53 protein-coding genes and 1 tRNA gene (2 of these 54 running past the window's edge) are annotated in these 57,206 nt (G+C 59.0%); 36 read left to right on the top strand and 18 right to left on the bottom strand.

Annotation, left to right across the window (positions count from 1 at the left end; all coding sequences use genetic code 11):
• Positions 1 to 292, top strand: partial view of a TIGR02300 family protein gene (locus ACQZ5Y_RS23335; RefSeq protein WP_004431900.1) — the 3' portion only. The gene continues 98 nt to the left of window position 1, outside the view; only the last 292 of its 390 coding nucleotides appear in the window; its start codon lies off the left edge, out of view; it ends in the stop codon at positions 290 to 292.
• A 152-nt stretch (positions 293 to 444) separates the two neighbouring features.
• Positions 445 to 520 (top strand) — tRNA-Ala (locus tag ACQZ5Y_RS23330).
• A 71-nt stretch (positions 521 to 591) separates the two neighbouring features.
• On the opposite strand, the gene ACQZ5Y_RS23325 is transcribed toward ACQZ5Y_RS23330, so the two are convergent.
• Positions 592 to 1,092, bottom strand: coding sequence for a thermonuclease family protein (locus tag ACQZ5Y_RS23325; protein WP_112751880.1), 501 nt, complete (start codon positions 1,090 to 1,092; stop codon positions 592 to 594).
• 72 nt (positions 1,093 to 1,164) lie between these two features.
• Entirely contained in the window at positions 1,165 to 1,539 is a 375-nt protein-coding gene (locus tag ACQZ5Y_RS23320) for a PAS domain-containing protein (RefSeq protein WP_004431894.1), read from the bottom strand.
• Between the two features lie 208 nt (positions 1,540 to 1,747).
• Here ACQZ5Y_RS23320 and ACQZ5Y_RS23315 point away from each other — a divergent pair, with 208 nt between their 5' ends.
• From ACQZ5Y_RS23315 to ACQZ5Y_RS23285, 7 genes are all read left to right on the top strand, one after another.
• The gene (locus ACQZ5Y_RS23315; protein WP_004431893.1) at positions 1,748 to 2,650 is read left to right on the top strand and encodes an NUDIX hydrolase; all 903 of its coding nucleotides are present in this window, start codon (positions 1,748 to 1,750) and stop codon (positions 2,648 to 2,650) included.
• Positions 2,651 to 2,719: 69 nt separating this feature from the next.
• Positions 2,720 to 3,691 carry a quinolinate synthase NadA gene (gene nadA / locus ACQZ5Y_RS23310; RefSeq protein ID WP_013762087.1) on the top strand — a complete coding sequence of 324 codons (972 nt, stop codon included), beginning with the start codon at positions 2,720 to 2,722 and terminating at the stop codon, positions 3,689 to 3,691.
• Positions 3,688 to 5,253 (top strand): L-aspartate oxidase, encoded by a 1,566-nt coding sequence (locus ACQZ5Y_RS23305; protein WP_112290772.1) that lies wholly within the window; start codon positions 3,688 to 3,690, stop codon positions 5,251 to 5,253. The genes nadA and ACQZ5Y_RS23305 overlap by 4 nt, the downstream gene beginning before the upstream one ends.
• 1 nt (position 5,254) lies before the next feature.
• Complete coding sequence (nadC, locus tag ACQZ5Y_RS23300; protein ID WP_038494650.1) at positions 5,255 to 6,112, top strand: carboxylating nicotinate-nucleotide diphosphorylase; 858 nt, start codon at positions 5,255 to 5,257, stop codon at positions 6,110 to 6,112.
• Positions 6,113 to 6,247: 135 nt separating this feature from the next.
• Complete coding sequence (locus ACQZ5Y_RS23295) at positions 6,248 to 6,499, top strand: GlsB/YeaQ/YmgE family stress response membrane protein (RefSeq protein WP_004431872.1); 252 nt, start codon at positions 6,248 to 6,250, stop codon at positions 6,497 to 6,499.
• A gap of 12 nt (positions 6,500 to 6,511) precedes the next feature.
• Entirely contained in the window at positions 6,512 to 6,931 is a 420-nt protein-coding gene (locus ACQZ5Y_RS23290) for a DUF3597 domain-containing protein (protein WP_004431862.1), read from the top strand.
• A gap of 22 nt (positions 6,932 to 6,953) precedes the next feature.
• A complete protein-coding gene (locus tag ACQZ5Y_RS23285; RefSeq protein ID WP_004431853.1) occupies positions 6,954 to 7,142 on the top strand; it encodes a hypothetical protein in 189 nt (62 codons plus the stop codon).
• A gap of 87 nt (positions 7,143 to 7,229) precedes the next feature.
• Here the strand turns inward: ACQZ5Y_RS23285 and cydX are convergent, their stop codons facing one another.
• The 7 genes from cydX to ACQZ5Y_RS23250 all read right to left on the bottom strand — a co-directional run bounded on the left by cydX (position 7,230) and on the right by ACQZ5Y_RS23250 (position 15,578).
• Positions 7,230 to 7,352: a cytochrome bd-I oxidase subunit CydX gene (cydX, locus tag ACQZ5Y_RS23280; RefSeq protein WP_003498405.1), complete on the bottom strand. Its 123-nt coding sequence runs from the start codon at positions 7,350 to 7,352 to the stop codon at positions 7,230 to 7,232.
• Between the two features lie 27 nt (positions 7,353 to 7,379).
• Positions 7,380 to 8,537: a cytochrome d ubiquinol oxidase subunit II gene (gene cydB / locus ACQZ5Y_RS23275; RefSeq protein ID WP_025595220.1), complete on the bottom strand. Its 1,158-nt coding sequence runs from the start codon at positions 8,535 to 8,537 to the stop codon at positions 7,380 to 7,382.
• 6 nt (positions 8,538 to 8,543) lie between these two features.
• Entirely contained in the window at positions 8,544 to 10,121 is a 1,578-nt protein-coding gene (locus ACQZ5Y_RS23270; protein ID WP_004431849.1) for a cytochrome ubiquinol oxidase subunit I, read from the bottom strand.
• A gap of 69 nt (positions 10,122 to 10,190) precedes the next feature.
• Positions 10,191 to 11,882: an amino acid ABC transporter ATP-binding/permease protein gene (locus ACQZ5Y_RS23265; RefSeq protein WP_174060219.1), complete on the bottom strand. Its 1,692-nt coding sequence runs from the start codon at positions 11,880 to 11,882 to the stop codon at positions 10,191 to 10,193.
• Positions 11,879 to 13,663, bottom strand: a complete 1,785-nt coding sequence (gene cydD, locus ACQZ5Y_RS23260) for a thiol reductant ABC exporter subunit CydD (protein ID WP_174060228.1) — start codon at positions 13,661 to 13,663, stop codon at positions 11,879 to 11,881. The genes ACQZ5Y_RS23265 and cydD overlap by 4 nt, the downstream gene beginning before the upstream one ends.
• Positions 13,664 to 13,680: 17 nt before the next feature.
• Positions 13,681 to 14,256, bottom strand: coding sequence for a GbsR/MarR family transcriptional regulator (locus ACQZ5Y_RS23255; RefSeq protein WP_013762080.1), 576 nt, complete (start codon positions 14,254 to 14,256; stop codon positions 13,681 to 13,683).
• Positions 14,257 to 14,546: 290 nt separating this feature from the next.
• On the bottom strand, positions 14,547 to 15,578 hold the full coding sequence (locus ACQZ5Y_RS23250) for an L-idonate 5-dehydrogenase (RefSeq protein ID WP_174060218.1): 1,032 nt from the start codon (positions 15,576 to 15,578) through the stop codon (positions 14,547 to 14,549).
• Between the two features lie 220 nt (positions 15,579 to 15,798).
• Between ACQZ5Y_RS23250 and ACQZ5Y_RS23245 the strand changes: the two genes are divergently transcribed.
• The 3 genes from ACQZ5Y_RS23245 to ACQZ5Y_RS23235 all read left to right on the top strand — a co-directional run bounded on the left by ACQZ5Y_RS23245 (position 15,799) and on the right by ACQZ5Y_RS23235 (position 18,647).
• Complete coding sequence (locus ACQZ5Y_RS23245; protein ID WP_025595224.1) at positions 15,799 to 16,554, top strand: SDR family oxidoreductase; 756 nt, start codon at positions 15,799 to 15,801, stop codon at positions 16,552 to 16,554.
• Between the two features lie 43 nt (positions 16,555 to 16,597).
• Positions 16,598 to 17,491 carry an NAD(P)-dependent oxidoreductase gene (locus ACQZ5Y_RS23240; RefSeq protein WP_112681590.1) on the top strand — a complete coding sequence of 298 codons (894 nt, stop codon included), beginning with the start codon at positions 16,598 to 16,600 and terminating at the stop codon, positions 17,489 to 17,491.
• Positions 17,492 to 17,663: 172 nt separating this feature from the next.
• Entirely contained in the window at positions 17,664 to 18,647 is a 984-nt protein-coding gene (locus ACQZ5Y_RS23235; RefSeq protein WP_065658779.1) for an aldose 1-epimerase, read from the top strand.
• Positions 18,648 to 18,667: 20 nt separating this feature from the next.
• Here ACQZ5Y_RS23235 and ACQZ5Y_RS23230 read toward each other — a convergent pair whose 3' ends face one another.
• On the bottom strand, positions 18,668 to 19,129 hold the full coding sequence (locus ACQZ5Y_RS23230) for an Lrp/AsnC family transcriptional regulator (RefSeq protein ID WP_003498392.1): 462 nt from the start codon (positions 19,127 to 19,129) through the stop codon (positions 18,668 to 18,670).
• A 168-nt stretch (positions 19,130 to 19,297) separates the two neighbouring features.
• On the opposite strand from ACQZ5Y_RS23230, the gene ACQZ5Y_RS23225 reads away from it, so the two are divergent.
• From ACQZ5Y_RS23225 to ACQZ5Y_RS23175, 11 genes are all read left to right on the top strand, one after another.
• Entirely contained in the window at positions 19,298 to 20,011 is a 714-nt protein-coding gene (locus ACQZ5Y_RS23225; RefSeq protein WP_111799396.1) for an aspartate/glutamate racemase family protein, read from the top strand.
• Entirely contained in the window at positions 20,012 to 20,782 is a 771-nt protein-coding gene (locus tag ACQZ5Y_RS23220) for a class II glutamine amidotransferase (RefSeq protein ID WP_004431819.1), read from the top strand.
• A gap of 442 nt (positions 20,783 to 21,224) precedes the next feature.
• Complete coding sequence (locus tag ACQZ5Y_RS23215) at positions 21,225 to 23,687, top strand: glycogen/starch/alpha-glucan phosphorylase (RefSeq protein ID WP_174060217.1); 2,463 nt, start codon at positions 21,225 to 21,227, stop codon at positions 23,685 to 23,687.
• Entirely contained in the window at positions 23,687 to 25,894 is a 2,208-nt protein-coding gene (glgB, locus tag ACQZ5Y_RS23210) for a 1,4-alpha-glucan branching protein GlgB (protein WP_019566535.1), read from the top strand. The genes ACQZ5Y_RS23215 and glgB overlap by 1 nt, the downstream gene beginning before the upstream one ends.
• Before the next feature lie 22 nt (positions 25,895 to 25,916).
• Positions 25,917 to 27,179, top strand: coding sequence for a glucose-1-phosphate adenylyltransferase (glgC, locus tag ACQZ5Y_RS23205; protein WP_004431809.1), 1,263 nt, complete (start codon positions 25,917 to 25,919; stop codon positions 27,177 to 27,179).
• Between the two features lie 5 nt (positions 27,180 to 27,184).
• Complete coding sequence (gene glgA / locus ACQZ5Y_RS23200) at positions 27,185 to 28,627, top strand: glycogen synthase GlgA (protein ID WP_004431807.1); 1,443 nt, start codon at positions 27,185 to 27,187, stop codon at positions 28,625 to 28,627.
• A 4-nt stretch (positions 28,628 to 28,631) separates the two neighbouring features.
• Positions 28,632 to 30,260 carry an alpha-D-glucose phosphate-specific phosphoglucomutase gene (locus tag ACQZ5Y_RS23195; RefSeq protein WP_004431805.1) on the top strand — a complete coding sequence of 543 codons (1,629 nt, stop codon included), beginning with the start codon at positions 28,632 to 28,634 and terminating at the stop codon, positions 30,258 to 30,260.
• Between the two features lie 131 nt (positions 30,261 to 30,391).
• Positions 30,392 to 32,347 (top strand): glycogen debranching protein GlgX, encoded by a 1,956-nt coding sequence (glgX, locus tag ACQZ5Y_RS23190; RefSeq protein ID WP_174060216.1) that lies wholly within the window; start codon positions 30,392 to 30,394, stop codon positions 32,345 to 32,347.
• Between the two features lie 54 nt (positions 32,348 to 32,401).
• Positions 32,402 to 32,890, top strand: a complete 489-nt coding sequence (locus ACQZ5Y_RS23185) for a MaoC family dehydratase (RefSeq protein ID WP_004431798.1) — start codon at positions 32,402 to 32,404, stop codon at positions 32,888 to 32,890.
• A 30-nt stretch (positions 32,891 to 32,920) separates the two neighbouring features.
• Positions 32,921 to 33,649, top strand: a complete 729-nt coding sequence (locus ACQZ5Y_RS23180) for a transporter substrate-binding domain-containing protein (RefSeq protein ID WP_336510365.1) — start codon at positions 32,921 to 32,923, stop codon at positions 33,647 to 33,649.
• A gap of 28 nt (positions 33,650 to 33,677) precedes the next feature.
• Positions 33,678 to 34,718 (top strand): DUF2332 domain-containing protein, encoded by a 1,041-nt coding sequence (locus ACQZ5Y_RS23175; RefSeq protein ID WP_035199923.1) that lies wholly within the window; start codon positions 33,678 to 33,680, stop codon positions 34,716 to 34,718.
• Here ACQZ5Y_RS23175 and ACQZ5Y_RS23170 read toward each other — a convergent pair.
• Genes ACQZ5Y_RS23170 through ACQZ5Y_RS23150 form a run of 5 tightly spaced genes read right to left on the bottom strand, consistent with a single transcriptional unit; the run spans position 34,715 to position 40,210 of the window.
• Positions 34,715 to 35,269, bottom strand: coding sequence for a sarcosine oxidase subunit gamma (locus ACQZ5Y_RS23170; protein ID WP_174060214.1), 555 nt, complete (start codon positions 35,267 to 35,269; stop codon positions 34,715 to 34,717). The two genes, ACQZ5Y_RS23175 and ACQZ5Y_RS23170, sit on opposite strands and share 4 nt — an antisense overlap.
• Positions 35,262 to 38,222, bottom strand: a complete 2,961-nt coding sequence (locus ACQZ5Y_RS23165) for a sarcosine oxidase subunit alpha (RefSeq protein ID WP_013762066.1) — start codon at positions 38,220 to 38,222, stop codon at positions 35,262 to 35,264. Before ACQZ5Y_RS23165 ends, ACQZ5Y_RS23170 begins: the two co-directional genes overlap by 8 nt.
• Complete coding sequence (locus ACQZ5Y_RS23160) at positions 38,219 to 38,533, bottom strand: sarcosine oxidase subunit delta (RefSeq protein WP_004431787.1); 315 nt, start codon at positions 38,531 to 38,533, stop codon at positions 38,219 to 38,221. The genes ACQZ5Y_RS23165 and ACQZ5Y_RS23160 overlap by 4 nt, the downstream gene beginning before the upstream one ends.
• A 13-nt stretch (positions 38,534 to 38,546) precedes the next feature.
• Positions 38,547 to 38,957 carry a hypothetical protein gene (locus ACQZ5Y_RS23155; RefSeq protein WP_013762065.1) on the bottom strand — a complete coding sequence of 137 codons (411 nt, stop codon included), beginning with the start codon at positions 38,955 to 38,957 and terminating at the stop codon, positions 38,547 to 38,549.
• Positions 38,957 to 40,210, bottom strand: coding sequence for a sarcosine oxidase subunit beta family protein (locus tag ACQZ5Y_RS23150; RefSeq protein ID WP_013762064.1), 1,254 nt, complete (start codon positions 40,208 to 40,210; stop codon positions 38,957 to 38,959). Before ACQZ5Y_RS23150 ends, ACQZ5Y_RS23155 begins: the two co-directional genes overlap by 1 nt.
• A gap of 315 nt (positions 40,211 to 40,525) precedes the next feature.
• On the opposite strand from ACQZ5Y_RS23150, the gene rpsU reads away from it, so the two are divergent.
• On the top strand, positions 40,526 to 40,753 hold the full coding sequence (rpsU, locus tag ACQZ5Y_RS23145; RefSeq protein ID WP_003498359.1) for a 30S ribosomal protein S21: 228 nt from the start codon (positions 40,526 to 40,528) through the stop codon (positions 40,751 to 40,753).
• Between the two features lie 121 nt (positions 40,754 to 40,874).
• Positions 40,875 to 41,771 carry a tetratricopeptide repeat protein gene (locus tag ACQZ5Y_RS23140; RefSeq protein WP_004431770.1) on the top strand — a complete coding sequence of 299 codons (897 nt, stop codon included), beginning with the start codon at positions 40,875 to 40,877 and terminating at the stop codon, positions 41,769 to 41,771.
• Positions 41,772 to 41,844: 73 nt separating this feature from the next.
• Here the strand turns inward: ACQZ5Y_RS23140 and ACQZ5Y_RS23135 are convergent, their stop codons facing one another.
• Positions 41,845 to 42,111, bottom strand: coding sequence for a DUF6074 family protein (locus ACQZ5Y_RS23135; protein ID WP_004431768.1), 267 nt, complete (start codon positions 42,109 to 42,111; stop codon positions 41,845 to 41,847).
• A 338-nt stretch (positions 42,112 to 42,449) separates the two neighbouring features.
• On the opposite strand from ACQZ5Y_RS23135, the gene ACQZ5Y_RS23130 reads away from it, so the two are divergent.
• Positions 42,450 to 42,728, top strand: coding sequence for an exopolysaccharide production repressor protein (locus ACQZ5Y_RS23130; RefSeq protein WP_019566541.1), 279 nt, complete (start codon positions 42,450 to 42,452; stop codon positions 42,726 to 42,728).
• Positions 42,729 to 42,838: 110 nt separating this feature from the next.
• Complete coding sequence (locus ACQZ5Y_RS23125; RefSeq protein WP_112492814.1) at positions 42,839 to 43,828, top strand: glycosyltransferase family 2 protein; 990 nt, start codon at positions 42,839 to 42,841, stop codon at positions 43,826 to 43,828.
• A 192-nt stretch (positions 43,829 to 44,020) separates the two neighbouring features.
• Here the strand turns inward: ACQZ5Y_RS23125 and ACQZ5Y_RS23120 are convergent, their stop codons facing one another.
• Entirely contained in the window at positions 44,021 to 44,974 is a 954-nt protein-coding gene (locus tag ACQZ5Y_RS23120; protein ID WP_111802033.1) for a polysaccharide pyruvyl transferase family protein, read from the bottom strand.
• 51 nt (positions 44,975 to 45,025) lie between these two features.
• The gene (locus tag ACQZ5Y_RS23115; protein WP_004431756.1) at positions 45,026 to 45,991 is read right to left on the bottom strand and encodes a glycosyltransferase family 2 protein; all 966 of its coding nucleotides are present in this window, start codon (positions 45,989 to 45,991) and stop codon (positions 45,026 to 45,028) included.
• Between the two features lie 119 nt (positions 45,992 to 46,110).
• Between ACQZ5Y_RS23115 and ACQZ5Y_RS23110 the strand changes: the two genes are divergently transcribed.
• From ACQZ5Y_RS23110 to ACQZ5Y_RS23070, 9 genes are all read left to right on the top strand, one after another.
• Positions 46,111 to 47,589 carry a lipopolysaccharide biosynthesis protein gene (locus ACQZ5Y_RS23110; RefSeq protein ID WP_025595239.1) on the top strand — a complete coding sequence of 493 codons (1,479 nt, stop codon included), beginning with the start codon at positions 46,111 to 46,113 and terminating at the stop codon, positions 47,587 to 47,589.
• A gap of 371 nt (positions 47,590 to 47,960) precedes the next feature.
• Positions 47,961 to 49,109: an acyltransferase family protein gene (locus tag ACQZ5Y_RS23105; RefSeq protein WP_149910691.1), complete on the top strand. Its 1,149-nt coding sequence runs from the start codon at positions 47,961 to 47,963 to the stop codon at positions 49,107 to 49,109.
• A 4-nt stretch (positions 49,110 to 49,113) separates the two neighbouring features.
• Positions 49,114 to 49,905 carry an endo-1,3-1,4-beta-glycanase ExoK gene (gene exoK / locus ACQZ5Y_RS23100; protein ID WP_004431747.1) on the top strand — a complete coding sequence of 264 codons (792 nt, stop codon included), beginning with the start codon at positions 49,114 to 49,116 and terminating at the stop codon, positions 49,903 to 49,905.
• Positions 49,906 to 49,965: 60 nt separating this feature from the next.
• Entirely contained in the window at positions 49,966 to 51,147 is a 1,182-nt protein-coding gene (locus tag ACQZ5Y_RS23095) for a glycosyltransferase family protein (RefSeq protein ID WP_004431744.1), read from the top strand.
• 17 nt (positions 51,148 to 51,164) lie between these two features.
• Complete coding sequence (locus ACQZ5Y_RS23090) at positions 51,165 to 52,163, top strand: glycosyltransferase family 2 protein (protein WP_004431741.1); 999 nt, start codon at positions 51,165 to 51,167, stop codon at positions 52,161 to 52,163.
• On the top strand, positions 52,160 to 53,104 hold the full coding sequence (locus ACQZ5Y_RS23085; RefSeq protein WP_004431738.1) for a glycosyltransferase family 2 protein: 945 nt from the start codon (positions 52,160 to 52,162) through the stop codon (positions 53,102 to 53,104). The genes ACQZ5Y_RS23090 and ACQZ5Y_RS23085 overlap by 4 nt, the downstream gene beginning before the upstream one ends.
• Entirely contained in the window at positions 53,104 to 54,099 is a 996-nt protein-coding gene (locus tag ACQZ5Y_RS23080) for a glycosyltransferase family 2 protein (RefSeq protein ID WP_004431734.1), read from the top strand. Before ACQZ5Y_RS23085 ends, ACQZ5Y_RS23080 begins: the two co-directional genes overlap by 1 nt.
• Positions 54,100 to 54,180: 81 nt before the next feature.
• On the top strand, positions 54,181 to 55,086 hold the full coding sequence (locus ACQZ5Y_RS23075) for a UTP--glucose-1-phosphate uridylyltransferase (protein ID WP_004431732.1): 906 nt from the start codon (positions 54,181 to 54,183) through the stop codon (positions 55,084 to 55,086).
• 107 nt (positions 55,087 to 55,193) lie between these two features.
• Positions 55,194 to 57,206 carry the 5' portion of a polysaccharide biosynthesis tyrosine autokinase gene (locus tag ACQZ5Y_RS23070; protein WP_004431729.1) on the top strand. 336 nt of this gene lie beyond the right edge of the window, so the window shows 2,013 of its 2,349 coding nt (coding positions 1–2,013); it begins with the start codon at positions 55,194 to 55,196; the stop codon falls past the right edge of the window.

The following is a 57,206-nucleotide window of genomic DNA, read 5'->3' as shown; positions in this document are numbered from 1 at the left end:
CAAGTCCTGGCCGCTCTCTTTCTTTGAAGAAAGCACCGCTCAGGCAAAGCTCGAGCAGGCTGAAGAAGAAGAAGTCGCGGAAGTCGATGCCGAAAACACGGAAGTCGAACTCGTATCGCTGGAAGACGCCGACGGCGACAACAGCGGCGACGATATCCCGGACCTGGGCGACGATGACGACGACGTGGAAATCGGCGACGACGACGACACCTTCCTCGAAGCCGACGAAGACGACGATGACGACGACATGTCCGGCATCATCGGCGTACCGGGCGACGACGAAGAAGCTTGATCTTATTGGATAAACCAGCCCGGCGACAAAAAAATGAAGCCGGGCTGTTTTTTGTGCTTGCACTCTTCGATTAGCCGAAGTAGTAAGCCGCCACCGAACGGAACAACAGCCGCTTCGGTTCCCGGAACCGGACGAAATGCCGGAACCCTTATGGGGCTATAGCTCAGCTGGGAGAGCGCTTGCATGGCATGCAAGAGGTCAGCGGTTCGATCCCGCTTAGCTCCACCAAACCTTCTAACATACAAATTTCCATCGTCCAGCACGGGCTTTCGTGTGGCATTGTCTGTTCTTCGCGTTGACTATTGCAAGAGCGCCCGCACATCCTGCCCGTTGATCCGACATTCCACCGACGGAACGCCGCCGCCTTCTTCCAGCACGCGGCATTCCAGATATTTGCCGCGCAGGCGGTTCTCCAGCGCCTTGAAGGCGTTCAGGCCGCAGGCATAACGGCGGCCGTCAGGTCCGACGCAAACCCGGTTGCGGTCGATGTCTTCCACGCCGGCGAGGCGGAACTCCTGTCCTTTGAAGGTGAAGCGATTGTTGGACGCAACGCGCAAGCGCTGATCCGCGTATATTTTCAGGGGGTATGGATCGGGCGGGGTCGGAATACGCTCATAATTCTGATGGCGGGGATCGACCCGGACCGGAGAGGTCGTCCACAGCGTTTCCGTGTTTGCGGAGAGGCCAGTCGCTGGATATGCCGCCTCGCCATTCATGAGCGAGGCGATGCGGATGCCGGCTATACCAAGCCCCGTGACCAGCACGATCTGAAACAGCAAAATGAAAACCTGCCGAACCATGTCACCGCAACATCAAAACAATCGACAAGAAATAGATCGGCGTTTTTCAAGACAGACCGAACGCGATAAATATTACATCAATAAAATCTTGCGCGAGGTGATGTCTCGCACCGTGCCCATCGCCATGATTGGAATGCGGTCACCATCAAGGATAACCCTGCCCGTTGTCCGCAGCCAGCGAAAATCGCCGGATTTGAGTTCGATGCGGTATTGCTGATCATAGAACACGCCGTTCGTCAGCGAGTTGTAAACCGCCTTGGCCACACGCGCGCGCGAGCCGCTTTCGATCTGATCTATGAAATCCTCCACGGGAATGCCGCGGGCGGCTTTCTCTTCGGAAAATTCGCGCAGGCGAGCCGCCACAGCATCCAGATAAACCAGATTCTGTCCCACGTTCCAGGTGTAATAACCCACAAGTGTTTCTTCGAGATATATATCCTCTAACATCGGCCTTCTACATTATGGATGCTTTTGACGCGGGTCTTAACATAAAGGACGATACGCGACTAACCACAAGCACTTATTCTTTTGTCTGATCGCTACGTAAAGTTTTACATGCGCGGCGGCATCCGCGTTTCCCAGCCCGCTTGTTGGCGAACAGGCATTCCTGTGCCAAAGAAGGTCGATACCGACGCCATCTACCAGAGGAGCCGCCGTGACCATAGGGCTTGCCCACGCCGAACTCATCGCCGTCGTCACCGCCATCACCACGGACGAGCCGCGGGTAATGACCGTGCGGGCGGGCGCGGCACTTCCATCAGGGCCGTTTGAATTCGGACACAGGACGCTTCAGAGCGGGTTGAGAGAGTGGATACACGAACAGACACATCATCCCGTCGGCTATCTCGAACAACTCTACACCTTCGCCGACCGGGACCGCAACAATGACATTCTTGGCGGAAGAACCATATCGATCGGTTATCTCGGGCTGGTTCGCGAACAGGAGCCGCCCGGCAATGGCCGCCCTATCTGGCATGGCTGGTACGAGTATTTTCCTTGGGAAGACCATCGGCAGGGCCGGCCGGCGGTTCTGGACACAATCATCGAGAAGCTGCGCTGCTGGGCGGATTCCGACCCTGCCTGCAAAGGCCAGCGCCATTTACGCGCCGACTTCACCTTCGGCCTTGATGGCGGCGGCTGGAACGAGGAACTGACACTTCAGCGCTACGAATTGCTCTATGAGGCCGGACTGGTCGAAGAAGCCCAGAGTGAGCCTCGGATCAATTTCGGCAGACCGATGTTTGCCGATCACCGTCGCATTCTTGCCACCGGCATCGCGCGCCTCCGGGCTAAGATTAAATACCGGCCTGTAGTTTTCGAACTGATGGCCGACGCTTTCACCCTGCTGCAATTGCAGCGCGCGGTGGAGGCGCTCGCCGGTCTGACGCTGCACAAGCAGAACTTCCGCCGGCTGATAGAACAGCAGCAGCTGGTGGAAGAAACTGGCGACATGGCGACCGAAACCGGCGGACGCCCTGCAAAGCTCTTCCGATTCCGCCAGACCGTTGTGGATGAACGCGCCCTTTCCGGAACCAAACTGCCACTCTCCCGCAATTGACATATGCTCACAATGAGAATATTTGTTTGCCGTAGATATACTCAAATAGAGTATAAATGGGAGAGTGCCGTGAACGAACAGATATCTGCCGCAAGCCTTTACGACCGCGTCAGCCGCGTCATTCCCAAGGCGGAATGGATGGGTTTTCAGGATGATGTGGAGGCGATCCTCGATCTGAAGCGCAGGCGCAACGCCGTCATCCTCGCCCATAATTACCAGACGCCGGAAATCTTCCACGGCGTTGCCGATATCGTTGGCGACAGCCTCGCCCTTGCGCGCAAGGCAATGGAAGTAGAAGCGGATGTGATCGTTCTCGCCGGCGTGCATTTCATGGCCGAGACGGCAAAGCTGCTAAATCCGGGAAAAACCGTGCTTATTCCGGATATGGCCGCCGGCTGCTCGCTCGCCGATTCCATCACGCCCGAAGACATCGCACTTCTGCGCAAGGCCTATCCCGGCGTTCCTGTCGTCACTTACGTGAACACGTCGGCGGCGGTGAAGGCGGCTTCCGACATATGCTGCACCTCCGGCAATGCCCGCCAGGTGGTGGAATCGCTCGGCGTGCCGCGCGTGCTGATGCTGCCGGACGAATATCTGGCGAAGAATGTGGCGCGGGAGACCAATGTCGAACTCATCGCATGGCGCGGCCATTGCGAGGTGCATGAGCTTTTCACCGCCGACGACATCAGGGAATTGCGCGAAAGCCATCCCGGCATCACCGTTCTCGCGCATCCCGAATGTCCGCCCGATGTCGTCGAGGCCGCAGATTTTTCCGGCTCGACCGCTGTCATGTCGGACTACGTCGGCCGGGAAAGACCGGCCCGCGTGGTGCTTTTGACGGAATGCTCGATGAGCGACAATGTCGCCGTGCATCATCCCGATGTCGAATTCATCCGCCCCTGCAACCTCTGCCCGCACATGAAGCGCATCACGCTCGGCAATATCCGCACTGCGCTTGAAGAAAACCGCCACGAGGTGACAATCGATCCGGCTGTTGCGGTCGCCGCCCGCCGCGCGGTGGAAAGGATGCTGGCGGTATGAGTGACGCTCTGTCGCAATATGCGGGCAGGACGGTCATCGTCGGCAGCGGTATTGCCGGCCTGATGGCAGCATTGACGCTCGCACCGCAACCGGTCCTGCTTCTGACCCGCGGCGCGCTCGGTGGCGAAACGTCCAGCGCCTGGGCGCAGGGCGGCATTGCTGCAAGCCTTGGCGCTGACGACAGCACTGCACTGCATCTTGCCGATACGCTCGCCGCAGGCGACGGCCTCTGTGACGCGGCTATGGCAGCGGATATCGTCTCCACCGCCCCCGCCGTCATCGATGCCCTGGAACGAGCCGGAGTTCGTTTCGATCGCGATGCACAAGGCAGGCTCGTTTTCGGGCTGGAAGCTGCCCATGGCCGCCGGCGCATCCTGCATGCCGAAGGTGACGGCTCGGGTGCGGCCATTGTGAGGGCTCTTGCAGCCGCCGTTCTCAACACGCCGTCCATCGCAGTCCTGGAAGGTGCGGAGGTGCGCCGGCTGCTGACAGAGGGCGGGGCCATAGCCGGTCTCATCTGCGCCGGGCAAAAGGGCAGCTTTGTTCTGCCGGCCACAAACGTCATTCTTGCAACCGGTGGCCTCGGCGGGCTGTATGAGGCCACTACCAATCCCACCGGCAATTTCGGACAGGGGATCATGCTCGCCGCGCGCGCCGGAGCCATCCTCACTGATATGGAATTCGTCCAGTTCCACCCAACGGCGCTTTCCTCTCCCCGGCGGCCGCTGGCTCTGGTCAGCGAGGCGGTGCGGGGCGAAGGTGCCGTTCTTCTCAATGAAAGCGGCGAACGTTTCATGGCGACCGTTCCGGGTGCAGAACTTGCCTCCCGCGATATTGTCGCCCGCGCCATCGACCGGGAAATCCTGCGCGGCGGCAAAGTCTTTCTCGATGCCCGCAAGGCGATCGGCAGCGGTTTTTCGGCGCGTTTCCCGTCAATCGACCTGCTATGCCGCGAGGCTGGCATAGACCCCGCCCGCGAACTCGTGCCCGTCCGTCCCGCCGTGCACTACCACATGGGTGGCGTCGCCACAGATGGTAATGGCCGTAGTTCCGTGCCGGGCCTATGGGTTGCGGGCGAAACCGCCTGCATCGGTCTTCACGGGGCCAATCGGCTGGCCAGCAATTCCTTGCTGGAGGCGGCTGCCATGGGCATGCGTGCGGCAAAAGATATTGCCGCCCGACCGGCATCAAAACGGGTGACAGCTGTCACGCCATTCGCAACGCCTGTTCTTTCGGCAGCAGACCCCTCTATCGTCCGGCCCATCGTCTCCCGCCATCTCGGCATCGCCAGACATGAAGCGGGGTTGATCAGCGCGATCAGCGAACTTCTCCCACTGGCCGAACAGAACGGCCCCGCATCCGATCCCGCCATCGTCGGGCTCGCAATCGCCGTCTTCGCCGCCTTGCGAAGAGAATCGCGCGGGGCCCATTTCCGTAACGATTTCCCGGAAAAGGACGCGACCGCCACAAGGCGCAGGCTTTGCCTGTCCGATGTCATCGCCATTGCCTGTGACCTCTCATCGTCCAATCTTTTTTCTTCCAGCATTGCGCGGAGCGCCTGACATGACCCTCACCCCTCTGCCACGCATTATCGTGGAGCCGCTTGTCCGCAACGCCCTTCTGGAAGACCTGGGTCTGGCGGGCGACATCACGTCCGCCGCAGTCATCCCCGCCGATCATCGCTCAGTCGTCGTCATGGCGGCGCGTGAACCGGGTGTCATCGCAGGTCTTGATGCCGCAGAACTGGCTTTCCAGTTGGTGGACCCGACAATCGTGATGAGGCGTCAGGTGCAGGATGGCGCGGCGGTCGCTCCGGGCGATATTATCGCGACAATCGAGGGTCCCTCGCGCGGTCTTTTGACGGCGGAGCGCACCGCCCTTAATTTTCTCGGCCATCTCTCAGGCATCGCGTCCGTCACCGCTACAATTGCTGCCGCCATCTCCGGCACCAGAGCCTCGGTTGCCTGCACCCGCAAAACGACGCCGGGCCTCAGGGCGCTGGAAAAATATGCCGTGCGCGCCGGCGGCGGCATGAACCACCGTTTTGCCCTTTATGATGCTGTACTCATCAAGGACAACCACATCGCCGTAGCCGGCGGCGTGCGTGACGCTATCCGCAGCGCCAAGGCGGGTGTCGGACATCTGGTCAAGATCGAGGTCGAGGTCGATACGCTCTTGCAATTGCGCGAAGCGATGGAGGAAGGAGTCGATGCGGTTCTACTCGACAACATGCCGCCGGAACAGCTGCGCGAGGCGGTGCAGATCGTCGCCGGCCGCGCCATCACCGAGGCCTCCGGACGCATCACCCCTCAAACCGCTGCAGCCATTGCAGCAACCGGCATCGATCTCATCTCCGTCGGCTGGCTGACCCACAGCGCGCCGGTTCTGGATATCGGGCTGGACTTCCAAAGCCAAAGCTGACGAAAGCAAGGAGACCGGAACAAAATCCTCGATTGGCCGTTAATTCCCTGCCTGGGGTCAAGAGGCGGGGGGATCAGTGCGCGCAGAAGCCTGTCCATATGCCTGCGGACCTCTCTCACAAAGGAAAGGCCTGTTATGGAAGACGCACAAATCGGCTGGATTGCAGCAATCATCATCGGCGGCGTAGCCGGTTGGCTTGCCGAACAGTTCATGAAAAGCAACATGGGTCTTTTCATGAACATAATTCTCGGCATCGTTGGCGCCATCGTCGCCAATTTCCTGCTTGGGCTTGTGGGCATTTCGCTCGGAGGCTGGATTGGATACCTTATCGCCGGTTTCATCGGCGCATGCATTCTCATTGCCATCGGGCGCGCATTTCGCCGATAGAGGGAGGACACAATGAGCTTTTTCGACAAGATCAAGAACGCGATTTTTGGCAAGGCAGAGGCGGCACCGCAGACTTCGGCGCCAGCTGGCGCGCCCACGACAGGCGCAAGCCCGGCCGCTCCGGCTCAGCCAGCAGCACCCGCACCGACAGCCGCTGCTCCGGCATCCACCGGCAGCGTCGATGTCGCATCCATTCTGGACGCGGCGGTCAAGCAGAACGGGCAGAAACTCGACTGGAAACATTCGATCGTCGATCTTCTGAAAGCGCTCGATCTCGACAGCAGCCTAACCGCTCGCAAGGAACTGGCAAGCGAACTCGGCTATACCGGTGATACCTCGGACTCAGCCACAATGAACATCTGGCTGCACAAGGCTGTCATCAAGAAGCTGTCTGAAAACGGCGGCAAGGTTCCGGCAGAACTTCTGCATTGAACCAGTGACCGGGAGAACCGCGATGGACGACTATTCAAACTTGCGAGAGCAGATCGGCCAGGACCTCGACACCCTGCACAGGACCGAGAATCCGAAATCGATTTTCGAGATTGCCGACGACTATCTTCTGGGAAACCCAAATCTCAAGAGAGCGCTGGTTGAAGACATCATCAAGGAAGAAGCGGACAAGCGCGGCATCGCGATCCACTGAAACCGCGCGTGTCAATCGCGGCGATTTCTACAAGAAGGGCGGCATCCAGATAGGACGCCGCCCTTTTTTGCCCCGTGCCCCGAAGCGTTATTTTTCCGGCTTGGCCTCGGCCTTTCTGGCGTTTTCTTCCATCAGCTCATACCACATGGCGTTCATGACGGCGAAAATGGCGGCGAGAGGCAGGCCGAGCAGCCAGGCGAAATACCACATGTTCGATCTCCTTGTATTTGTTCGATATTAATAAGCGTGGCCGCTGTCTTCACGGATCGCCTTTTCATCCACCTTGCCCCACAGCACGCGATAGACCCATGAGGTGTAAGCGACGATGATGGGGATGAAGATGAGGGCGACGACCAGCATGATGAACAGCGTCATATGGCTCGAAGATGCGTCCCAGACCGTAAGGCTCGATTTCGGATCGATCGAAGAGGGCAGGATGAAGGGAAACATCGTCAGACCGACCGTCGAGATGATGCCGAATATGGCAAGCGAACTGGAAAGCAGCGCCAGCACCTCTCGCCCGCCCCTTAACAACAGGAAGGCGACGAGCGGGAAGGCAAGACCGAGCGCCGGTGCCAGCATCATCCATGGATGGGCCGCGTAATTCGCAAACCAGACGCCGCTTGCAACCTCGACCGTCTTTGACAACGGATTGGACGGACCGTCGGTCACGACTTCCGAGGTGAAGCGGTACCCGTCGATACCGAGCCACAACAATACGCCACCAAGCGCAAAGAGAACTGTGGTGGCAAGTGCTGCAATACTGCCGAAACTGCGGGCACGCGCAGCGACCGGCCCTTCGGTCTTCAGCACCAGCCAGGCCGCACCATGCATCACCAGCATGCAAACGGAAACGAGGCCGCAAAGGATTGCGTAAGGGTTGAGAAGCTCGAACAAAGTCGTGCCGTCGTAAAAAATCCTGAGGTCATCGTTGAAGCGGAAGGGTACGCCCTGCAGCACATTGCCGATCGCCACACCGAAAATCAGGGCGGGAACAAAGCCACCGACAAACAGCGCCCAATCCCAGGTACTGCGCCATGTCGTACTCTCGCGCTTGGAGCGGTATTTGAACCCCACCGGCCGCAGGATCAGTGCAAACAGGGTGGCGAACATCGCCAGGTAAAAACCTGAAAAAGACACCGCATAAAGCGGCGGCCACGCGGCGAAGATGGCGCCGCCGCCAAGGATGAGCCAGACCTGATTGCCTTCCCATACCGGGCCGATGGAATTGATGACGACACGCCGCTCGAGATCCGTTTTCGCAACGAAAGGCAGCAGCGCGCCCGTGCCAAGATCGAAACCGCCGGTCACGGCAAAACCGATCAGCACCACGCCAAGCAGCAGCCACCAGATGACGCGGAGGACTTCGTAGTCGATGAGTTGATGCAATATCATGATCGTTTACTCCGCAGCGACGAGTTTTTCAGGAACGAGCGGCGCTTCCGGCTCGTGATCCGGATCCGGCCCCTTGCGGATCGCCTTCAGCATCAGCCCCATTTCGACGATGAACAGCACCGTATAGATGGCGATGAAGCAGAGAAGCGTAATCAGAACCGTTGAAGCGCTGAGGCTGGAGACGGCGGCGGCCGTTGGCAGCACGCCTTCGATGATCCATGGCTGACGGCCGAATTCCGCGACCACCCAGCCCATTTCCGCAGCAATCCACGGCAGCGGAATGGCGAAGACGGCCACCTTCAGCAAGAACGGATAGTGATCCAGCCGGCGGCGGGCGGAGAGATAAAAGAAGGTTGCCGTCAACAGGATGAAGAATATGCCGAGACCGACCATGATGCGGAACGCCCAGAACAGCGTCGGCACATGCGGGATGGTATCGGCGGCGGCCTTGGCAATCTGCTCCTCCGTCGCCTGGCGCGGATCGTCGACATAACGTTTCAGCAACAGGGCGTAACCAAGCTCGTGGCCGAGTTCCGCAAAGGTGCCACGCACCTCTTCGGGCAGTTCCGCGCCCTTGCCGGTGGCACGTATCTGCATCAGCGCATCATAGGCCTTGATGCCATCGCGGATGCGGGTCTTTGCGAGTTCCACCAGATCGTTGATGCCGGGGATTTCCGTGTCCAGCGAGCGCGTGCCGATAAGGCCCATCACCCACGGAATTTTCACGGCGAAATGCGTCTCGCGGGCTTCCTGATCAGGAAAACCGATGGCAGTAAAGGGGGCGGGTGCCGGTTCCGTTTCCCACATGGCTTCGATCGAGGCGAGCTTCATCTTCTGGTGTTCGGTCGAAAGATAACCGCTTTCATCACCCAGCACGACGACCGACAGTGCAGCAGCCAGGCCGAAAGAAGCGGCAACCGTCATAGACCGCTTGGCGAGATCGACATGGCGGCCTTTTAGCACGTACCAGGCGGAAACGCCGAGCACGAAGATGGAGGCAGTGACATAACCCGCAGAAACCGTGTGCACGAACTTCGCCTGGGCGACCGGGTTCATCAGCACCGCGAAGAAATCCGTCACCTCCATGCGCATGGTCTGGGGGTTGAAGGCCGATCCCGTCGGGTTCTGCATCCAGCCATTGGCGATCAATATCCACAACGCCGAGAAGTTCGAGCCGATCGCCACGCACCATGTTGCGATGAGATGGCCGAGCTTGGACAGCTTGTCCCAGCCGAAAAAGAACAGACCGACAAAGGTGGCTTCCAGAAAGAAAGCCATCATCCCTTCGATCGCTAGCGGCGCACCGAAGATATCGCCGACATAGTGGCTGTAATAACTCCAGTTCATGCCGAACTGGAATTCCATGACGATGCCGGTGGAAACACCAAGCACGAAGTTGATGCCGAACAATGTACCCCAGAATTTCGTCATCTGCCGCCAGATGGTGCGGCCGGTCATGACATAGACCGTTTCCATGATGGCGATCACCACGGACAGTCCGATCGTCAGGGGAACGAATAGAAAGTGATATAAAGCGGTAACAGCGAATTGCAGGCGCGATAGCGCCACGATGTCGAGTTCCATGTTTTTACCCCACCTTTCAGGAAAGGCCGGCCTTCTGTTACGAAACGGCGCCGGCCCTGAAAAAATCACTCAGTCCGGACGCAATGTTTGCAGCATTACGTCGTATTCCGGGGTGCCGCTTTGACATTGATCAAGTTGGCGCCCCTCTCTCAGCACGATGATGCGATCGGCAAATTCCGCCTCACGGCGATTGTGGGTTATCATCACGACAGTCTTGCCTTCCGCCCTCGCAAACAGCCGGCCGAGCACGTCACGGGCGGTTTCGCCGTCCAGCCCTTCCGTCACCTCGTCGAGAAGCCAGAGTGGTTTGTCGCGTAGAAGGAAACGGGCAAAGGCGAGCCGTCGTGACTGACCGCCGGATAGACCCTGCCCCGCCTCGCCAAGTCTCGTATCCAGCCCTGCGGCGAGGGTTTTGACGTGCTCGCCAAGGCCTGCCGATTGAAGGGCATCCCACAGTTCACGCTCGGTCGCGGCAGGTTTTGCCAGCCTCAGATTATCAGCGATGCTGTCTCGAAAAAGCTGACTTCTCTGCGTCATGAGCGAGCAAGGCAAAGCGCTGACCCTGCCCGCCGCCGGTAGCACTTCACCAGCCAGAAGCTGGATGAGGCTGGTCTTGCCCGCACCGCTCGGGCCGATAATCGCAATCGTCTCTCCGGCGGCGATTGCAAGGTTGATATTCGTCAGGACAGGGTTTTCGTTCCCATCCCGCTCCAGCCGCACACCATCAAGCTCAGCCACCAGGCCCATGGCAGGCACGCGCGGACAGTTGGCGGCTGCCTCGGCGGAAAGACGCGGCGCAATGCGTCTTGCCGAAAAAAGCGTGCGCCCGAGTTCCATTGCACCACGGCGCAGCGCCGTGAAGGGCTCCAGCGCGGCGAAACAGACGAGCAGGCCGAGGGCGGCAGTCGGCGCGGTCACAACGCCCTGCTCCGCAAGCCAGGCCATGCCGAGGAGAGCCACACTCAAAAGAACCGCCGCTGACATGCCGAATGAGAAACCGGCATTGGTTTCGATCCGGTTCAAGCGGTCATCGCAGGCGAGCAGATAATTGTCGGCCCGTTCAATCGCCGCAACCTGCGCGGAGAGACGGGCAGTCGTGAGCAATTCCACCTGCCCGTTGACCAAGTCCGCCGCGCGGGCACGAAGCGCTTCAAGCCCGATTGCCCGGCGACGCGCAAATTTTTCCGCCGTCAACGCCGAGCGCACTGAAATGCCAAGACCCACCGCAATGAGGAAGAGGGCCGCCAGAACGCCCGCAAGCGGATTGAGGAGGGCAAGACCGATGCCTGTTGCGATTGCGGCGAGGATTGCGACGGCGGCGGGTACCAGCACGCGCAGATAAAGCGAATCCAGCGCGTCGATATCCGCAGTCAGCCGGTTCAGCAGGCGGGCGGGCCTCGCCTCCAGATGTTTCGCCGCCTGCGGTGCGGCAAAGCCACGAAACAGCTTTTCGCGAAGCGCTGCAAGCACGGACAGCGTCGCCTCATGGGTGGTCATGCGCTCGCCATAACGAGCGCCGGTGCGTGACAACGCCAGCAGACGGATGGCCGCCGATGGCGCAAAGACGTCGAAAGCATATGCCGTCGCGGGGGCCAGACCGGCAATCGCGGTCGCAGTAATGAACCAGCCGGAGACGCCGAGAAGGCCTATACCCGCCAGCACCGTGGTTGCTGCCAGAACCGCGCCAACGAGCAGCATGCCGCGACGCGCCGACCAGAACAGGGAAATAACAGGTTTCAATATGGCAAAACGCGCGATCATGACTGCCCCCTCGAATGGATCGTCGTCATATCCACGACCCTGTCCATGCGCGCGGCGAGCACAGGATCATGGGTTGCGACGATCAATGTCCTGCCTTTTGCGAGTTGCAGCAGGTTTTCGGTGACGAGCGCAGCCGTCTCCCGGTCAAGATGCGCTGTCGGTTCATCGACCAGCACAAGCTGCGTCGCCGGATCGGCGAAAGCACGCGCAATGGCGAGGCGCACCGCCTCCCCGCCCGAAATACCGTAGCCGCCGTCTCCTATAGGCAGATGCCGGCGTGCTTTCGACAATGCATCCAGCCCGGTGCAGCGCAGCGTCTCATCAACCATGCCTTCGCTGACACCGGCGCGGCCAAAGCGAATATTCGCCTTCAGGGAACCGGCAAAAAAGAACGGCTTCTGGCTGACCCAGCCAATTGTCTTGCGCAGTCCATCGGCAGTCGCATGACCAAGCGTTACGCCCCCGATCCGTATTGTACCGCTGTCAACCTCGGCCAAACCGGCAATCAAGGAGAGTACAGTGGATTTACCACAACCGGAAGACCCAAGAATCGCAACTGTCTCGCCTGACTGGACCGTAAGGTTTAGATTCCGAATGACAGGCGGAGCATTCGGATAGGCGAAGGAGAGATTAGCCAACTCCACCAGACCGGGCGTCGGAAAGGGGGCCATTGCGACCTCCTTACCCTCCCCCACGATGGCTTTGCCAGCCCGCGTCAATGTGTCGAGCGCGCCCAGCGCCGCCTCGCCGGCTGCGCGGTCGTGCCAGACGGCGGACAATTCCCGCAGCGGTTCGAAAAAGGCAGGCGCCAGAAGCAGGATGAACAGCCCCTCCGCAAGTGTCAGCTTCTCGCCCCACGCGCCGAAATCGAGAAAGCCGAGGAGATGGAAACCGATATAAACGGCGGTCATGGCAACGCCGAGGGCAGCGAAAAGCTCCAGCACCGCCGAGGACAGAAAGGCGATCCGCAGGACAGCCATCGTCCGCTTCTTTAGGTTCTCTGCGTCCGTCCGCAGGCGTCCAGCGGTCAGATCAACGGCTTCCAGTGCGCGGATCGTTTCCAGGCCGCGCAGGCGATCGAGCAGGAAAGCATTCATGTTGCCGGTCTCGGCCAGCTGCTTTTCACTGGCAGCCTTCGCCTGCCAGCCGATCAGCGCCATGAAAAGCGGGATAGTGGGCATGGAAAGCAACAGAACAAGCGCCGCAATCCAGGTAAATGGCAGGATTGTCAGCACGAAAACCAAGGGGACAATGGTAGCTTTCATCCGCGCAGGCTGGAACCTGGAGAGATAAGGTACCAGCGCTTCGGCTGCCTCCGCGATGACGCTTGCCGCCTCGCCGGAGGCCGTGCGCGCCAGATCAAGCGGCGACACCTCCGCAACGGAATGAAGCGCTTGCAGCCGCCGCCGCGAAAGGGCGGCACGCGCGGCGCGAAACGACAGTCTCGCGGCAACTTTTTCCAGCCATGCCTTGATGAGACCGAGAACGAGAACAGCCACGGCCGCCGGCAGGATCGCCGTCATCGGCGCACCGTCGGCAATGTTTCCGACCGAAAATGCAAGCAAACCCGCCTGGGGCAACCAGAGCAGAGCCGGCAGGACATGCAGCAGGGCGACCGATCTTCCTACCGCGGGTGCCTTCGCGATTTCCGCCGTACCGACACCCTTGTCATTGGTGGATTTACCGAAGAAGTGCCGCCGTGCCTTATCTGGAGAGACCGCCGCTGGAACTGGACAGTCTGCATCATCGCCATTGGCGGATTGCCGGATTTCTGCGGACATGCTCACGGACGATCTCCTCACCTGTCCTTCTTGGCACGGGGTCTGGCAAGAGAGACGATCTTGTCCTTGGCCTCCAGAAGCTTCGTGACCTTCGAGCCGAGTGCCAGAAGCGAAGCCAACCGCTCCGTCTCCAGCTTCTTTACATCGTCATACCAGCCGGTGAGCTGCTCGATCAGCGTTTTCATCTCATCGATGCGCTTCTGCGCATGCCGCTCCTCTTCGTTTTCCGGCTTCTCCATCAGGATTTCACGAAGCACGCTGAGTGTCGGGTCGATCTCGCGCTTCTTGCGCTCTTCGGCAAGGGTGCGCAGAATTTGCCACACATCCTCCGGCGTCGTGAAAAAATCGCGCCGGTCGCCGGGGAAATGCTTGAGAATTGCAAGGTTCCACGCCTGAAGCTCCTTCAGGCTCATCGACACATTGGAACGGGAAATGCCGAGCGACTCGACAATGTCGTCCGCGCAGAGCGGCTTCGGCGAGATGTAAAGCAAAGCATAGACCTGGCCGACCGTGCGGTTGATGCCCCAGCGGCTGCCCATCTCGCCGAAATGCAGCACGAAGGACTGAACGAGCGGAGAAAGATTGGTGGGCATTTCTTTGCTTCCTGTATTTTCAGTAATTTCTGAAATTTCGATAAAGCAAAAAATGGCAATCGGCAAATCACCTTTTTGACCTGCGTCAAAATGTGCAAATCAGAAGAGGCAGCGTCTGCCGGGGATCAGGGCTGCGCCCTCTGGCACACTCTCAAAGCCCGCGATGCACGAAATGATATCGATAACATCAAAGACGTCATGTTGTAGATGGAAGCGCGCGCATGAAAAATCGGCGGGGATTAATCCACCGCCGATCAAGACGTCGACAAACCGGCGTGCGCAACAGGCGCTTACGAAAAAGCGATCTGCACCTTCATGGCGCGGCTGCGGTCGGAGGCAAATTTGAAGGCCGAGATGGCGTCATCGAGGTCCACCGTCTGGGTGATGAACGGCTTGACGTCGATCAGGCCTTTGCGCATCAGTTCGACGCCCGTCGCGAATTCCTCATGGAACCGGAAAGAGCCGCGCAGATCGAGTTCCTTGGCAGTAATCGCCATCATCGGTAGGCTCATATCGCCACCAAGGCCAAGCTGGACAATGATGCCGCGCGGACGCAACGCCGTAATCCCGCCCGCAAGTGCAACGGCGGCACCGGAGCATTCATAGAGAACGTCGAAGGTTCCCTTGTTCGCGCCGTACGCCGCCAGCGCATCAGGCTCATCCTTGCTGTTTATGACGCGGTCCGCGCCCGCTTCCCGCGCCTTGGCAAGCGTGAAGTCCGAAAGATCGGTCGCGACGATTTCAGCGGCACCGGCACGGCGGGCAGACAGGATGGAGAGAATGCCGATGGGGCCGCAGCCGGTGACGAGCACGCGTTTTCCGAGCAAATCGCCGGCGCGGCGGGTGGCATGCAGCGTTACCGCCAGCGGTTCCGCCATAGCTGCCTCACCGGCACTCAAACCGTCGGCCGGAACGCATTGCAGGGCATCCGCGATGAGAACCTCGCGGAAAGCGCCCTGAATATGCGGAAACGGCATGGCGCTGCCATAAAAGCGCATGTTGAGGCACTGATTGTGCAGGCCTTCCTGGCAAAAGCGGCAGGTCCTGCACGGACGGGACGGCGAAACCGCGACCAGACCGCCAACCTTCAGCCCCTCGACGCCCTCGCCCAGCTCCTCAACAATGGCGGAGACCTCATGTCCCAGCACCATTGGTTCGCGAAGCCGTACCGCGCCGAAACCGCCGTGATTGTAATAGTGAAGATCGCTGCCGCAAATCCCGCCCCGAGCCAGACGAAGACGCACTTCTCCTGCCCCCGGCGCCTCCTCCGGCCGCTCCTCGATGCGCACATCCTTTGCCCCGTGGGCGACAATCGCTCTCATAAATATCTCCCGTTCGATATCGCGCCTTAAACGGCGCAACAAAATAATCCCTATCCCAATCATTGCCGCCGGCCGCGTCTCCGCCGCCCTGCAGCCTCCCCGCGCGCATGTTGCGTACCGGAAACAGGCGTTTAAGCCTTGACATCCACGTCTGAAAGGGATGAATGTTATCGATAACATAAACCGGCATGAAAGCAATGTCGAGAGACTGGAGGAAACAGTGGGCCTTAATTTGTTCGATCTTTCCGGCCGCCGCGCCCTGATCACCGGCTCGTCGCAGGGCATCGGCTTTGCGCTGGCGCAGGGCCTGGTGGAGGCGGGAGCCGAAGTGGTGCTGAACGGCCGCGACGAGGCAAAGCTGAAAGCAGCCGCCGCAGGCATCAAGGGTGCCAAGACACTCGCCTTCGATGCCACCGATCATGACGCGGTGCGCAAGGCCATCGACGGTTTCGAGGCGGAAGTCGGCCCCATCGATATTCTGGTCAACAATGCCGGCATGCAGCACCGCACACCGCTGGAGGATTTTCCGGCCGACGCCTTCGAGCGCCTGTTACAGACAAACATCGCCTCGGTGTTCCATGCAGGGCAAGCCGTCGCGCGTCATATGATCAGCCGTGGACGTGGCAAGATCATCAACATCGCCAGCGTCCAGACCGCTCTTGCCCGCCCCGGTATCGCGCCGTACACCGCCACCAAGGGCGCCGTCGGCAATCTGACGAAGGGCATGGCGACGGACTGGGCGAAATATGGCCTGCAGTGCAACGCCATTGCGCCGGGCTATTTCGACACGCCGCTCAACGCGGCCCTGGTGGCAGACGAGACGTTTTCAGCATGGCTTGAAAAACGCACGCCGGCCGGCCGCTGGGGCAAGGTCGAAGAGCTTGTCGGCGCCTGCATTTTCCTGTCGTCCGATGCCTCGTCTTTCGTGAACGGACATATTCTTTACGTCGACGGCGGCATTACCGCCTCGCTTTGAAGAAGCCGTAACCACGACGCTTTGGGAGGAGACCGTGAGCACCATGACCGAGAAGAACAAAATCGCCCTCATCGGCGCTGGCGCGATGGGCGGCGCGATCGGTGCGCGGCTGATCGAGACCGGCAATCACCTGACGGTTTTCGATCTGGACGCGGAAAAGGTGGCGGCTTTGACCAGCCTTGGTGCGCATAGCGCCGAGACGGCGGCGCAAGCGGCTTCGGTCTCCGATGTCGTGATCCTAAGCCTCAATTCGCCGAAAATCGTCCGCGCCGCCGTTTTCGGCAAAGACGGCGTGGCGGCGGGGGCCAGGCCCGGCACGCTGATCATCGACATGTCCTCCATCGATCCGGAAGCGACAAAAGAACTGGCGGCGGATGCGGCTGAAAAAGGGCTGCGCTGGGTGGACAGCCCGCTTTCCGGCGGCGCGCCGAAGGCACTCGTCGGGCAACTGACCCTGATGGCCGGCGGCACCGAAAAGGATGTGGCCGATGCCCATCGCGTGTTGCGGCACGTGGCCAGCAACTACACCCATATGGGTCCAAGCGGCGCAGGCCAGACGACGAAGCTCATCAATCAGGTTCTTTGCGGGCTGAACTTCCTTGCCGTAGCGGAAGCAACGCAGCTCGCGCTGGATGCCGGCGTCGATGCCGCCAAAATTCCGCAGGCGCTGAAAGGCGGCCGCGCCGACAGCGCAATCCTTCAGGAATATATGCCACGTTACGTGGCGAAGGATTACCGCCGGACTGGCCGCATCGACAATATGGTCAAGGACCTGAACGGCGCGCAGGATCTGGCTCGACGCACCAACACGGCCATGCCGCTGACGGCGGTTTGCGCCGAGGTGCACCGCATGCTGACAGCAGCGGGACTTGGCGGCGAGGATCAGGCCGCACTAATGGAATTTTTCACCGGCGCGAAACGCACCTTCACGGAATGATTTGCGCCATGGCCAGGGCAATAACACCTTAGAGGCCGAGCTGACGCGAGGTCATTAAGGTGTGCCACCGTCATGGCCATTGCGAAATGTCTCCGCAGCGAAGATGATCGGGCGAATCGGCGGCGCAATCGGCCCGACGGCCGCAGACGCTTGCATGAAGGACAATTTCCCGATGACCACTTCCGCAACAGGCACGGGGATTGCCAGCCTGACCGTTTCCGGAAACGGCTTCAGCGCCGAGATCGCTTATGAGGGCGCGACCCTTCTGAGCTGGCGGCCACGACTTGCCGATGGCAATGAAAAAAACCTTGTCGACGGCTATTCGTCGCTTCAGGAATTGCAGTCGCAGAACGGCGTGAGAAACGGCATTCTCGCCCCGTTCACCAATCGCATTCCTCAGGGCCAATTTAAATTTGGCGGGGAGATGCACCGTATCGAGCCGGTGCTTGCCCACGAGGACCTCGTCTTCCACGGATTTGCCCGTGCCCTGCCCTTCGCCCTCGACCGATCTTTCGAGGAAAACGACGCGCACATTATCGTCTTTCGTGCCGAGATATTGCCGGCCGAATTCAAGGGCTATCCCTACCATCTCGCCATCGAGGTGGAATACCGGTTTGCCGGCCATGCGGTTACCATCGATATACGCGGCATCAATGGGGACGACCGGCCTTTGCCCTTTGCGGCCGGCTGGCATCCCTATTTCCGTCTGCCCGGCATATCCTCCATCGACGATCTCCTTCTCACCCTACCGTCGCGAACAGCGATCGAAACGGACGAGAATTTGATACCACTCACCGACAGTGAGACGGGCATTCTCAAACGGGACGATGCAGCGTTTCTTTCTGCCGCGCCGCTCGCAGGCCATGTGCTGGATGTCTGCTTTACCGATCTGATCCCATCCGCAAACGGGCTTTACGAGACTAGGATCGAAAACCGGAACGATGGTTCGAGCCTGACCGTTTGGCAGGAGCGCGGCCACATGCATGTCTTTACCGGCGATACGCTTGCCCGCGACAGGCGAAAATCCATCGCGCTCGAACCTGTGGAAACACCGACAAACGCCTTCAACCAGCCGCAACTTGAAGCGGACATTACCCTTCAACCGGGTGAGACCCGAAGTTTCCGCTTTGGTTTCCGTTTTGAAGCCGGGCGCTGAAAAAAGACCAAATATTGCGATCAGATATGCGTCGTCGGGAGTGAAGACGACAGCTTCACCGTCTCCATGGAGATATAGGCGGACATGTCGTAAAGCTCGACCCGCCGGAGGATCTGTTTGTAGATGGTGTCGTAATATTCGACATTTGGCAGCACGAGTTTCAGAATATAATCGAAATTGCCGGTCAGCCGGTGCACCTCGACGATCTCCGGTATCGTGCTGACGGCGGCGTGGAACCGGTCCAGCCAGTCCTCCGCATGCAGGCCGGTTCTAACGAGCAGGAAAACCGTGGTCGGCAGGTTGATTTTCCGCCGGTCGAGCAGCGCCATCGTGCCGGTCACATATCCTTCCGCACGCAGACGCGTGATACGGCGGGAACAGGCGGAAAGCGATAATGACACCTCATCCGCGATATCGGCGAGAGGTGTTTCTGCATTCTCCTGGAGAATCGCAAGGATTCGGCGGTCACGGTCGTCAATCATTGTTTCAGAATGCACCGGTTAACGTAGTGACGCAAGAAATTTGCGAGCTGAGCATAATGCACGCCCAGAATTTGCAATCTGCCTTCTAAATCCCTGAAAAAACGCATGCCGTTTTCATCGCGGCAATGGCATTCTTGTCATCAATCAAACTTTTATAAGGGAACGCCTATGAAACGGATCGGTCTGATCGGCGGCATGAGCTGGGAATCCACCGCAACCTATTATCGCATGATCAACGAGGCCGTTCGTGACAGCCGCGGTGGGCTCGTATCGGCCGATATCGTCATGCATTCGCTCGATTTTTCCGAGGTTGTCGCCCTTCAGAAGGCCGACCGCTGGGATGAGGCCGGCGCGCTTTTGGGCGCTGCGGGTGCGCGTCTTGCCAATGCGGGTGCCGATTGTGTGCTGATCTGCACCAACACCATGCACCTCGTTGCGGAAACCGTTGAAAAAATGTCGGGCGTCACTCTCATCGACATCATTGACGAAACTGCCACCGCATTGAAGGCGGATGGACGCCGCAAGCCGCTTCTGCTCGCCACACGCTACACGATGGAACATGGCTTCTACACCGACCGCATGCGCCGCCACGGCGTCGATGTGGACGTGCCGGATGAGGAAGACAGGGCCGCCATCCACGACATCATTTTTGGCGAATTGTGCCAGGGCGAGATCAAGTCGTGCTCGCGCGAGCGCTACATGTCGGTCATCGAGAAAGCCCGTGCGCTCGGCGTCGATTCCGTCATTCTCGGCTGCACCGAAATTTCCCTGCTGATCGATCCCGATGCCCTGCCTTTGCCGGGCTACGATTCGACCGCCATTCACGCCCAGGCCGCTGTCGGCTTCGCGCTCGAAAACAAGGCCCTGAACAGAGCTGCATGAATGTGCCGCCTTTTTGCCTATTCCGGTAAACCGGTCTGGCTCGACAGTCTTCTGATCGAGCCGGAAGCATCGCTGGTCAGCCAGTCCATGGCCGCAAGGGAAGCTAAAACCGTCGTCAACGGCGACGGTTGCGGTCTTGGCTGGTATGGCGAGCGCGGAACGCCCGGCGTTTTTCGCGACACCAGACCCGCCTGGTCCGACGCCAATCTGGCCGCCCTTTGCCACCAGCTCCGCTCGGGCATGTTCATGGCCCACGTCCGCTCCGCCACATCAGGCGAAGTATCCCGTGCCAATTGCCACCCCTTTGCGCATGGTCAATATCTGTTCATGCATAACGGCCAGATCGGCGGCTACGAGCAGATCAGGCGCGACATTGATTCCCTCATACCCGATGATATTTATTCCGCCCGGCGCGGCACCGGCGACAGCGAAGCCATCTTCCTGATTGCCGCCGGCCACGGCCTTGATGCGGACCCGGTTCGGGCCATTTCCACCGCGCTGCGCCTCTGCCTGGAAAAGATGATCGCGGCGGGTGTTTCTTCCGCGTTGCGGTTCAGCGCCGTGTTGATGGATGGCGATTGCCTGCACGCCTTCCGCTGGTCAAGCGACGACAAGCCGCCAACGCTTTACTGGCGTGGGCTTGAAGAGGGCATAGCGCTAAGCTCGGAACCCTTTTCCTTCGATTGCACCCCGTGGTGTGCGGTGCCGCCAAATACCCGCGTGACGATCCGCGCCGGCGGTATGACCACTGAACCTTTTTCCCTGCCGTAAACGTCGCATTTCATGACGACCGAGGCCATTTTTTTCAGTTTGGACGCCACCGGTGGGCGCGGCTGCGGCAGCGTCGTGTTTATTTTCATTGAATTATCTCCGCCGCGAAGGCTAGTGTGTGATCCGATAGACCGAAACAGATTTCAGGACCGGTGAACCATTTCAGAAGTGTTGCAGCCCCTCTCCCTTTCTTGAACGATGCCCTGCATCGCAACGACCATGTAAACCCGTTCATGAATGACGGACAATGGGCAGGCAATGCCTTTGGCGATCCTCGGGACGCTGAAGAAAAAGTGTTATTTTTCATTACCCTAAGCTGTTCAAATTTCCACAAAAAATGCTGTTGCCACGCCTCCATATCGATGCATAAACTGGCATCAGTAAAGGCAAACCGGATCGACCTCATCAGACCCTCTCCTCCCACCAAGGTGCTGACCGACCAATGATCAATAATCTAAACGCCGCCGATCTTCCCCGTCCCGCCCCGCGCAGTTCCAACCCGGAAATCATGGCAGCGGAAATCATCGAGCGCCTCACCTACCGTATCGGCAAGGACGTAAAAGTTGCCAAGCCGCATGACTGGCTGACCGCGACCATTCTCGTCGTCCGTGACCGCATCATCGACAGGTGGATGGCCTCCACCCGCAAGGCCTATGCCAACAATTCCAAGCGCGTTTATTACCTGTCGCTCGAGTTTCTGATCGGTCGCCTGATGCGCGATGCGATCTCCAATATCGGGCTGATGCACGAAATCAGGGACGCGCTTTCTTCGCTCGGCGTCGATCTCGATGTCATTGCCGGACTGGAACCGGATGCGGCACTTGGCAATGGCGGCCTTGGCCGTCTCGCTGCCTGTTTCATGGAATCGATGGCAACCGTCGATATTCCCGCCTATGGCTACGGCATCCGTTATGTGCACGGCCTTTTCCGCCAGCAGATGGCGGACGGATGGCAGGTGGAATTGCCGGAGACGTGGCTGGCGCACGGCAATCCCTGGGAATTCGAACGTCGCGAAAGCTCGTATGAAATCGGCTTTGGCGGATCGGTGGAAACCATCGGTGGATATGAGGAGCCGCAGCGCTTCGTCTGGAAACCTGCCGAACGCGTCATTGCCATGGCTTACGACACGCCTGTCGTCGGCTGGCGCGGCACCCGCGTCAACACCTTGCGCCTATGGTCGGCGCAGCCTATCGATCCTATTCTGCTTGCCGCCTTCAATGCCGGCGACCACATTGGCGCGCTGCGGGAAAGCAACAAGGCCGAAAGCCTGACGCGCGTTCTCTACCCTGCCGATGCGACCCCGGCCGGCCAGGAATTGCGTCTGCGGCAGGAGTTCTTCTTCTCCTCCGCCTCCCTGCAGGACATTCTGCGCCGTCACCTGCAGCAATATCCGGATTTCACCTCGCTGCCCGACAAGGTTTCGATCCAGCTCAACGACACGCATCCGGCCATTTCCATCTGCGAAATGATGCGCCTGCTATGCGATGTCCACGGCCTTGAATTCGACGAAGCCTGGAAGATCACGCAGGGCACCTTCTCCTACACCAACCACACGCTTTTGCCCGAAGCGCTGGAAAGCTGGCCCGTCCCGCTGCTCGAGCGGCTTTTGCCGAGGCACATGCAGATCGTCTATGCGATCAATGCCAATACGCTGGTCTACGCCCGCAAGGAAAAGAAGATGCCGGATCAGCAGATTCGGTCCATCTCGCTGATCGACGAAAACGGTGAGCGGCGCGTTCGCATGGGCAATCTCGCCTTCATCGGCTCGCATTCCATCAACGGTGTCTCGGCACTTCATACCGAACTGATGAAGGAAACGGTCTTTGCCGACCTGCACAGCCTTTATCCCGAGCGCATCAACAACAAGACCAACGGCATCACCCCGCGCCGCTGGCTGATGCAGTGCAACCCCGGCCTGACCGGATTGATCCGGGAAGCGATCGGCGACGATTTCCTCGACGATGCGGAAAAGCTGACAGCGCTCGACCGCTTCGCCGACGATGCCGGTTTCCGCGAAAAATTTGCCGAAGTGAAGCGTCTGAACAAGGTGCGGCTTGCCAATACGGTGGCGCAACGCATGGGCATCCGTGTCGATCCCTCGGCCATGTTCGACATCCAGATCAAGCGCATCCATGAATATAAGCGCCAGCTTCTGAACCTTATCGAAACGGTGGCGCTTTACGACCAGATCCGTTCTCACCCGGAACTGGATTGGGTACCGCGCGTTAAGTTCTTCGCAGGCAAGGCAGCGCCGAGTTATCACAACGCGAAGCTGATCATAAAACTTGCCAACGATATTGCCCGGGTCATCAACAACGATCCGGCCGTGCGCGGGCTTCTGAAAGTGGTATTTATTCCGAACTACAACGTCTCGCTTGCGGAAATCATGGTTCCGGCCGCCGATCTGTCCGAACAGATCTCGACGGCCGGCATGGAAGCCTCGGGCACCGGCAACATGAAGTTTGCGCTGAACGGCGCGCTCACCATCGGCACGCTGGATGGTGCGAACGTCGAAATGCTCGAACATGTCGGCGAGGACAACATCGTCATCTTCGGCATGACGGCGGAAGAGGTGTCGAAAGCGCGCGCCGAGGGCCACAACCCCCGCGCGATTATTGAACAGTCGGTGGAACTGTCGCAGGCGCTGTCATCCATCGCCTCTGGCGTATTCTCACCCGACGACCGCTCCCGCTTTGCCGGGCTGATCGACGGCATTTACAACAGCGACTGGTTCATGGTCGCGGCCGACTTCGACGCCTACGCCGAAGCGCAGCGCAAGGTGGATGCGATCTGGAGCGATCCGGAAAGCTGGTATGCGAAAACAGTCCGTAACACGGCGCGTATGGGCTGGTTCTCGTCCGACAGGACGATCCGGCAATACGCCGCCGATATCTGGAGAGCCTGATGAAAAAACCGCTCAATTCGGCCGAAGAGAAAAAGACTGGCGAAATCACGAAGGCTGAAATCGAGGCGATCAAGAGCGGTTTGCATTCCAACCCCTTTGCACTTCTCGGCGTTCACGAAACGCCGGGAGGTTTTTCTGCACGGTGCTTCATTCCGGGGGCTGAAGAAGTATCTGTCCTCACACTGGACGGATCTTTCGTCGGCGAACTGAAGCAGCTCGATCCGGAGGGTTTCTTCGAAGGCCCGGTCGATCTCACCTCGCGTCAGCCGGTGCGTTATCGCGCCTGTCGCGACGATGCGGAATGGGCAGTGACCGACCCCTACAGCTTTGGTCCGGTTCTTGGACCGATGGACGATTATTTCGTCCGCGAGGGATCGCATCTGCGACTGTTCGACAAGATGGGCGCTCATCCGCTCAAGCTTGAAGGCGTCGAAGGTTTCCACTTCGCCGTCTGGGCTCCCAATGCGCGGCGCGTCTCCGTCGTCGGCGATTTCAACAATTGGGATGGTCGACGGCATGTGATGCGCTTCCGCAAGGATACCGGCATCTGGGAAATTTTCGCACCTGACGTCTATGCCGGCTGCGCCTATAAATTCGAGATTCTCGGCGCAAACGGCGAGCTTCTGCCGCTGAAGGCCGACCCCTATGCACGGCGTGGTGAACTGCGGCCGAAGAACGCCTCCGTCACCGCACCAGAACTGGCGCAGAAATGGGAAGATCAGGCCCACCGGGAACATTGGGCGCAAGTGGACCAGCGCCGGCAGCCGATCAGCATTTACGAGGTGCACGCCGGTTCCTGGCGGCGTCGCGAGGACGGCACCTTCCTCAGCTGGGACGAAATGGCCACCCAGCTCATTCCCTATTGCACGGATATGGGCTTCACCCATATCGAGTTTCTGCCGATCACCGAACATCCCTACGATCCGTCCTGGGGTTACCAGACGACCGGGCTTTATGCCCCGACCGCCCGTTTCGGCGATCCGGAAGGTTTCGCCCGCTTCGTCAACGGCGCCCACAAGGTCGGCATCGGCGTGATCCTCGACTGGGTTCCCGCGCATTTTCCAACCGACGAGCACGGCCTGGGCCTGTTTGACGGGACAGCGCTTTACGAACATGCCGACCCGCGTCAGGGTTTTCATCCCGACTGGAACACGGCCATCTACAATTTCGGGCGCATCGAGGTATTGTCCTACCTCGTCAACAACGCGCTTTATTGGGCCGAAAAATTCCATCTCGATGGATTGCGCGTCGATGCCGTCGCCTCGATGCTCTATCTCGATTATTCCCGCAAGGAAGGCGAGTGGATCCCCAACGAATATGGCGGGCGCGAGAACCTGGAATCCGTCCGCTTCCTGCAGAAGATGAACTCGCTCGTCTACGGCACCCATCCGGGCGTCATGACCATTGCTGAAGAATCCACCTCCTGGCCGAAAGTGTCGCAGCCGGTTCACGAGGGCGGCCTCGGTTTCGGCTTCAAATGGAATATGGGTTTCATGCACGACACGCTGAGCTATTTCTCACGTGAGCCGGTGCACCGCAAGTTCCACCATCAGGAACTGACATTCGGCCTTCTTTATGCCTTCACCGAAAATTTCGTGCTGCCGCTTTCCCATGACGAAGTGGTGCACGGCAAGGGATCGTTGATCGCCAAGATGTCCGGCGACGACTGGCAGAAATTTGCCAATCTCCGGTCCTATTACGGGTTCATGTGGGGTTATCCCGGCAAGAAGCTGCTGTTCATGGGGCAGGAGTTCGCCCAGTGGAGCGAATGGAGCGAAAAGGGATCGCTCGACTGGAACCTTCGCCAATATCCGATGCATGAGGGTATGCGCCGCCTCGTGCGCGATCTCAACCTCACCTACCGTTCGAAAGCCGCTCTGCACGCCCGTGACTGCGAACCCGAAGGTTTCCAGTGGCTGGTGGTCGATGATCACGAAAACTCGGTCTTCGCCTGGCTGCGCTCGGCGCCCGGCGAAAAACCGGTTGCGGTTATCTGCAATCTGACCCCGGTCTACCGGGAAAACTATTATGTGCCGCTTCCTGTTGCGGGGCGGTGGCGGGAGATTCTCAACACCGATGCCGAAATTTATGGCGGCAGCGGCAAGGGAAATGGCGGACGCGTTCAGGCGGTCAATGCCGGTGGGGAGATAGGGGCGATGCTCGTCCTGCCGCCCTTGGCAACGATCATGCTCGAACCGGAAAACTGACAGACAGAACGGGAGGACAACCATGTCGGAAAAAAGAGTTCAGCCCCTGGCGCGTGATGCAATGGCCTATGTTCTCGCGGGCGGTAGAGGAAGCCGTTTGAAGGAATTGACAGACCGCCGGGCAAAACCAGCGGTTTATTTTGGCGGTAAGGCCCGCATTATCGATTTTGCACTTTCGAACGCGCTGAATTCCGGCATTCGCCGCATCGGCGTCGCCACGCAATACAAGGCTCACTCCCTTATCCGCCACCTGCAACGCGGCTGGGACTTCTTCCGTCCAGAGCGTAATGAAAGCTTTGACATTCTGCCGGCCTCGCAGCGCGTGTCCGAAACGCAATGGTACGAAGGCACCGCCGACGCCGTTTACCAGAACATCGACATCATCGAGCCCTATGCGCCCGAATATATGGTCATTCTGGCGGGCGACCATATTTACAAGATGGACTACGAATACATGCTGCAACAGCATGTCGATTCCGGCGCGGATGTAACGATCGGTTGCCTTGAAGTGCCACGCAAGGAAGCGTCGGGCTTCGGCGTGATGCATGTGAACGAAAAAGACGAGATCATCGACTTCATCGAAAAGCCGGCTGATCCGCCCGGCATTCCCGGAAATGAGAATTTCGCGCTTGCCTCGATGGGGATCTACGTCTTCCACACGAAATTCCTGATGGAAGCGCTGCGTCGCGATGCCGCCGACCCAACCTCCAGCCGTGACTTCGGCAAGGACATCATTCCCTATATTGTCCAGCACGGCAAAGCCGTCGCCCACCGTTTTGCGGACTCCTGCGTGCGTTCGGATTTCGAGCACGGACCATACTGGCGCGATGTCGGAACCATCGATGCCTATTGGCAGGCCAATATCGACCTGACGGATGTGGTGCCTGACCTCGATATCTATGACAAGTCCTGGCCGATCTGGACCTATGCGGAAATCACTCCGCCGGCGAAATTCGTGCATGACGATGAGGACCGCCGCGGTTCTGCCGTGTCGTCGGTTGTGTCAGGCGATTGCATCATTTCCGGCGCCGCCCTCAACCGTAGCCTTCTGTTCACAGGCGTGCGCGCCAATTCATACTCCCGCCTTGAGAATGCCGTAGTACTGCCGAGTGTAAAGATCGGGCGCCACGCCCAGCTCAGCAACGTCGTCATCGACCATGGAGTGGTCATTCCGGAAGGACTGATTGTAGGAGAAGACCCCGAACTGGATGCCAAACGTTTCCGGCGCACGGAAAACGGCATTTGCCTTATCACCCAATCGATGATCGACAAGCTGGACCTGTAGAGCCCATGAATGTCCTTTCGGTTTCATCCGAAATTTATCCCCTGATCAAGACCGGAGGGCTCGCCGACGTTACCGGCGCCCTCCCCATCGCGCTCGAAGCCTATGGCGTGAGAACGCGCACATTGATACCCGGATATCCGGCGGTGAAAGCCGCCGTGACGGACCCCGTCAAATGTTTTGAGTTCACCGATCTTCTTGGCGAAAAGGCCGATCTGCTCGAAGTCCAACATGAGGGGCTAGACCTTCTGATCCTTGACGCGCCCGCCTATTACGAGCGTTCCGGCGGCCCCTATCTCGGCCAGACCGGCAAGGATTATCCTGATAACTGGAAGCGCTTTGCGGCGCTCTCGCTGGCAGCTGCACGAATCGGCGCCGGTGTGCTTCCCGGCTGGCGGCCGGATATGGTGCACGCCCATGACTGGCAGGCAGCGATGACCCCGGTCTATATGCGTTATGCCGAAACGCCGGAGATTCCGAGCCTTCTCACCATCCACAACATTGCTTTTCAGGGTCAGTTCGGGGCCAATATCTTCAGCAAGCTCGAATTGCCCGCCCACGCCTTCGGCATGGAAGGCATCGAATATTATAACGATGTCAGCTTCCTCAAGGGCGGCTTGCAGACGGCAACCGCGCTCAGCACGGTCAGCCCATCCTATGCGGAAGAAATCCTGACCGCGGAATTCGGCATGGGGCTGCAAGGGGTGATCGGCAGCCGCGCCCATGTGCTGCACGGTATCGTCAACGGCATTGACGCCGATGTCTGGAACCCGGCCACCGACCATCTGATCCACGACAACTATTCCGCCACCAATCTCAAGAACCGCGCGCTGAACAAGAAGGCCGTCGCAGAACATTTCCGCATCGACCAGGATGACAGCCCGCTTTTCTGCGTCATATCCCGGCTGACCTGGCAGAAGGGCATCGATCTCATGGCGGAAGCCGTGGACGAGATCGTTTCGCTCGGCGGCCGTCTGGTCGTGCTGGGCGCCGGGGATGTGGCGCTGGAAGGCGCGCTTCTGGCTGCGGCATCCCGCCACCATGGCCGCGTCGGTGTCGCCATCGGTTATAATGAGCCGCTATCGCATCTGATGCAGGCGGGTTGCGATGCGATCATCATCCCCTCACGCTTCGAGCCCTGCGGCCTTACCCAGCTTTACGCGCTGCGTTATGGCTGCGTTCCCGTGGTTGCCCGAACCGGCGGCCTTGCCGATACGGTGATCGACGCCAACCATGCCGCCATCGCCAATAAATCGGCGACCGGTGTACAATTCTCACCCGTCACGCTCGACGGTCTGAAACAGGCGATCCGCCGGACCGTGCGTTATTATCACGACCCGAAACTTTGGACACAAATGCAGAAACTCGGCATGAAATCCGATGTTTCCTGGGAAAAAAGCGCTGCGCTCTACGCCGCGCTTTACAGCCAGCTTATTTCGAGAGGCCATTGAAACAATGATCAAGACCGTTCAGACGACACCCTTTCAGGATCAGAAGCCGGGCACATCCGGCCTGCGCAAGAAGGTGCCCGTCTTCGCCCAGGAAAATTATGCCGAAAACTTCATCCAGTCGATCTTCGACTCGCTTGAGGGCTTTCAGGGCCAGACGCTGGTGATCGGCGGCGATGGCCGTTATTACAACCGCGAAGTCATCCAGAAGGCGATCAAGATGGCGGCCGCCGCCGGTTTCGGCAAGGTGCTGGTCGGTCAGGGCGGCATTCTCTCCACCCCCGCCGCCTCCAATATCATCCGCAAATACAAAGCCTTCGGCGGCATCGTTCTTTCCGCCAGCCATAATCCTGGTGGCCCGACCGAAGATTTCGGCATCAAATACAATATCGGCAATGGCGGCCCAGCGCCGGAAAAGATCACCGACGCGATCTATGCCCGCTCGAAGGTCATCGACAGCTACAAGATTTCCGACGCTGCAGACGTCGATCTCGACAAGGTGGGCAGCTTCAAGGTGGATGAACTGACGGTCGACGTCATCGATCCGGTCGCCGATTATGCCGCTTTGATGGAAGAACTGTTCGATTTTGCCGCCATTCGCGCCCTGATTGCCGGCGGCTTCAAGGTTGTCGTCGATTCAATGAGTGCCGTCACCGGCCCCTATGCCGTGGAAATCATCGAAAAGCGTCTCGGCGCGCCGAAGGGCTCGGTCCGCAACGCAACGCCGCTGCCCGATTTCGGCGGCCACCATCCCGACCCCAACCTGGTGCACGCCAAGGAGCTTTATGACGATGTCATGAGCCCGGAAGGTCCCGATTTCGGCGCAGCTTCGGATGGCGACGGCGACCGCAACATGGTGGTCGGCAAGGGCATGTTTGTCACCCCGTCCGACAGCCTGGCAATCATCGCCGCCAATGCGCGGCTCGCGCCCGGTTATGCCGCCGGCATTTCCGGCATCGCCCGTTCCATGCCGACAAGTGCCGCAGCCGACCGCGTCGCCGAAAAGCTTGGGCTTGGCATGTACGAGACGCCAACCGGCTGGAAATTTTTCGGCAATCTCATGGATGCCGGCAAGGTTACAATCTGCGGTGAGGAAAGCTTCGGCACCGGCTCCAACCACGTGCGCGAAAAGGATGGCCTGTGGGCCGTGCTCTACTGGCTGAACATTGTCGCCGCCCGCAAGGAAAGCGTGAAGGACATCGTTACCAAGCACTGGGCCGAATATGGCCGCAACTATTATTCCCGCCACGATTATGAGGAAGTGGATTCGGACGCCGCAAACACTCTGGTGGCCATCCTGCGCGAAAAACTCGCAACACTTCCTGGCACCAGCTACGGCAATCTTAAGGTCGCAGCTGCTGATGATTTCGCCTATCTCGACCCGGTCGACCAGTCCGTCAGCAAGAACCAGGGTATCCGCATCCTGTTCGAAGGTGGTTCGCGCATCGTGCTGCGCCTTTCCGGCACGGGCACTGCGGGCGCAACGCTCAGACTTTACGTCGAGCGCTATGAGCCGGATGCGGCCCGTCACGGCATCGAAACGCAGGCGGCGCTTGCCGACCTTATTTCCGTTGCCGATACGATCGCCGGCATCAAGGCCCATACCGGCCGCAACGAACCGACCGTCATCACGTAAGGTTTTGCATTGCACGCACCGTTTCCGGCAACGGGCATAGCGAAAAACTTGGCAGGCGGCCATGAGGCCGCCTGAGGTTACTGACTAACCTCCCCGCCAGACTCGATATCATCATCTTCCGGAGAGAGACCATGCAGAAACCAGCCGTTTTCCCCAAAGGCGTAACCCAGACGGAAAACGGAACGGAATTTGCGGTCTATTCCCGGCACGCCTCACAAATCGACCTTTGCCTTTTTGATGCGACGGGCGAAAAAGAGACGGCGCGTTTGCCAATGAGGCGCGATGAGAATGACATTCACCGGCTGACAGTTGCCGAGACCGGCCCCGGTGCGCGATATGGCTTCCGCGCCGACGGCATTTATGCCCCCGAACATGGCCTGTGGTTCGACCCCGCAAAACTGCTGCTCGACCCCTATGCCACGGAGATAGACCGGCCATTCCGGCATGATGCCGCGCTTTTGGCCTATGGCGAAGACACGGGCGCGATCATGCCGAAGGCGATCCTGTCGCAATATGAGCAGGTCAGGCGCCAGCCGCCACGCTTTGCCGAAGGCGGGCTGATTTACGAACTCGCGGTTAAATCCTTCACCAAATTGCATCCTGCCGTGCCGGAAGAGCTGAGAGGCACGGTGGCAGCGCTGGCTCATCCTGCCATTATCGCGCATTTGAAAAAAATCGGTGTCGATGCGGTGGAGCTGATGCCGATCACCGCCTGGATCGACGAGCGCCACCTGCCGCCGCTTGGCCTTTCCAATGCATGGGGATACAATCCCGTCGGCTTCATGGCGCTCGATCCGCGCCTCTGCCCCGGCGGAGTGCGGGAGCTGCGCGACACGGTTGCAGCCCTGCACGCGCAAGGCATTGGCGTCATTCTCGATCTGGTCTTCAACCATACGGGTGAAAGCGACAGCGAAGGCTCCATCCTGTCTTTGCGCGGACTGGACAATCTCACCGCTTTCCGTCACCCGGAAGGAAAGCCGGGCGTGCTGGTCAATGACACCGGCACCGGCAACACGGTGGCCTGCGATCATCCCTATGTGCGCCAGCTCATTATCGATTCCCTGAGGCATTTCGTTCTCAATGCCGGTATCGATGGCTTCCGTTTCGATCTCGCGCCCATATTGGGACGAACGGCTAGTGGCTTCGACATGGCCAGCGAAACGCTTGCCGCCATGCACTCTGACCCGGTACTATACGACCGCGTGCTGATCGCCGAACCATGGGATATCGGCCCCGGCGGCTATCAGCTCGGCAATTTTCCGGAGAGCTTTCTGGAATGGAACGACCGCGCCCGCGACGACATGCGCCGGTTCTGGCGCGGCGATGCGGGAACGACCGGGGCGCTGGCCAATGCGCTTTCCGGCTCTTCGCCGATCTTTTCCCGCCATGGACGTTCGAAAAGCCGCAGCGTCAATTTCCTTGCCGCCCATGACGGTTTCACCCTGTTCGATCTCGTCAGCCACGAACACAAGCACAATGAGAAAAACGGCGAGAACAATCGCGACGGGCATAATGAAAATCATTCCTGGAACAATGGTTTGGAGGGATTGACGGACGATCCTGCCGTCGTGGCCGCCCGCCACGCGGATGTGAAAGCGCTGCTTTCCACGCTCTTCGTCAGTCGCGGCACGTTGATGCTGACCGCCGGCGATGAGGGTGGCCGCAGCCAGTATGGCAATAACAATGCCTATTGTCAGGACAACGAGATAACGTGGGTCGACTGGTCGTCGCTCTCCCAGGAGCTGACTGACCACACGGCATTTCTTGCAGCACTTCGCAAACGCTTCGGCGTGTTTTCGCAAACCGAGTTTTTCTCCGGCAACGGCGATGTGGCATGGCTTGCCCCCGGCGGAGAACCGATGACGGTCGCGGAATGGGAAAGGCCGGACATGCCGGCTTTCGCCATGGTGCTTGCCACGCCGGACCACGAGACCGAAAACGACGCGGAGCTTGCCGTGCTCATCAACCGCAGCCATGAGATCGTGCCCTTCACCCTGCCGGGCGACGACTGGCAAGCGATGGGCACGGATTTCGGCAATCCGGCCTTCCTGCCTGCCCGCTCGGTGGTGTTTTATCTGCGCGGTTGATCGCTTGGCCCCGGCACCTTTATAAGTTCCGAAAGGCAATCGAGAAGAGGTAACATGGCAAAGGAAATAGCGCTGGCGGAAATGAAAAATTTCGTCGGCACGGAGCTGGGCGTTTCCGACTGGATCACCGTCGACCAGACAATGATCGACGCCTTCGCAAAAGCGACGCTGGACGAACAGTTCATCCACACCGACCCGGAACGCGCCAAGGCGGAAAGCCCCTTTGGCGGCACCATCGCGCATGGGTTCCTGACGCTCTCGCTGCTTTCGGCTCTGAATTACGATGCCCTGCCCCGCATTCGCGAAACGACCATGGGCATCAACTACGGCTTTGACGCCGTCCGCTTCGTCACGCCGGTCAAAAGCGGAGCACGGGTGCGTGGCCGTTTCACTTTGGCTGAGGCGCGGTTTCGCGGCGCCGCCATGCTGGTGACGACCTATGATGTTACGGTGGAGATAGAAAACGAGAAAAAACCGGCGCTCACTGCCCGCTGGACAACCATCACCCAGTTCAACCCCGAGGACAGGCCGCAAGACGCCTGATGGCGAAGTAAATCCCAATTTGAGATCGGAGTGTCTGTGAGATTCGCATATTTGATAGAACCTCCGTTCAACTACAGGAACGAATGCGGCGATGTGACCGGGTGCGATGTGGAGTTGGCGCGAGTCATTCTAGCCATGATCGGTATTCATGACATTGAATTCATCGAAGCCGAATTCTCGCAATTGTTGTCTGGGCTGAACGAAAACCTTTGGGATATGACTACTGGCCTCTTCGATACCGCTGAACGCAGAAAGATCGTGACGTTCAGCCATCCCATCTGGGCGTTGCCTGATGGACTGTTGGTGAGGAAGGGCAACCTCAGAGATCTGGACGGATACGCATCGGCAGCAAAAAATCCGGAATGTACGCTGGTCGCGATCCGTGATCAGATCCAACATCGCGCAATTATGGAAGCGGGCGTGCCCGATGACCGCATTCTCATTTGCGAGACCTACGACGAGGCCGCTCAGGCCGTATTGGATGGGCGTGCCGACGCCTATGCCAGCGTGGCCATGGCCCATCTCGGTTTTATGCAGCAAAATCCAGAGCTCGATTTGGAAGTTGTCTCCGTTTTACCGAAAGAGAGACCAGCAGCCTCAGGCGCATTTGCTTTCCGCCAATCCGACCGGGAACTCCAGAGCGCGGTCGATGCGGCGCTCCCTTGTTATATCGGATCAGACGAGCACCGTGTGCTGATGCGCAATTTTGGTTTTGATGATCAAGCCCTCGTCAACCGCGAGGCCAGTCTGGCAAAGTAACGCCAGACTGCGCAAAGGAGACGGCCCAATGCATGATGAAGCCGTAAGAGACGCGTTTCTCGCACAGGCAAGAGCCTGCGACAGCCTCGGTTCGCCCTTTACCGCACGGCTTTGCCGCGCGGTGGCGGCGCGGCTGGATCGCCAGACGGACGTTGGCGAGATGATTTTGTCCTGGCCTGGCGATGTCGGCCCGTCCGGCGATTCCGTCCCACTGCGGCTTGCCGGTGCCCTGCATGCGCTTGTCATCGAGGACAAGATCACTCCTCTTGTCGATATAGCACCCGAAGACGAGAATGCGCTCTGGCAGGCTTGCGCAAGTGCCTTGCGCTTCCATTCGGGCTTCATCCTCGAAAGACTGAAATCGCCGCCGCAGACCAACGAAGTCCGCCGTTCCGCTGTGCTGCTGCCGGGTTTTCTTTCCATTGCGGAGCTTTTTGGCAAGCCGATGGTCCTTTCAGAGGTCGGCGCCAGCGCCGGTCTGAACCTGCAATTTGACCGCTACCAGTATCGTCTTGGCGATCTTGCCTGGGGCAGGCAATCCGAAGTGTCCATGTCGCCGGAATGGCGCGGAGACACCCCGCCCGACAAGCGGATAGAGGTCATCGAGCGCGCCGGCTGCGATCTTAACCCACTCGATCCGTCGTCTGCCGAGGACCGGTTGCGGCTGATGTCATATGTCTGGGCCGATCAGACCGACAGGCTGGAGCGCACGGCGGCCGCCCTGCGTATTGCGGTGGAGAACGGCTTGCACGTTGAAAAGGCTGACGCAATTGACTGGCTGCAACGCCGCCTTGCCGCGCAACATTCGGGCGCTGCCCATGTGGTCTACCATTCTGTCGCCTGGCAATATCTTCCCGATGCGCTGAAAGAGGCCGGCGAAACGCTGATCGCCGAGGCTGGAAGCCGTGCCACCCCTGAGGCTCCGCTTGCCCGCCTGCAGATGGAGGCAGATACGACGCCGGGAAGCGCCGCAATCACCCTGCAAATCTGGCCGACCGGTAAGAAACAGGAAATCGGCCGCGCCGATTTCCATGGGCGATGGGTGGAATGGCAGGGGTGGAAAAGCTAGACCGCCACATCCTGCGCCGCTTCCTGCAACAGGCCGCCGACATATTCGGCTAAGGAGCGCCAGCACTCTACCCGGAACGTATCGTCAGCCACGCGCAGCAGCACCACTTCCGCCTTGCCGAAAACCGTTCGCGAGCAGGCGCCGATCGGGAACTGTGCGATAGACAGATCCTGCGGGCAACCGGCGTTCAGGGCTACCTCCGCGCCGGGGCCGGAAACGATGACAGCCGTGTTGCGGTGGGAAACGTCGGTCGCCGAAAACAGGCCGGGAACGGTGGCGAGCGCCGCCATCAGGTCGCTTTCGCCCTGATCGATCACCAGCCATTCGTCCGGACCAAGCCAGAGAGCGGAGCGCAAACCCGATGTGACAGAGCTTTTCGGGCTGTTGGGCAATAACAGGCCGAGTGCATCCGAGAGGGCCGGCAGTGCGCTTTCCCTTGCGCGCAGCGACAGCCGCGACGCCGAGGCGGCGGGCTTCAGCGAGACGAAGGGCGAACCACCGTGGAAATCCTCGAGTACGGATTTGCGTTTTGCGTGAAGTGTGTCAGCCATTGAGACGGGCTCCTTCCTTGTCGAGGAAGACCATGTCGGTCACTTCGACGGCAATTGTTTTATCGGCAAGCGGGATGTAGAGCGTTTCGCCCATGCGCGCCCTGCCATCCGCCACCAGCGCAAAGGCGATGGAGTGGCCGAGATTTTCCGACCAGTAGGCGGAAGTGACATGGCCGAGCATGGTCATGGGTTTCGGCTGGTTTGGATCAGCAACGATCTGGCCACCCTCTTCGGGAACAGTCAGCCGGTCCTTCGTCTTGAGGCCCACAAGCTGCTTTCGACCGGAGCGCATGAGATCCGGGCGTTTCAGACCGCGAATACCGACGAAATCCGTCTTCTTCTTGGAAACGGCCCAGGCAAGCCCCGCATCGTCAGGTGTCACGGTGCCGTCGGTATCCTGTCCGACGATGATGTAACCCTTTTCGGCACGCAGGATGTGCATGGTCTCGGTGCCATAAAGGCATCCGCCCACCGCTTCGGCCCGTTCACGGATCGCGGTCCAGACGGCAGCGCCGTAATCGGCCGGAACGTTGATTTCGAAACCAAGCTCACCCGTGAATGATACACGGAAGAGACGCGTGGGCACACCGCAGAAGGTGCCTTCCGCGACCGCCATATGCGGGAAGGCTTCGGGCGAAATATCGATACCCTCGACGAAAGGCGCGATCACCTCGCGCGCTTTCGGTCCCTGCACCGCAATCACCGCCCATTGTTCGGTCGCCGATGTCAGCCAGACATTCAGCTCGGGGAATTCGGTCTGGAGATAATCCTCCATGTGCTGGAGAACGCGCGGTGCGCCGCCCGTCGTCGTCGTCACGTGGAAACGGTCCTCGGAAAGGCGACCGACAACACCGTCATCGTAAACGAAACCGTCCTCGCGCGTCATGATGCCATAGCGGCAACGGCCGGGTTTCAGTGTGTCCCAGGCATTTGTGTAGATGAGGTTCAGGAACTTAGCCGCATCGGGGCCGACCACCTCGATCTTGCCGAGCGTGGAGGCATCGAACACGCCGACGCTTGTCCGCACCGTCTTGCATTCGCGGTTGAGCGCCTCGTGCATATCCTCTCCGCCGCGCGGGAAGAACCATGCGCGCTTCCAGTTGCCGACATCCTCGAAAAGGGCGCCTGCCGCAGCCTCTTCGTCATGCATCGGCGTCTTGCGGGTCGGGTCGAACAGCGCACCGCGCGAATGGTTGATGAGCGTGCCGAAGGTGACCGGCGTGTAGGGTTGGCGGAAAGTGGTGAGACCGACCTTCGGCAGATCCCGCCCAAGCGCTTCCGAGGCAATGGCAAGGCCATGCATGTTGGACATCTTGCCCTGATCGGACGCCATGCCATTGGTGGTGAAGCGCTTGATATGCTCGACCGAATGCATGCCTTCACGCACGGCCAGGCGAATATCCTTGGCGCAGACATCGTGCTGGAAATCGATGAAGGCCTTGACGCCGGTGCCTTCGCCTGCCCCTTCCGCAGCGCCGATCATGCCGCCGGTCCAGGCGCGCGCATTCTCGCCGGAGAATTCCGCTGCACCGCCGCCTGCGGCAGCAGCCTCGGCGATCAATGCGGCGAGATCGTCCGTGCCGTTGCAGGCGCCGACTGACACACAATTCTGCACATGGATGTCAGGCAGGAACCGCTGGTTTGCCGCGTCAAACTTCAGCTTGCCGCGCGATTGCGAGAAGAGATGCACCGAAGGCGTCCAGCCCGCCGAAACGACGAGCGCGTCGATGGCAATCTTGCGCTTGTTAGAGCCGCCATTGCGGCCAACGCTCATGGAAGAAACGCGCAGCCGCCCTGACGTATCGTAAACACTGTGACCCGCCAGTACCTCGATGCCCAGCGCCCGCGCCTCGTCCAGCAGCCGCCGATCGGGGTTCTCGCGGCAATCCACGATAGCGGCGATCTTCACACCCGCTTTCTTGAGATCGAATGCCGTCTCATAGGCAGAATCATGGGCAGTGTAGACACCGACATTATTGCCGACGGTCACGCCGTAATGGTTGAGATAGATGCGCGCAGCAGAAGCCAGCATGATGCCGGGACGATCATTATTGGCAAAGACCATGTGCCGCTCGATCGCGCCTGCCGCCAGAACGACTTTCTTGGCGCGGACCTGCCACAGTCTTTCACGTGGCTGGTGTTTGGCCGGCGTGGCGAGGTGATCGGTCACACGCTCGGCCAGCGCCACGAAATTGTGGTTGTAATAACCGAACGCTGTCGTGCGGGTCAGAACACGCACATTGGGCAGCGATTTCAGTTCAGTGAAAACTTTTTGCGCCCAGTCATATCCGGACAGGCCGTCGATGACCGCACCGGTATCAAAACGCAGCGCGCCGCCAACTTCGGCATTCTCATCAACCAGAATGACGCTGGCGCCAGTTTTTGCAGCGGCGAGCGCCGCTGTCAGCCCGGCCACACCGCCGCCGGCCACCAGCACGTCGCAATGGGCATAGCGGCCGGAATAATGATCCGCATCCGGCTCGGTCGGCGCCTTGCCGAGACCGGCTGCGCGACGGATGATCGGTTCATAAATCTTGTGCCACGCGGCCTTCGGCCACATGAAGGTCTTATAGTAGAAACCAGCCGCAAACATCGGCGACAGGAAATCGTTGATCGCACTGATATCGAAGGACAGCGACGGAAAGCGGTTCTGCGAGGCGATGATGGCGCCGTCGAATACATCCTGCACCGTGGCGCGCACATTCGGCTGTTTGCGCAGGCTGTCACGCGATACGTCGATCAGCGCATTCGGCTCCTCCGGGCCGGCGGAAAGGAAACCACGCGGACGGTGATATTTGAACGAACGGCCAATCAGATGCACGCCATTCGCCAGAAGTGCGGATGCAACCGTGTCGCCTTCCAGCGCCTGATAGATCTTGCCGTCGAAGGTGAAGCGTGCCGTTCTGGCAGGTGTCAGGCGACCGGCGCCCTTGATACGATAATCGCCGCTCATTGCGCAGCTCCCTTTTGGGCGGAAAGAACCGCGTCGGCATCCGGTTTCGGCTCGCCTGCCTTGTAGGTCATCAGGAATTTATCGCTGACGGAATCGCGGGCGGCGTTGAAAAAGCGGCCGCAACCGTGAATGTGGCGCCAGCGCTCGAAAACGAGACCTTTGTCATTGTCGCGAATGAAGAAATATTCGGCAAAGGCCTCGTCCGAAATATCGGCAATGTTTTCCGGCCGGGCGATATGGGCTTCGCCCGCCCAGCGAAATTCGAGTTCGGAACGGTCTTCCCGGCAATAAGGGCAATGGATCAGAAGCATCGTGGCTCCACCTTCAAAGAGAACTTTCCGGAAGCATGCTTCCGGCGGGTTGGTCACACAGCCGCTTTCCCATCGCAACGAAGGGGGAAAGCCGCTTCAAGAGCTGCTCGAAATTATCGAATGGTTTCAGCGCCGAGGCCCGACCCATATTGATGATGGCAACCGCCATCATGTCGGTGTCGATCGCGAAGGGCTGGTCCTGCGCACCATTTTCCTTCTCGCCGACGAAATAGACCAGCTTGTCCGCGAGACTCGGGGCGCAGAGCAAAAGGCCTTTTTCCGCCACGAAAGGCCAGTCGCGTTCACCCTGCATTCTCTGGATTTTCTGGCTACGAAAATCCCCCATCTCGGGGATGAGATTGCCCGCCGGCACGACCGCCGCCGCAACACCCATGTTTGCCGAAAGCATAACCGCCGCCAGCATCAGTGCGCCACGGCGGCGGCAGCGGCCTCGTCGATGAGGCGTCCGGTGCGGAAACGATCGAGCGTCAGCCCCGCCGCCAGACGGTGCGGTTCGCCGCGCGCGATGAGATGCGCAAACAGATTGGCCGAGCCCGGTGTCGCCTTGAAACCGCCCGTGCCCCAACCGCAATTGACAAAGAGATTTGGCACCGGCGTCACACTCTGAATGGCGGAGCGATCGGGTGTATTGTCGGTAATGCCGCCCCATTGGCGCATCATCTTGACGCGGCGGAAAATCGGGAACAGCTCGCAGATGGCGTCAAGCGTATGCGTGATGATCTGCAGGCCGCCAGTCTGGGAGTAGGAATTATACTGGTCGGTGCCAGCACCGATGACCAGCTCGCCCTTGTCCGACTGGGAGATATAGGCATGTACCGTATTGGACATGACGACACAGGGGAAGATCGGCTTCAGCGGCTCTGATACCAGCGCCTGCAACGGGTTGGAATGCAGAGGCACACGCACATCCGCCATTTTCATCAGAACGGAGGAGTGGCCGGCGGCGGAAACGCCGATTTTCTTTGCGCCAATGAAACCGCGATTGGTCTCGACGCCCGTGACCGCGCCATCAGGTCCGCGCCTGATGGCCGTGACTTCGCAATTCTGGATGATGTGCACGCCGCGATCGGAAGCCGCACGCGCATATCCCCAGGCCACCGCATCGTGACGCGCCGTGCCGCCGCGCCGCTGGAGGGCAGCACCGTTGATCGGATAACGCGCATTGCCGGAAATCTCGAGCGGCGGGCAATAGGCCTTGGCCTGTTCCGGCGTCAGCCATTCATTGTCTATTCCATAGAGACGGTTGGCATTGATATGGCGCTTGAAGGACTGCTGGTCGTGAATATTGTGCGACAGCATCATAACGCCGCGCGCCGAATACATGACGTTGTAATTGAGATCCTGGCTCAGGCCTTCCCATAATTTCAGGGAATGCTCGTAGATATCCATGCTCTCTTCATAGAGATAATTGGAGCGGATGATGGTGGTGTTGCGGCCGGTATTGCCGCCGCCTAGCCAGCCCTTTTCCAACACCGCTATATTGGTAATGCCGTGTTCCTTGGCAAGATAATAGGCGGCCCCAAGACCGTGGCCGCCGCCACCGATGATGATGACGTCATATTCCTTGCGCGGCTCGGGCGACGCCCATTGCGCATCCCACCCCTTATGACTCCGCAACGCCTCGCGCGCCACGGCAAAAACGGAATATTTGCGCATTCGCAGTCTGCTCCTCAAGAACCGGCCAGAAGCCGAAAGCATAGCTCCGGCACATATTATACACATGGCAAATCGGCATCGGAGGCAATATCCATTTTGCGACGCCGCAATGCTTTTGTTTCGACATTGCAGGCAGAATGCCGGGATAGCTGGATTTTGGCTGTTGAATATGCGGTACCGTATGGACTTGCTGCAAATGTTCTGATATTGCACGTCACCAATCGCTAGGCTCGACGGCCGAACGAACGATTTTATTTGCGTGCGAATGCCTTTATTCTCACAGCAAGACAACCAAACAAAAGGAACGGGTTTCACGTGCAGGTACTAGTCCGCGACAATAACGTTGATCAGGCGCTTCGCGCTCTCAAGAAAAAGATGCAGCGCGAAGGCATTTTCCGTGAAATGAAAATGCGCGATTATTACGAAAAGCCTTCCCAGAAGCGCGCCCGCGAAAAGGCTGAAGCTGTTCGTCGCGTTCGCAAGCTGGCACGCAAGCGCGCACAGCGCGAAGGTCTGGTTGCAGCTCCGCGCGCAGGCCGTTAATAGGCCGTCTTTTGGACGTTTTTGAATGCTTGTTGGGCGGGGGCGATCAATTCGCCGCCGCTCTTTGTGTTTGTGGCCGGAGAATGATCTTGAGACCGGCCTGCGAGGGAACCCCCACCGAATGACCGCTGTTGATGCCTGTGTTGTGAAAAACTCCGATGCCTCCACGCGCCGGGTGCTCCTGAAAAACAACAAGAGATTCCGTGTTTCCCTTGTCGTCTGTACCGTCCTTGCCGGTCTTTCCGGCTGCGCTACGTCCAACCAGACTGACGATGTCTTCAGGATCGACCGTGCCCAGGGCTCGCAGGAAAACATTGCCTCGCTCACCTCGGTCATCAACGCCAATCCGCAGGATCCGGAAGGCTATAACGTCCGTGGCTCCGCTTACGGCCGCGCCGGCGATTCGCGCCGCGCCATCGAGGATTTCAACAAGGCGCTGCAACTGAACCCGCGCTTTTATCAGGCCTATGCCAACCGCGCGCTCGTGTATCGCAATTCCGGCCAGCAGCAGCAGGCCTTGCAGGATTACAACGCCGCTTTGCAGATCAATGCGAGCTATGACGTAGCCCTGATCGGCCGTGGCAATCTTTACCGCCAGTCCGGCCGCGTCAACGAAGCTTTCAACGACTTCTCCCGCGCCATCGAACTCGAAACCACCGATGGCCGCGCGTGGCACAATCGTGGCCTGATCTACCAGCTGCGTAACCAGCATGCCCAGGCCATCGAGGACTTCTCCAAGGCCATCTCGCTGTCCTCAACCTCGCCGGAACCCTATAACGGCCGTGGTCTTTCCTATGTCGCGCTGAATGACGACGAAAACGCTTTCGCCGATTTCAACCACGCCATTTCGCTTGATGGCAACGTCGCAGAATCATGGGCCAACCAGGCACTGGTCTATGAGCGCCGCGGCGAGATGGCGAAAGCCGCAAAGTCCTATTCGCATGCGGCACGGCTTGATCCGAAATATAAGCCCGCGCTCGACGGCATTGCCCGCACGCGCGGTGCCGGCGCATCCTGATCAAAAACAGATACGAACAGAAAAGCCGGCGGTGCGACACCTGCCGGCTTTTTTATGCGAAACTTTTAAAGCCTCAATGGCTGTCGCGGCGCGCCTCGGGCGTGGCATCCCCCGCCCACAACTCCGCCTGCACCGCATTTTGAAACTCCATGACCTCGCGCCGCATGGCGGCGTCCTCATAGCCGAGGCCCGTCAGATAGGCGGCCAGTTCACGGCATTCCCTGCGCCAGAAATCATTCGCCTCCACACCATGCAGCCGGTCGAGCATGGTTGCGCACCGTTTTACGTTGGCAATACGGTTCTTTGCCGGAAAGGCGATTACTTCCGAATTCGTCGTCACGCGGGCACCTTGCTCTTCGAGGAATCAATACCGACTTTTTAAAGGCTGGATGGTTAACGAAGTCTGCTATGCAGGAGAGAAGGCCGCTAACGCCTTGCAGGGACGGGTTCTGCAGCCTGTCAGACGCAAGAATCTGCGCTGGCGGAGGACACCGATTCGGGCAAATCGCCGATTACCAAGGAATTTACCAATCAAGATTACCGAAATTTCATGCCGTGGGAGATAGAAGAAGTATATGTGTGTTGAAACAACACCGGTCTCATCGTATATTCTTGCAAAGAAAAAAAATGCCGCAGCGCAGCCAAAAACGGAGAAATCGTTCTCGGGAGGAGAGCACCATGTATGCACCTCGTGTATTTTTCAGCATGATTGGTGCATTGCTTGCCTTTGCGGTCGCTACATATTTCATCCACGGGTCGTTCTATACGGCATTCATCCAGACCCTCATCTGCGCCGTCATTCTGCAAACCGGTTATTTTATTGCACTTCTGGTTCTGGTCGCCCGGGAGAAACGCCGGATGCGCGAAACCTTCGCGCTTGATCGCAGCGCCGAGATCATGACGCCGGACACGGTAAGCAGCGCCCCGCCACATGGCGCGAAACTGACCGATATGTGACCTCTCACGCACATTCTTTTATTGCGCCGCAAAAAAATCACTTGCATCCACACCCCTGACACTTTCTGCTGAGCAAATCCTGACGGTTCGTCACAGCAGAAGGACAACACATGGTGAGCGGTTCACAGCCCATTTGCGTCATCATCGCTGCGAAAAATGCATCTGATACGATAGATATCGCCATCCGCTCCGCCCTTGTGGAGCCGGAGGTCGCCGAAGTCATGGTGATCGACGATGGCTCCACCGATACGACCAGCGATGTCGCGCATGCGGCGGATGACGGCACCGGCCGTTTGCGGGTCGTGCGATTCGATGTCAATCGTGGCCCTTCGGCCGCCCGCAACCATGCGATCTCGATTTCATCCGCGCCGCTCATCAGCATTCTCGATGCGGACGACTTTTTTTTCAGAGGCCGTTTTGCCGCCATGCTGGAAAATGACGACTGGGATCTGGTGGCCGACAATATCGCCTTCATCCAGCAATCGGTTCCGGGCGCGTCGTCCATGCAGCCGGCCCGCTTCGAACCACAGGCCCGGTTTCTGTCGCTGACGGAGTTCGTGGAAGGCAATATTTCCAGACCCGGCGTGGAACGCGGGGAAACCGGCTTTCTGAAACCGGTGATCCGCCGCGCCTTTCTGGACAAACATGCGTTGCGGTACGACGAGCGCCTGCGTCTCGGCGAAGACTACGAACTTTATACCCGCGCGCTTGCCGCCGGTGCCCGTTACAAGGTCATCCGTCATTGCGGTTACGGGGCGATTGTCCGCGGCAATTCGTTGAGCGGCCGTCACAGCACGGAAGATCTTCGCCGTTTATACGAAGCGGACAGGGACATTCTCACCAGCTGCAAGCTGTCGGCCAGCGAGACGGCGATCCTGCTCGAGCACGAAAAACACATCCGCGCGAAATTCGAGCTTCGCCATTTTCTCGATGCGAAAAAGCAGAAAGGGATGGGCGGCGCGTTGAGCCACGCTCTTGCGCGCCTGCCTGCCCTGCCGGCCATCACGCGCGGCATCTGGACCGACAAGACCGCCCGTTTTCGCAAACCGGCGCCGGTTCGGGATATTCGTTATCTGCTGGACGGCACGCCGGTTTCCTGAGGGAAAACCTCCAGCGGCGAGGATGATGGCAAGTTCGATATTCTCTCATTCGTCATGCCGGACTAGATCCGGCATCCAGTCATGGCGCGTCTGCGCCATGAAGAGAGTCTTTTGCGATCAAGGACTTGAGCGCGCTGGACCCCGGACCCAGGCCGGGGTGACTGTGTCCGAAATTGCTGAGGCAACCCGCCTTCAGAGATAATCGCGTTTGACCGTTTCCAGAACAGCGGAAAAACGCTCCTTGCGTTCCTCCAGCCTGCCATCCGGGCTGAGACGCGGTTCGGCACGGCTTGCCTGCCACAGCGCCAGCGTGGAAGGTGCTGCCAGCACTTGCTTGGCCAGTTTGCGCAGCGATAGGGATTGGCTTGCCTGCGGCCGCACCAGCACATCGCCCTCAAGCGCCGGACCGGATCCAGCCTCGGCAATAACGGGGGCTGGCGGCGGCGGGAAGCTCATACCCCAGAAACGCGACCCCTTTTTCGCCGCCTCGGCGCGGGTGGAAACTGGCACGTAACGCGGCTGATACTCCACACCGACCGTGCCTGCCCAATCGCTCCACTTGAAACTGTTGATCGAGGGAGATGTGCTCACCGCCACCCATGGCACGCGGAACGCATCGGCAAGAATGGCGCCATGCATGGATTCGGCCACGATAAATTCAGATTGGGCGATGGCGCGGATGACCGACATCGCCTCGCCGCGCGGGTCGAGATAGGTCAGTCCCGCCGGTTCGCAAACCGTTTCCCACATGCCGAATTCCGCCGATTCCCAATGGGGAACGAAGGTTTTCTTGTAGAGTTTCGGCAGGCCTTTGAACTCTGGCATCTCGGTCACCATCACGGCGGGATCGACAATGCCCTTTTCGGGAGAAAGTCCCAATTTGGCTGCGGTTTTTTCGCCGCGCACGCAGCGAATGTCCCAAAATCCAGTGCTTGTATCCGGCACCGCGCCGTAGCCATAACCGCTGCCGATCACAAGCTTGCGCTGCTTTGCGGGCAACAATGTATCATTGAGAACCGTGCCGACACCGACGAGCATCACATCGTCATGCACGTCCCGCAGCCCGGGCAGCAGAAAGTCCCACAGCCACAGATTGAGATCGTCGCCAAAATTTCCGTGATGCGATTCCCAGTGGTAAGGTTTCATGAAGTCACTCCTGGGTGAAAAACATATAAATTCTTGCAGGCAAGAATTCGATTATCTTGTCCGCACTATTTTGCCTGCGCCGAGCTCAAAAGCCGCTCGCAGGAGTGCCGGATCGCGCATCGCCCACTTCAGCAGCAGTCCGAATTCGGGCACCTTGCGCCGTTTCAGATTGCCCGCTTGGCTCCAGAGCGCCTGTTTGCGCGCCGTATTTTTATAGGAAGCGATCGAGGCCACATCGTCCGGCCGCCGCGAAAATCGCCCCTCCAGCGTATCGAGCGCAACCCAGGTATTGAACTGCTGGCGCAGGAATTCCGGCGAGGTATTGTCGATGCTGTGGAAGATATTGACGCCCATTCCGCGCATGGCACCGGCATCGTCACACAGAAGCGTGCGCTTGGATGCGAGGATGGAATCGCAGAAAAACAGCACATCTTCCGCCGCAAGCCGGAGCGCCGGATCGAAGCGTATCTTTTCAAAAAGCGGGCGGCCGATCACCATGCAGGAGAGATGCAAGAAGCTCCAGTTGCGCAGCATCACGCTCGCCAGATCCGGCAGCTCGATCACCAGAGGCCGCTCGGAAAGCCTTGCGGCGCCCTCGTTCTTCTCCAGCTCGGAAATGGCGAAATGATAATAAAATTCGTCACTTGCCTGCATGGATGCCCAATAGCACTCACCGCCAAATGTCTTCAGCGCGAAGGCCGCATTCTGGAGATGATCGGGCGTCCAGATGTCGTCCGAGTCAAGAAATGCGACGTAATCGCTGCCAGCAGGAACGTGGTCGAGACCGGTATTGCGCGCACCACCCGGCCCGCCATTGGCCTGCTTAATGACGAGAATCCGCTCTTTCTGCGCTTGCGAAAGTTCTGCAAGCTCATTGTCTATCGGATATGGCGATTCGTCATCGACGATGACAAGATCGAAATCCTGGTAAGTCTGCGCAAAAACCGATGCGAGCGCACGTCCAAGAATTCCGTGCTGCTTTTGGTAATAGGGAATGACGACAGTAAATCTTGCCATTGTTTCGCCCCTTGCGTTGATCAAGAAGTGTCGGGCCCGATCCTAAAAGCGGCCCCGATGGTATCGGCAACTCCCCACCGGCGTTCCTCCCCGCCGGCCTCCAGAAACAGGATGCTTGTATGCCCCCAGCTCCAAATGTAAAGACCATCACCACGAATGTCGGCTGGAGCGTCTTGTCTAAGACAGGGACATTCGGGCTTAAATTTGTCACCGTTCCCATTCTTGCACGACTGCTGACACCGGAAGAATTTGGTGTGGTTGCAGTCGGCTTAACGGTTGTACAATTCCTGACCATGATAGCCGGAGCGGGGCTGACCTCGGCGCTGATCGTCGAGAAAGAAGAGGATATGGATACAATCCATACCGTCTTCTGGGCAAATCTGGCGATTTCCTGCACCATGGCCGCTGCGCTCTACATTTTCGCGGAGTTCTTCGGTGGGCTTCTGGGTGCGGTGGAAAGTGCCTATCTGCTGCGTATCATGGCCTTTCTCATTCCGTTGCAACTTGCGGGTGATGTCGCCTATTCACTGCTTGCCCGGCGCATGAACTTCAGCCAGGACGCGCTGTGGAGCATGGCGTCTGAAAGCATCGCGGCGGTTGTCGCCGTGGCTATGGCGCTTCTCGGCTTCGGCGTCTGGGCGCTCATCATCCAGCTTTTCGCCGCCGCACTCATCAGGCTTGTCGGGCTATATGCCGTTTCCCGCTATTGCCCGCGTTTCGTCATGAAACCGCGCCGTCTGGTGCCGCTTCTCGGTTTCAGCTCCGGCCTGATGGGATCGGAAATCGCCAATTTCGTCACCTTCCAGTCGCCGATGGTGGTGATCGCCCGGCATCTCGGCCTTGCCGATGCGGGCGCCTATTCCGCCTCCAACCGTTTTGCCAGCATTCCCAATCAGGTCGTGCTGTCGGCCGTCATGGGCGTGCTGTTTCCCGCCTTCAGCCGTATGATGGACGATCCGCAGCGCCGGCGTGATGCCCTGATGTTCAGCACGCAGGTTCTGACCGTCCTGCTTGCGCCGATGATGTTCGGCCTCTGGGCGGTGGCCGAACCGGCCATGCTGGTGATTTTCGGGCAGAACTGGGCTTATGCCTGGCCGGTTCTCGGTCTCCTTGCCCTCTCGAAAGCCATTCTGACCCCATGCAGCACCTTTATCCCCTATCTCAAGGGTGCCGGCTATGGGCGTGTTCTGTTCTGGTCGGCCACGATCCGCGCCATCGTCACCACAGTTGCCGTCTGGGCTGCAGCCGTCTACGGCAGCCTGATCGACGCGATGATTTGGCTCTGCATCGTCAATGCGGTGACGCTGGTTGCCTACTCATGGGCGGTGTTCAAGGCAAGCGATACACCCTTTCTCAGCGGCCTCTATGTCAGCAGCAGACCGATGATTGCAGCGCTGGTCATGGCCGTTTCGGTGCGTTACCTGCTTCACATCATTGCCGAACGCATCCCCAGCGCAACGCTTCAGGTGCTCGTTGGCGCCGCAGTCGGCGGCGTCATCTATGCGGCGCTGATTTTGCTGACCGAACGCGCCCTGCTTGGAAAAATCCTCGGGATGGTCAAATCGCGGCGAATGCGTGAAAACGCAACCCAAGGTTAGTGTCTCGTAACCGAAAGCGCCTCATTTCGGCCGTTAACAGGTCTCACCCGTCACGGATATGTGTTTCGTGACGGCATGGCAAAGCCATTTTTTTGCGGTGCAATATCGCGTACAATGATAATATCGCTTCCTTTGGCGATTTTTAGTGACGACTTAAATCTAGAAAAAATTAAATATTTTCAGTTGCTTAATTTTTTAAAGTCGCACGGAATGCCGGAACGCCAGACAATCACCCGCAATATCTAAGCTTGTGTTTTTCCCGCGTCGCCACATTTTACCCTAAAGTCGAAACCAGACTTACGAGTGCGGGCTTAAGTTCGCTCTGGTTGCAACGCGGCGTGGGTGGACGCCGCCCAATAGGGGTGACTGATGTGACTGTCGATCAGAACCTATCCTCCCGTATCAATTTGATGCGTATATTGCTGATCTCTGGAATCGTGTTCGTCCATGTGCCGCACGATGCCGAAACCAGCCCTTTTCTTGGCCTTTACGGCTTCTTCGACTGGCTGCGTGTTTTTCTGGGCGACGCCCTGTTTCGCATCGGTGTGCCCTGTCTCAGCGCGATATCCGGCTATCTGCTGTTTCGTCGCGGCATGAGCGGGTTCGATTATCCGGCGACGATCCGTTCGAAGTCGAAAACGGTGCTGCTGCCCTTCCTGCTGTGGAATGGCGTGTTGTTTGCCGCAATTTTGCTTATCCAGCTGTTTGACGTTGGTGTGGGTTATTTCCCGGACCTCTGGAACGCCAGCCCGCGTGAAATCATCAGCCATGGCACGGCGCTCGAAGAACTGCCGGTAAACGTGCCGCTTTATTTCCTGCGCGACCTGTTCGTCTGCATCCTGCTGTCGCCGGTGCTCGCATTTCTCATGCGCCGCTTTGCGCTGCCAACGCTCGCTATCCTGCTCTTCATAACCGCCATGCCTGATCTGACGATCTTCATAGTCCAGAAGAAATCGATCCTGTTCAGCTTCTCACTGGGCATCGCACTTGCGCTGCACCGCGTCGATGTCAAGGCACTCGATCCCTACGCCTTCCCGATCATGGCGCTGACCTTTGTCGCTGCGGCCATGCTGGCAACAGGCCTCTATTTCACCGGCCCGGAGTTTACCTTCTGGCTGAACATGTCTCGCAATTTGCTCGCTGTTTTCGGCGCGCTCGGTTTCTGGGCGTCGTCGGCGCTTTTGATCCGCAGCAGGCTCGGCAAGCGGCTTTCCGAAACCGGAAGCCTCAGCTTCTGGATATTCTGCGCTCACTATCCGTTGCTCGTCATCATGTGGATGGTCTGGAACAAGGGCGGACCCGATTTCTACCCCGCCTTCTATGTCATCGCCACGCTGTCCGCCTTTGTCATTCTGGTGGTGAGCAATGCACAAACCCGCAAATACCTGCCGGCCGTCTATGCCGTGCTGACCGGAAGCCGGAACGGCAAACGCAAGACAACGTCCGAATTCGCTGCAAAACGGGCCTCCATGATCGGCCCGCCCACATCCGAAACACTTTATTCGCAACGACAGAGGTGAACCAATGACAACATTTGTCACCCGCGTTCAGACACGCATTCTTCTCGCCGCCGCCCTGCTGGCGACACCCTTCACGACACCGAGCCAGGCACAAGAAGGCAACGGTGCATCCTTCATCGAGAATTTCGATCAGATGGACCGGTCGTTCTGGTACGTCTCCGACGGCTGGAACAACGGTGCGCATCAGAACTGCACCTGGTCGAAGAAACTGGCCACGGTGGAAAACGGCCAGCTGACGCTTGGTTTTGAGGAAGCAAAGTCCGGCGACCGCAACTTCGCCTGCGGTGAAATCCAGACCAAGGGGCGTTATCGCTACGGCACCTATGAAGCACGGATGAAAGCCGCTACCGGCTCCGGATTGAACTCCGCCTTCTTCACCTATATCGGCCCGACCGACAAAAAGCCCCATGATGAAATCGACTTCGAGGTTTTGGGCAAGAATACGGGCAAGGTACAGCTGAACCAGTATATTTCCGCCAAGGGCGGCAATGAGAAACTGGTGCCGGTAGAAGGCGGAGCTGATGCTGGCTTCAACGATTACGCCTTCGTGTGGGAGCCTCAGCGCCTGCGTTACTACGTCAACGGCAAGCTCGTTCACGAAGTCACGGATGAGACCAAGATTCCGCAGAATGCCCAGAAGATTTTCTTCAGCCTGTGGGGAACCGACACGTTGAAGGACTGGATGGGTGCCTTTTCCTATTCCGGCGCAACACAGATGATTGTTGACCGCTTCGCCTTCACGGCGCTCGGCGACAAATGCCAGTTTCCCGAATCCATCGCCTGCGCCCTTAACTGATTGCTTTTTTAAACCTGAGCCTCGGCGTCCTTGACGTATGAAACCAACCGGAACCCATGCATGATCCATGTTCTTTATCTCGCGCATGATCTGTCGGACCCCGCCATTCGCCGGCGGGTGTTGACCTTGCTTGCGGGCGGCGCGCGGGTCACGCTGGCGGGCTTCCGGCGCGGACAGAACCGGCTTGCAGAGATCGAGGGCGTGGTGCCGGTCATTCTCGGAGAAACCGCCGATGGGCGGTTTCTTCAGCGCATGGCAGCCGTCGCCAAAGCCAGCCTCTCGCTCGGCAAAACATTACGCGGCATCCCCATGCCCGACGTCATTCTTGCCAGAAACCTGGAAATGCTGGCTCTCGCAAAACGGGCCATGTCGCTTTACGACCGCCAGCCGGCACTGGTTTACGAATGTCTCGACATTCACCGCCTGCTTCTCAATGAGGGCAAGCCGGGGCAGCTTCTCAATGCGGCCCAGCGCTATTTCGCCCGGGATGCCAAGCTGCTGGTGACGAGTTCTCCAGCTTTCGTCGAGCATTATTTCAAACCCGTTTCCGGCCTGAACCTTCCCGTGCTGTTGCAGGAAAACAGGGTGCTGGCGCTTGATGCCGCTGTAGCAGCCACCCCACAACCGCGCCCACCTGCCCCCGGCGAACCGTGGAAAATCGGCTGGTTTGGGGCGCTTCGCTGCCGCAAATCGCTCGAAATCCTCGCCGATTTTGCAAGGCGCATGGATGGCAAGGTCGAAATCATCCTGCGCGGCCGGCCGGCCTATTCGGAATTTGCGGATTTCGATGGTTTCGTGGCTGCCGCGCCGCATGTGCATTTCCACGGGGCCTACAAAAACCCTGAAGATCTGGCCACCATCTATAATGAAGTGCAGTTCACCTGGGCGATCGACTTCTTCGAGGAAGGCCAGAATTCAAGCTGGCTGCTGCCCAATCGGCTCTATGAGGGATGCCTTTACGGCACCCTGCCGATTGCACTTGCAGGCACGGAAACGGCTCGTTTCATCGAAAAGCGCAATATCGGTTTTGTTCTGCAAAATGCCGGTGCAGATGATCTGGCCGCTCTTTTCAACACTATGACTCCACAAACGTATACGGACGCCTTCGACGCCCTCTCGGCACTCGATAAGAAACAATGGCTGACCGACCGCGACGATTGCCGTCAGCTGGTCCAGCAATTGTCCTCTCTTACAAAATCCGCTTCCGGCCATGCCCGTGAAGCTGCGTTTTCACCCGTGTAGTGCGTAGGGGGCAAATCATGGAAGGTCTTGGTCATTCCGGCATCAGAACTCTGATCGTCATTCCCTGCCTCAACGAGGCAAAGACGATCGAGGCGTTGCTGCGAAAATTCACCGGCGCGATGGATGGGCGTATTTTCCGCATCGTTGTTGCCGATGGCGGCAGCACGGACGGCACGCGCGACATCGTTTCCGCCTTCGCCGTAACGGATGACCGCGTTACGCTCCTTCCCAATCCCAAGCGCATCCAGAGCGCCGGCATAAACCTGGCCGTATCCACTTTCGGCGAGGATTTCGACTACCTCATCCGCATCGACGCCCATGGCGATTATCCGGATGATTATTGCCAGCGGCTGATTGAAGACGCGGATCGCACCGGCGCGGATTCCGTCGTGGTCGCCATGGATACGGTCGGGCACGGCCTGTTCCAGAAGGCGACGGCGATTGCGCAGAATTCCAAACTCGGCAATGGCGGCTCAAAGCACCGCGAAGGCGCCAAGGGACACTGGATCGACCATGGCCACCACGCGTTGATGCGGATCGCCGCCTTCGACGCGGTCGGTGGTTACGATGAAAGCTTCAGCCACAACGAGGATGCCGAACTGGATTTCCGGCTGCGCAAATCCGGTTTCCGTATCTGGATGACCGACAAGACCCGCATGACCTATTATCCGCGCGCTAGCGTCATGCCTCTGTTCAGGCAATATCTCGCCTATGGCCGTGGCCGGGCAAAGAACCTGCTGAAACATCGCTCGATCCCGAAGATCCGTCAGATGATTCCGCTGGCTGTCCTGCCGGTCTTCGTGCTTGCCCTGCTGTCGCTTGTGCATTGGGCAGCACTTATTCCGCTTGGCCTCTGGATCGCCGCATGTGTGGGTTATGGCTTGTGGATGGCAATAGGTCAGAAAAACCCATACGGCCCGCTCGCCGCCTTTTCCGCAATGGTGATGCATCTGGCGTGGTCCACCGGCTTCTGGCTGGAACTCCTGAAATTCCGGGGAAAAAAGGCTGTCTCATGACCGACCTCATCGTCACCGAACCACACAATTCAAAGACCGTCGATATCGGCATCTGTACCTACAGACGTCCGGCGCTGGTCGCCACACTTCTGTCACTGTTCGAACTGGAAGTGCCCGAAGGCGTGACAGTTCGCCTGATCGTTGCCGACAATGATGAGGAACCAAGTGCCAAGGCAAGTGTGGATCGGCTGCGCGAAACTTCGCCTTTCGAGATCGCCTATGTCCATTGCCCGAAATCGAATATCTCGATTGCCCGCAACGCCTGCCTCTCTGAGAGCCGGGCGGACTATCTGGCCTTTATCGACGATGATGAGACCGCCCCGCCGCACTGGCTGGCCGCACTTATGGAAAAGGCAGGCGAAACCGGCGCGGATGTCGTTCTTGGCCCAGTGACGGCGGTTTACCGTGAGAATGCGCCGGGCTGGATGAAACGTGGCGATTTTCACTCGACCGTGCCCGTCTGGGTGAATGGCGAGATCATCACCGGCTACACCTGCAACACGCTTCTCAAGATGGACGCCCCATCGGTAAAGGACCGGCGTTTTGCGCTGGCGCTCGGCCAGAGCGGCGGTGAGGACACGCATTTCTTCTCGCATCTCCATGCTTCGGGCGGTCGCATCGTCTTTGCGCAAAAGGCCGTGCTCTCCGAGCCGGTGCCGGAAAACCGCGCCCGTTTCATGTGGCTTGCCAAACGTCGCTTCCGCTCCGGCCAGACCCATGGCCGTGTGCTTGCCGAAAAGAAACCCGGCGCAAGACGCGTGATGCAGGTGCTGAAGGCAGGATCGAAAGTTCTCTATTGCGCCGTCTTTGCCGCGCTGAACGGTTTCAACGCCGTGCGCCGCAACCGCTATGCCCTGCGCGGCGCCTTGCATCTCGGCTCGGTAAGCGGCGCCTTCGGAGTGCGCGAAATCCGCCAATACGGCGCGGTGGAGGCAACCTGATGGAGAACCTTAACCCTCAGCCCGATATCAGCTTCGTCATTGCCGCCTATAATGCCGCAGAGACGATCGAAGCCGCCATTCAAAGTGCGCTTGAACAGCAGGGCGTGACACTGGAGGTGATCGTCGTGGACGACCGCTCCGCCGACGAGACGATCTCGCTCGTCGAGGCCATTGCGGCCAACGATCCGCGTGTCCGGCTGCTTGCGCTTGAACAGAACCTCGGACCGGGAGGCGCGCGCAATGCCGGTATCGACGCAGCAACCGGACGCTTTATCGCAGTTCTCGATTCGGACGACGTCATCCGCCCCGACCGTTCCGCCTGCATGATGTGCCGGGCAGATGCGGCCAATGCGGTGATCGCTGTCGACAATCTCGATGTCGCCTATACGGACGGCAGGCCGATGGAAACGATGTTCGCAGAGGAGTTTCTGGAGGAAAGACCCGTCCTTACCCTTGAGGACTTCATTTCCTCCAACATCCTTTTCCGCTCCACCTTCAACTTCGGCTACATGAAGCCGATGTTCCGGCGCGATTTCCTAAATAGCGAGGGATTGCGTTTTCGCGAGGACATCCGCATCGGCGAGGATTACATCCTGCTTGCCTCGGCGCTTGCCGCCGGCGGCCTTTGCGTCATCGAGCCGAAACCGGGCTACATCTATAATATTCGCGAGGGTTCGATCTCGCGCGTCCTCGAAATCCACCACGTCGAAGGAATGATGCGGGCGGACCAGGAGTTTCTGAGCCACTACGCGCTGTTGCCCGCCGCCATGGATGCGCAGCAGGCCAGAAGCCGTAGCCTGCAACTGGCCCGTAACTTCCTGACATTGGTGGAAGACATCAAGCGCCGCTCGATTATCGGCGCGCTGAAGACAACGATCAGAGATCCCGCCGTGCTGGGGCATTTGAGAATGCCCATTGCCGTGCGGCTGAAGAGGTTGCGGAACGCGATGTTTGCGCCCGCGGCAAATACTGGGGTGAAAAGGCAGATTTCGTAAAATTTGTGAGCGGACAAATCTGTACGCGAAAAATCTGCAAGCGGACTGGGGACAGATCAAACCTTGATGAAGGAGAACGCGATGGACCTGAACAAAACTGTCAGAAAAGCCGTCATTCCCGTAGCCGGCAACGGCACGCGGTTTTTGCCCGCCACCAAGGCGATGCCGAAGGAAATGCTCACGATCGTCGACCGGCCGGTCGTGCAATATGCCGTCGATGAGGCCATGCAGGCCGGCATCGAGCACATTATTTTCGTAACCAGCCGTAACAAGACCGCCATCGAAGACTATTTCGACAGCGCGCCCGAGCTTATCAACACGCTCACCCGCTCCGGCAAGACGGTGCAGGTGCTGCAGCTTGAAAAGATGCTGCCAGTCGCAGGCACAGTCAGCTACACCCGCCAGCAGGTGCCGCTCGGCCTCGGCCACGCGGTTTGGTGCGCGCGCGAACTGGTGGGCAAGGAGCCTTTTGCGCTGCTTTTGCCTGATATGGTTTCCTATGGCGCACGCGGCTGCATTGCCGGGTTGATGGAACTCTACGACGAAGTCGGCGGCAATATCCTCGGTGTTGAGGAATGCCTGCCGGAAGAAGTGTCATCCTACGGCGTCGTTGGTGTCGGCCAGAAGGTCAATCACGGCTTTGCGGTGACCGAAATGGTCGAGAAGCCGGAACCATCCAGGGCGCCTTCGAATTATTATCTCAACGGCCGTTATATTCTGCAGCCGGAAATCTTCGACATTCTCGCCAAACAGGAGCGTGGCGCGGGCAACGAAATCCAGCTGACTGACGGCATGAAGCGGCTCGCTGAGAAGCAGGCCTTCCATGCGCAGAAGTACAGCGGTCGCACATTCGACTGCGGCAGCAAGCAGGGCTTCATCGCCGCCAATGTCGCTTTCTCGCTGATGCGTGCCGACATGGAGGCGCAGGTTCTCGCTTCCGTCAAGGAACTCGTCGCAAACCATGAAAGCCGCGTTCAGGCGGCCTGACTTTAATCGTGCTGCCGGGGAGGCGGTCGGCACATCAATAACGGGGGGCGGGAAGCCGAGCGTTGCTCGGCTTCCCGCGTACCATTTTTAATTCACAAGGTAGGTCCATGCACCACAAGACCTTTAAATCCAGCATCGGTTTTCCGGATCCCGGCAAGGATGCCGACACATTTATTGACCTCGATCGCCTCTGGGCAGCCGTGGTGCGCCGCGCCAATGTCATTGCCGCCTCGGTCATCGCCGCTGTGGTTCTGGCCGGCCTTTATCTGGTGCTTGCAACCCCCGTTTACACCGCGATGACTCAGGTGCTTCTGGATGAAAGCCTTTCCCGTTACGCGGAAGAGGAATCGCCGGTACCTGCCGCCCAGATCGTCGACAACCGTATCGCCAGTGCTGTGGAAATTCTGAAATCCAAGGAAATGGCGCTGACCGTGGTCGACAAGGCCAAGCTCGACGAGAACGACACCATCGTCAATCCGTCGCTGTCGCCGGTCGATCTCGTGAAATCTTCCGTGCGCGGTATCGTCGATCTCATCCTGCCCGGAGATCCGCCGGCCTCCGAAGCGGCAATCCGCGCCGGACGCCGCGAAAAGGCAGCCGCCGTGCTGCAACAATCGCTGATCGTAGAGCGTGTCGGCCGCAGTTCGGTCATCGCCATTTCCACCCGTTCGACGGATCGGCAGCTTGCCGCGCTCATCGCCAAGACCTATGCGCAGGCCTATCTGACCGAACAGCTGAACGCCAATTTCGACGCCAGCGAGCGCGCTTCCGTGTGGCTGCAGGAGCGCATGAGCGACCTGAACCAGCGTGCGCAGGCCGCACAGCTTGCTGTCGAAAAATTCAAGACGGACAATAATATCGTTTCTTCGCGCGGCGAGCTGATGTCGGAAGGCCAGTTGGCCGATCTCAACGGCCAGCTGATTGCCGCGCAGGCGGATGTCGCGACGGCTGCTGCACGTTATGGCCAGTACAAATCCATCATCGACCGGGGACCGGATGCAGCCGTTGACAATGCAGTCGTTTCCGCGCGGGATGCCGATAACTCGGTCATTCAGGACCTTCGCAAGCGCTACATCACGATCTCTGACCGATTGCAGGGCGTCGTCCAGCAATTCGGCGCCGACCACCCTCAGGCGGTAGCGCTGGAGAGTGAGAAGAAAGAGATTGCAAGGCAGATCTTCCAGGAACTGCAGCAGGTTACGGGCAGCCTGAAGAACGAATACGACGTCTCCAATTCCCGTGTGCAATCGCTTCGCGACAATATCGACCGCGTGGCGGGCCGCAATTCGCAGGCCAATATCACCATGGTGCAATTGCGTGAGCTGGAGCAGCGGGCAACCGCTCTGCGCACACTTTACCAGTCCTACCTCGGCCGCTTCGAAGAAGCATCCCAGAAACAGTCGCTGCCGATCGCCAAGGCCCGCATCATCTCCGAAGCGGGTCTGCCGACAGCTCCGTCCAGCCCGAAAAAGACGATGACCATGGCGCTTTCCGTCATTCTCGGCCTTATGCTGGGCGGCGGCATCGCAGCGCTTCTTGAGTTCCGGGATCGCTTTTTCCACACCGGCAACGATGTGCGCGACAATCTGCGCATGCGTTTTCTGGGCTACCTGCCCTTTATCGGGGAACGGGGTGCAGAAACCGCAAAGTCGGGTACCCCTGCCGCCACCCCCGGCAGCGAGAGCACGACCATCGACGAAAACGGTCAGGTCTCGTTCCAGAAAATGCTACGCCTTGCCGTCGACAGCCCGCGCTCAAGCTTTGCCGAGACGCTGCGCAACGTGAAGCTGACGGCTGATGTCGTTATCCAGGAACGCCAGTGCCGGGTAATCGGCGTCATCTCGTGCCTGCCGAACGAGGGTAAATCGGTCGTGGCGCTCAATCTCGCCGGTCTGATCGCCTCCACCGGCAAGCGCACGCTTGTGGTGGATGCCGACATCCGCAACCCCGGCCTCAGCCGCATGCTGACAACGCGGCAATCCGCCGGTCTGGTGGAGGTCGTGCTTGACGAGATACCGTGGACGCAGGCAGTGAAGGTCGATACCCGCACGAAAATGGGCATCCTTCCGGTTTCCACAAGCAACCAGTTTGCCCATTCAAGCGAGCTTCTTGCCTCCTCC

Source organism: Agrobacterium sp. A3-95 (genome assembly GCF_053521785.1).
The sequence above is the reverse complement of the archived record's forward strand: the minus strand, read 5'-3'. Positions and strand labels throughout refer to the sequence as shown.

Coding starts and splice junctions, on each gene's coding strand:
- ACQZ5Y_RS23270 (WP_004431849.1), bottom strand. CDS start 10,121: ATGGAACTCGACATCGTGGCGCTATCGCGCCTGCAATTCGCTGTTACC.
- ACQZ5Y_RS23075 (WP_004431732.1), top strand. CDS start 54,181: ATGGACCTGAACAAAACTGTCAGAAAAGCCGTCATTCCCGTAGCCGGC.
- ACQZ5Y_RS23295 (WP_004431872.1), top strand. CDS start 6,248: ATGGAAGACGCACAAATCGGCTGGATTGCAGCAATCATCATCGGCGGC.
- ACQZ5Y_RS23140 (WP_004431770.1), top strand. CDS start 40,875: ATGACCGCTGTTGATGCCTGTGTTGTGAAAAACTCCGATGCCTCCACG.
- ACQZ5Y_RS23160 (WP_004431787.1), bottom strand. CDS start 38,533: ATGCTTCTGATCCATTGCCCTTATTGCCGGGAAGACCGTTCCGAACTC.
- cydB (WP_025595220.1), bottom strand. CDS start 8,537: ATGATATTGCATCAACTCATCGACTACGAAGTCCTCCGCGTCATCTGG.
- ACQZ5Y_RS23185 (WP_004431798.1), top strand. CDS start 32,402: ATGGCAAAGGAAATAGCGCTGGCGGAAATGAAAAATTTCGTCGGCACG.
- ACQZ5Y_RS23110 (WP_025595239.1), top strand. CDS start 46,111: ATGCCCCCAGCTCCAAATGTAAAGACCATCACCACGAATGTCGGCTGG.
- cydD (WP_174060228.1), bottom strand. CDS start 13,663: ATGTCCGCAGAAATCCGGCAATCCGCCAATGGCGATGATGCAGACTGT.
- ACQZ5Y_RS23120 (WP_111802033.1), bottom strand. CDS start 44,974: ATGAAACCTTACCACTGGGAATCGCATCACGGAAATTTTGGCGACGAT.
- exoK (WP_004431747.1), top strand. CDS start 49,114: ATGACAACATTTGTCACCCGCGTTCAGACACGCATTCTTCTCGCCGCC.
- ACQZ5Y_RS23175 (WP_035199923.1), top strand. CDS start 33,678: ATGCATGATGAAGCCGTAAGAGACGCGTTTCTCGCACAGGCAAGAGCC.
- glgA (WP_004431807.1), top strand. CDS start 27,185: ATGAATGTCCTTTCGGTTTCATCCGAAATTTATCCCCTGATCAAGACC.
- glgX (WP_174060216.1), top strand. CDS start 30,392: ATGCAGAAACCAGCCGTTTTCCCCAAAGGCGTAACCCAGACGGAAAAC.
- ACQZ5Y_RS23165 (WP_013762066.1), bottom strand. CDS start 38,222: ATGAGCGGCGATTATCGTATCAAGGGCGCCGGTCGCCTGACACCTGCC.
- ACQZ5Y_RS23325 (WP_112751880.1), bottom strand. CDS start 1,092: ATGGTTCGGCAGGTTTTCATTTTGCTGTTTCAGATCGTGCTGGTCACG.
- ACQZ5Y_RS23115 (WP_004431756.1), bottom strand. CDS start 45,991: ATGGCAAGATTTACTGTCGTCATTCCCTATTACCAAAAGCAGCACGGA.
- glgC (WP_004431809.1), top strand. CDS start 25,917: ATGTCGGAAAAAAGAGTTCAGCCCCTGGCGCGTGATGCAATGGCCTAT.
- ACQZ5Y_RS23150 (WP_013762064.1), bottom strand. CDS start 40,210: ATGCGCAAATATTCCGTTTTTGCCGTGGCGCGCGAGGCGTTGCGGAGT.
- ACQZ5Y_RS23220 (WP_004431819.1), top strand. CDS start 20,012: ATGTGCCGCCTTTTTGCCTATTCCGGTAAACCGGTCTGGCTCGACAGT.
- ACQZ5Y_RS23290 (WP_004431862.1), top strand. CDS start 6,512: ATGAGCTTTTTCGACAAGATCAAGAACGCGATTTTTGGCAAGGCAGAG.
- nadC (WP_038494650.1), top strand. CDS start 5,255: ATGACCCTCACCCCTCTGCCACGCATTATCGTGGAGCCGCTTGTCCGC.
- glgB (WP_019566535.1), top strand. CDS start 23,687: ATGAAAAAACCGCTCAATTCGGCCGAAGAGAAAAAGACTGGCGAAATC.
- ACQZ5Y_RS23225 (WP_111799396.1), top strand. CDS start 19,298: ATGAAACGGATCGGTCTGATCGGCGGCATGAGCTGGGAATCCACCGCA.
- ACQZ5Y_RS23230 (WP_003498392.1), bottom strand. CDS start 19,129: ATGATTGACGACCGTGACCGCCGAATCCTTGCGATTCTCCAGGAGAAT.
- ACQZ5Y_RS23320 (WP_004431894.1), bottom strand. CDS start 1,539: ATGTTAGAGGATATATATCTCGAAGAAACACTTGTGGGTTATTACACC.
- ACQZ5Y_RS23240 (WP_112681590.1), top strand. CDS start 16,598: ATGACCGAGAAGAACAAAATCGCCCTCATCGGCGCTGGCGCGATGGGC.
- ACQZ5Y_RS23215 (WP_174060217.1), top strand. CDS start 21,225: ATGATCAATAATCTAAACGCCGCCGATCTTCCCCGTCCCGCCCCGCGC.
- ACQZ5Y_RS23170 (WP_174060214.1), bottom strand. CDS start 35,269: ATGGCTGACACACTTCACGCAAAACGCAAATCCGTACTCGAGGATTTC.
- cydX (WP_003498405.1), bottom strand. CDS start 7,352: ATGTGGTATTTCGCCTGGCTGCTCGGCCTGCCTCTCGCCGCCATTTTC.
- ACQZ5Y_RS23265 (WP_174060219.1), bottom strand. CDS start 11,882: ATGATCGCGCGTTTTGCCATATTGAAACCTGTTATTTCCCTGTTCTGG.
- ACQZ5Y_RS23085 (WP_004431738.1), top strand. CDS start 52,160: ATGACCGACCTCATCGTCACCGAACCACACAATTCAAAGACCGTCGAT.
- ACQZ5Y_RS23155 (WP_013762065.1), bottom strand. CDS start 38,957: ATGCTGGCGGCGGTTATGCTTTCGGCAAACATGGGTGTTGCGGCGGCG.
- ACQZ5Y_RS23195 (WP_004431805.1), top strand. CDS start 28,632: ATGATCAAGACCGTTCAGACGACACCCTTTCAGGATCAGAAGCCGGGC.
- ACQZ5Y_RS23255 (WP_013762080.1), bottom strand. CDS start 14,256: ATGCCCACCAATCTTTCTCCGCTCGTTCAGTCCTTCGTGCTGCATTTC.
- ACQZ5Y_RS23250 (WP_174060218.1), bottom strand. CDS start 15,578: ATGAGAGCGATTGTCGCCCACGGGGCAAAGGATGTGCGCATCGAGGAG.
- ACQZ5Y_RS23125 (WP_112492814.1), top strand. CDS start 42,839: ATGGTGAGCGGTTCACAGCCCATTTGCGTCATCATCGCTGCGAAAAAT.
- ACQZ5Y_RS23285 (WP_004431853.1), top strand. CDS start 6,954: ATGGACGACTATTCAAACTTGCGAGAGCAGATCGGCCAGGACCTCGAC.
- ACQZ5Y_RS23130 (WP_019566541.1), top strand. CDS start 42,450: ATGTATGCACCTCGTGTATTTTTCAGCATGATTGGTGCATTGCTTGCC.
- ACQZ5Y_RS23090 (WP_004431741.1), top strand. CDS start 51,165: ATGGAAGGTCTTGGTCATTCCGGCATCAGAACTCTGATCGTCATTCCC.
- ACQZ5Y_RS23095 (WP_004431744.1), top strand. CDS start 49,966: ATGATCCATGTTCTTTATCTCGCGCATGATCTGTCGGACCCCGCCATT.
- ACQZ5Y_RS23080 (WP_004431734.1), top strand. CDS start 53,104: ATGGAGAACCTTAACCCTCAGCCCGATATCAGCTTCGTCATTGCCGCC.
- ACQZ5Y_RS23235 (WP_065658779.1), top strand. CDS start 17,664: ATGACCACTTCCGCAACAGGCACGGGGATTGCCAGCCTGACCGTTTCC.
- ACQZ5Y_RS23305 (WP_112290772.1), top strand. CDS start 3,688: ATGAGTGACGCTCTGTCGCAATATGCGGGCAGGACGGTCATCGTCGGC.